Annotated in this window: 46 protein-coding genes and 5 pseudogenes; 28 read left to right on the top strand and 23 right to left on the bottom strand. The window is 59.6% G+C overall.

Annotated elements, in window-relative coordinates; translation table 11 throughout:
* On the bottom strand, positions 1–4,539 hold a 4,539-nt coding region (locus AC3WN7_RS19000), incomplete at its 3' end, for a beta strand repeat-containing protein (RefSeq protein ID WP_492575346.1).
* Between the two features lie 236 nt (positions 4,540–4,775).
* Between AC3WN7_RS19000 and AC3WN7_RS18995 the strand changes: the two genes are divergently transcribed.
* A complete protein-coding gene (locus tag AC3WN7_RS18995) occupies positions 4,776–5,879 on the top strand; it encodes a helix-turn-helix transcriptional regulator (RefSeq protein WP_102675206.1) in 1,104 nt (367 codons plus the stop codon).
* Positions 5,880–6,174: 295 nt separating this feature from the next.
* Here AC3WN7_RS18995 and AC3WN7_RS18990 read toward each other — a convergent pair.
* From AC3WN7_RS18990 to AC3WN7_RS18975, 4 genes and pseudogenes are all read right to left on the bottom strand, one after another.
* Positions 6,175–6,614: pseudogene (locus AC3WN7_RS18990) on the bottom strand (lysis system spanin subunit).
* A 12-nt stretch (positions 6,615–6,626) separates the two neighbouring features.
* Positions 6,627–6,902, bottom strand: a pseudogene (locus AC3WN7_RS18985) (hypothetical protein); the annotation flags it as partial.
* Between the two features lie 48 nt (positions 6,903–6,950).
* Positions 6,951–7,184, bottom strand: a complete 234-nt coding sequence (locus tag AC3WN7_RS18980; protein WP_102675205.1) for a hypothetical protein — start codon at positions 7,182–7,184, stop codon at positions 6,951–6,953.
* A gap of 152 nt (positions 7,185–7,336) precedes the next feature.
* A pseudogene (locus tag AC3WN7_RS18975) lies at positions 7,337–7,673 on the bottom strand (phage holin, lambda family).
* A 917-nt stretch (positions 7,674–8,590) separates the two neighbouring features.
* Between AC3WN7_RS18975 and AC3WN7_RS18970 the strand changes: the two are divergent.
* Together AC3WN7_RS18970 and AC3WN7_RS18965 are read left to right on the top strand one after the other, a co-directional pair.
* Complete coding sequence (locus AC3WN7_RS18970; protein WP_102675203.1) at positions 8,591–9,052, top strand: hypothetical protein; 462 nt, start codon at positions 8,591–8,593, stop codon at positions 9,050–9,052.
* Between the two features lie 81 nt (positions 9,053–9,133).
* Positions 9,134–9,442, top strand: a pseudogene (locus tag AC3WN7_RS18965) (hypothetical protein); the annotation flags it as partial.
* A 694-nt stretch (positions 9,443–10,136) separates the two neighbouring features.
* Here AC3WN7_RS18965 and AC3WN7_RS18960 read toward each other — a convergent pair.
* From AC3WN7_RS18960 to AC3WN7_RS18940, 5 genes are all read right to left on the bottom strand, one after another.
* The gene (locus AC3WN7_RS18960) at positions 10,137–10,526 is read right to left on the bottom strand and encodes an SMI1/KNR4 family protein (RefSeq protein ID WP_158247855.1); all 390 of its coding nucleotides are present in this window, start codon (positions 10,524–10,526) and stop codon (positions 10,137–10,139) included.
* Between the two features lie 473 nt (positions 10,527–10,999).
* On the bottom strand, positions 11,000–11,347 hold the full coding sequence (locus AC3WN7_RS18955) for a hypothetical protein (protein ID WP_102675200.1): 348 nt from the start codon (positions 11,345–11,347) through the stop codon (positions 11,000–11,002).
* A gap of 371 nt (positions 11,348–11,718) precedes the next feature.
* On the bottom strand, positions 11,719–12,087 hold the full coding sequence (locus tag AC3WN7_RS18950) for a hypothetical protein (RefSeq protein ID WP_102675198.1): 369 nt from the start codon (positions 12,085–12,087) through the stop codon (positions 11,719–11,721).
* Between the two features lie 49 nt (positions 12,088–12,136).
* A complete protein-coding gene (locus AC3WN7_RS18945) occupies positions 12,137–12,691 on the bottom strand; it encodes a YecA family protein (RefSeq protein ID WP_102675197.1) in 555 nt (184 codons plus the stop codon).
* Positions 12,692–12,765: 74 nt separating this feature from the next.
* Positions 12,766–13,125, bottom strand: a complete 360-nt coding sequence (locus AC3WN7_RS18940; RefSeq protein WP_102675196.1) for a hypothetical protein — start codon at positions 13,123–13,125, stop codon at positions 12,766–12,768.
* A gap of 54 nt (positions 13,126–13,179) precedes the next feature.
* On the opposite strand from AC3WN7_RS18940, the gene AC3WN7_RS18935 reads away from it, so the two are divergent.
* Both AC3WN7_RS18935 and AC3WN7_RS18930 read left to right on the top strand, forming a co-directional pair.
* Positions 13,180–15,225, top strand: a complete 2,046-nt coding sequence (locus tag AC3WN7_RS18935; RefSeq protein ID WP_102675195.1) for a DNA cytosine methyltransferase — start codon at positions 13,180–13,182, stop codon at positions 15,223–15,225.
* 254 nt (positions 15,226–15,479) lie between these two features.
* On the top strand, positions 15,480–16,094 hold the full coding sequence (locus AC3WN7_RS18930; protein WP_102675194.1) for a hypothetical protein: 615 nt from the start codon (positions 15,480–15,482) through the stop codon (positions 16,092–16,094).
* 1 nt (position 16,095) lies between these two features.
* Here the strand turns inward: AC3WN7_RS18930 and AC3WN7_RS18925 are convergent, their stop codons facing one another.
* Positions 16,096–16,737 (bottom strand): hypothetical protein, encoded by a 642-nt coding sequence (locus tag AC3WN7_RS18925; protein WP_146022432.1) that lies wholly within the window; start codon positions 16,735–16,737, stop codon positions 16,096–16,098.
* A gap of 88 nt (positions 16,738–16,825) precedes the next feature.
* On the opposite strand from AC3WN7_RS18925, the gene AC3WN7_RS18920 reads away from it, so the two are divergent.
* The 4 genes from AC3WN7_RS18920 to AC3WN7_RS18905 all read left to right on the top strand — a co-directional run bounded on the left by AC3WN7_RS18920 (position 16,826) and on the right by AC3WN7_RS18905 (position 19,826).
* A complete protein-coding gene (locus tag AC3WN7_RS18920; protein WP_102675192.1) occupies positions 16,826–17,410 on the top strand; it encodes a hypothetical protein in 585 nt (194 codons plus the stop codon).
* A 64-nt stretch (positions 17,411–17,474) separates the two neighbouring features.
* Positions 17,475–17,720: a hypothetical protein gene (locus AC3WN7_RS18915; protein ID WP_102675191.1), complete on the top strand. Its 246-nt coding sequence runs from the start codon at positions 17,475–17,477 to the stop codon at positions 17,718–17,720.
* On the top strand, positions 17,717–18,442 hold the full coding sequence (locus AC3WN7_RS18910) for a hypothetical protein (protein WP_102675190.1): 726 nt from the start codon (positions 17,717–17,719) through the stop codon (positions 18,440–18,442). The genes AC3WN7_RS18915 and AC3WN7_RS18910 overlap by 4 nt, the downstream gene beginning before the upstream one ends.
* A gap of 199 nt (positions 18,443–18,641) precedes the next feature.
* Entirely contained in the window at positions 18,642–19,826 is a 1,185-nt protein-coding gene (locus tag AC3WN7_RS18905; protein WP_102675189.1) for a site-specific integrase, read from the top strand.
* On the opposite strand, the gene katG is transcribed toward AC3WN7_RS18905, so the two are convergent.
* The gene (katG, locus tag AC3WN7_RS18900; protein WP_102675188.1) at positions 19,809–22,082 is read right to left on the bottom strand and encodes a catalase/peroxidase HPI; all 2,274 of its coding nucleotides are present in this window, start codon (positions 22,080–22,082) and stop codon (positions 19,809–19,811) included. The two genes, AC3WN7_RS18905 and katG, sit on opposite strands and share 18 nt — an antisense overlap.
* A 256-nt stretch (positions 22,083–22,338) precedes the next feature.
* Here katG and AC3WN7_RS18895 point away from each other — a divergent pair, with 256 nt between their 5' ends.
* Positions 22,339–22,551 (top strand): hypothetical protein, encoded by a 213-nt coding sequence (locus AC3WN7_RS18895; protein ID WP_146022430.1) that lies wholly within the window; start codon positions 22,339–22,341, stop codon positions 22,549–22,551.
* A gap of 115 nt (positions 22,552–22,666) precedes the next feature.
* Here AC3WN7_RS18895 and AC3WN7_RS18890 read toward each other — a convergent pair whose 3' ends face one another.
* Together AC3WN7_RS18890 and AC3WN7_RS18885 are read right to left on the bottom strand one after the other, a co-directional pair.
* Positions 22,667–22,864, bottom strand: coding sequence for a YbdD/YjiX family protein (locus AC3WN7_RS18890; RefSeq protein ID WP_007976534.1), 198 nt, complete (start codon positions 22,862–22,864; stop codon positions 22,667–22,669).
* Between the two features lie 14 nt (positions 22,865–22,878).
* Complete coding sequence (locus AC3WN7_RS18885; RefSeq protein WP_015095657.1) at positions 22,879–24,936, bottom strand: carbon starvation CstA family protein; 2,058 nt, start codon at positions 24,934–24,936, stop codon at positions 22,879–22,881.
* A gap of 357 nt (positions 24,937–25,293) precedes the next feature.
* On the opposite strand from AC3WN7_RS18885, the gene AC3WN7_RS18880 reads away from it, so the two are divergent.
* From AC3WN7_RS18880 to AC3WN7_RS18855, 6 genes and pseudogenes are all read left to right on the top strand, one after another.
* Positions 25,294–26,658, top strand: a complete 1,365-nt coding sequence (locus tag AC3WN7_RS18880) for a cache domain-containing protein (RefSeq protein ID WP_095967471.1) — start codon at positions 25,294–25,296, stop codon at positions 26,656–26,658.
* A gap of 34 nt (positions 26,659–26,692) precedes the next feature.
* Positions 26,693–27,325, top strand: a complete 633-nt coding sequence (locus tag AC3WN7_RS18875; RefSeq protein WP_095967470.1) for a response regulator — start codon at positions 26,693–26,695, stop codon at positions 27,323–27,325.
* A 263-nt stretch (positions 27,326–27,588) separates the two neighbouring features.
* A pseudogene (locus tag AC3WN7_RS18870) lies at positions 27,589–27,831 on the top strand (hypothetical protein); the annotation flags it as partial.
* 138 nt (positions 27,832–27,969) lie between these two features.
* Positions 27,970–28,383: a hypothetical protein gene (locus AC3WN7_RS18865; RefSeq protein WP_146022470.1), complete on the top strand. Its 414-nt coding sequence runs from the start codon at positions 27,970–27,972 to the stop codon at positions 28,381–28,383.
* A 72-nt stretch (positions 28,384–28,455) separates the two neighbouring features.
* Positions 28,456–28,617: a hypothetical protein gene (locus AC3WN7_RS18860; protein ID WP_162831822.1), complete on the top strand. Its 162-nt coding sequence runs from the start codon at positions 28,456–28,458 to the stop codon at positions 28,615–28,617.
* A 53-nt stretch (positions 28,618–28,670) separates the two neighbouring features.
* Positions 28,671–29,261, top strand: a complete 591-nt coding sequence (locus AC3WN7_RS18855; RefSeq protein ID WP_162130295.1) for a helix-turn-helix domain-containing protein — start codon at positions 28,671–28,673, stop codon at positions 29,259–29,261.
* Positions 29,262–29,389: 128 nt separating this feature from the next.
* Here the strand turns inward: AC3WN7_RS18855 and AC3WN7_RS18850 are convergent, their stop codons facing one another.
* Positions 29,390–29,899: a hypothetical protein gene (locus AC3WN7_RS18850; RefSeq protein ID WP_256585799.1), complete on the bottom strand. Its 510-nt coding sequence runs from the start codon at positions 29,897–29,899 to the stop codon at positions 29,390–29,392.
* Between the two features lie 516 nt (positions 29,900–30,415).
* Between AC3WN7_RS18850 and AC3WN7_RS18845 the strand changes: the two genes are divergently transcribed.
* The 8 genes from AC3WN7_RS18845 to AC3WN7_RS18810 all read left to right on the top strand — a co-directional run bounded on the left by AC3WN7_RS18845 (position 30,416) and on the right by AC3WN7_RS18810 (position 37,265).
* On the top strand, positions 30,416–31,006 hold the full coding sequence (locus AC3WN7_RS18845; protein ID WP_007978708.1) for an amino acid synthesis family protein: 591 nt from the start codon (positions 30,416–30,418) through the stop codon (positions 31,004–31,006).
* A 44-nt stretch (positions 31,007–31,050) separates the two neighbouring features.
* Positions 31,051–31,884: an alpha/beta fold hydrolase gene (locus AC3WN7_RS18840; RefSeq protein WP_007978706.1), complete on the top strand. Its 834-nt coding sequence runs from the start codon at positions 31,051–31,053 to the stop codon at positions 31,882–31,884.
* Entirely contained in the window at positions 31,881–33,362 is a 1,482-nt protein-coding gene (locus AC3WN7_RS18835) for an aldehyde dehydrogenase (RefSeq protein WP_102675643.1), read from the top strand. The genes AC3WN7_RS18840 and AC3WN7_RS18835 overlap by 4 nt, the downstream gene beginning before the upstream one ends.
* Before the next feature lie 12 nt (positions 33,363–33,374).
* On the top strand, positions 33,375–33,860 hold the full coding sequence (locus AC3WN7_RS18830; RefSeq protein ID WP_007978701.1) for a flavin reductase family protein: 486 nt from the start codon (positions 33,375–33,377) through the stop codon (positions 33,858–33,860).
* Positions 33,861–33,998: 138 nt separating this feature from the next.
* Complete coding sequence (locus AC3WN7_RS18825) at positions 33,999–35,450, top strand: NAD-dependent succinate-semialdehyde dehydrogenase (protein WP_102675642.1); 1,452 nt, start codon at positions 33,999–34,001, stop codon at positions 35,448–35,450.
* A 19-nt stretch (positions 35,451–35,469) separates the two neighbouring features.
* Complete coding sequence (locus tag AC3WN7_RS18820) at positions 35,470–35,859, top strand: carboxymuconolactone decarboxylase family protein (RefSeq protein WP_007978697.1); 390 nt, start codon at positions 35,470–35,472, stop codon at positions 35,857–35,859.
* An 88-nt stretch (positions 35,860–35,947) separates the two neighbouring features.
* Complete coding sequence (locus tag AC3WN7_RS18815) at positions 35,948–36,700, top strand: GntR family transcriptional regulator (RefSeq protein ID WP_015095667.1); 753 nt, start codon at positions 35,948–35,950, stop codon at positions 36,698–36,700.
* A 1-nt stretch (position 36,701) separates the two neighbouring features.
* Positions 36,702–37,265: an NUDIX hydrolase gene (locus tag AC3WN7_RS18810; protein WP_015095668.1), complete on the top strand. Its 564-nt coding sequence runs from the start codon at positions 36,702–36,704 to the stop codon at positions 37,263–37,265.
* Positions 37,266–38,107: 842 nt separating this feature from the next.
* Here the strand turns inward: AC3WN7_RS18810 and AC3WN7_RS18805 are convergent.
* Positions 38,108–38,947 (bottom strand): AraC family transcriptional regulator, encoded by an 840-nt coding sequence (locus AC3WN7_RS18805; RefSeq protein ID WP_095967956.1) that lies wholly within the window; start codon positions 38,945–38,947, stop codon positions 38,108–38,110.
* Between the two features lie 94 nt (positions 38,948–39,041).
* Here AC3WN7_RS18805 and AC3WN7_RS18800 point away from each other — a divergent pair, with 94 nt between their 5' ends.
* Positions 39,042–39,962, top strand: a complete 921-nt coding sequence (locus AC3WN7_RS18800; RefSeq protein WP_256585798.1) for a LysR family transcriptional regulator — start codon at positions 39,042–39,044, stop codon at positions 39,960–39,962.
* Between the two features lie 120 nt (positions 39,963–40,082).
* Here the strand turns inward: AC3WN7_RS18800 and AC3WN7_RS18795 are convergent, their stop codons facing one another.
* Positions 40,083–40,997, bottom strand: a complete 915-nt coding sequence (locus AC3WN7_RS18795; protein WP_102675641.1) for a LysR family transcriptional regulator — start codon at positions 40,995–40,997, stop codon at positions 40,083–40,085.
* 71 nt (positions 40,998–41,068) lie between these two features.
* Between AC3WN7_RS18795 and AC3WN7_RS18790 the strand changes: the two genes are divergently transcribed.
* Both AC3WN7_RS18790 and AC3WN7_RS18785 read left to right on the top strand, forming a co-directional pair.
* Positions 41,069–42,109 (top strand): AraC family transcriptional regulator, encoded by a 1,041-nt coding sequence (locus AC3WN7_RS18790; RefSeq protein ID WP_102675640.1) that lies wholly within the window; start codon positions 41,069–41,071, stop codon positions 42,107–42,109.
* 226 nt (positions 42,110–42,335) lie between these two features.
* Positions 42,336–42,647 carry an addiction module antidote protein gene (locus AC3WN7_RS18785; protein ID WP_095967960.1) on the top strand — a complete coding sequence of 104 codons (312 nt, stop codon included), beginning with the start codon at positions 42,336–42,338 and terminating at the stop codon, positions 42,645–42,647.
* Positions 42,648–42,661: 14 nt separating this feature from the next.
* On the opposite strand, the gene AC3WN7_RS18780 is transcribed toward AC3WN7_RS18785, so the two are convergent.
* Complete coding sequence (locus AC3WN7_RS18780) at positions 42,662–43,474, bottom strand: class I SAM-dependent methyltransferase (RefSeq protein WP_102675639.1); 813 nt, start codon at positions 43,472–43,474, stop codon at positions 42,662–42,664.
* Positions 43,475–43,646: 172 nt separating this feature from the next.
* Here AC3WN7_RS18780 and AC3WN7_RS18775 point away from each other — a divergent pair, with 172 nt between their 5' ends.
* The gene (locus AC3WN7_RS18775) at positions 43,647–44,027 is read left to right on the top strand and encodes a hypothetical protein (RefSeq protein ID WP_102675638.1); all 381 of its coding nucleotides are present in this window, start codon (positions 43,647–43,649) and stop codon (positions 44,025–44,027) included.
* A gap of 16 nt (positions 44,028–44,043) precedes the next feature.
* On the opposite strand, the gene AC3WN7_RS18770 is transcribed toward AC3WN7_RS18775, so the two are convergent.
* The 5 genes from AC3WN7_RS18770 to AC3WN7_RS18750 form a co-directional block, all read right to left on the bottom strand.
* Positions 44,044–45,477: a sigma-54-dependent transcriptional regulator gene (locus AC3WN7_RS18770; protein ID WP_095967963.1), complete on the bottom strand. Its 1,434-nt coding sequence runs from the start codon at positions 45,475–45,477 to the stop codon at positions 44,044–44,046.
* Positions 45,446–46,939, bottom strand: coding sequence for an ATP-binding protein (locus AC3WN7_RS18765; RefSeq protein ID WP_102675637.1), 1,494 nt, complete (start codon positions 46,937–46,939; stop codon positions 45,446–45,448). The genes AC3WN7_RS18770 and AC3WN7_RS18765 overlap by 32 nt, the downstream gene beginning before the upstream one ends.
* Before the next feature lie 103 nt (positions 46,940–47,042).
* Positions 47,043–48,155: an SCO family protein gene (locus tag AC3WN7_RS18760; RefSeq protein ID WP_095967965.1), complete on the bottom strand. Its 1,113-nt coding sequence runs from the start codon at positions 48,153–48,155 to the stop codon at positions 47,043–47,045.
* Between the two features lie 23 nt (positions 48,156–48,178).
* Entirely contained in the window at positions 48,179–48,400 is a 222-nt protein-coding gene (locus tag AC3WN7_RS18755) for a hypothetical protein (RefSeq protein ID WP_095967966.1), read from the bottom strand.
* 184 nt (positions 48,401–48,584) lie between these two features.
* The gene (locus AC3WN7_RS18750) at positions 48,585–50,030 is read right to left on the bottom strand and encodes a sensor histidine kinase (protein ID WP_095967967.1); all 1,446 of its coding nucleotides are present in this window, start codon (positions 50,028–50,030) and stop codon (positions 48,585–48,587) included.
* Positions 50,031–50,111: the final 81 nt, after the last annotated feature.

The following is a 50,111-nucleotide window of genomic DNA, read 5'->3' as shown; positions in this document are numbered from 1 at the left end:
GGCGAACTCGACCACGTTGAGGTCGGCGCTGCCGATACGGTAATCGTTGATGACGGTATTCGTGGCATTGCCGACGCGGTAGATGTCGCTGCCCGCGTCACCGCTCAAGTTCACAGCAGCACCGACCAGCGCCGTGCGCACATCGAGGATGTCGTTACCATTGCCGCCGGACGCATAGCCCTGAGCCAACATCAACTGGTCATCGCCATCATCGCCGTTCAACTGATCGAAACTGCCATCCGTGCCGCCTGTCAGCACGTCATTGCCGACACCGCCTCTCAGCGTGTCGTTGCCATTACCACCATCCAACGTGTCGGCTCCGTTGTCGCCAAGCAATGTGTCGTTGCCGTTACCGCCGTTCAGCGTGTCATCACCTTCACCGCCGCTCAACGTGTCATCACCGTCACCGCCGTCGAGCGTATCGGCCTCTGCTTGCCCGTTCAGGATGTCGGCACCGCCGAAGCCGCGCAGGATGTCGCTGTAGGCGGTGCCGTCGAGCACGTTGTTGTCGGCGTCGCCCTCGAACTGATTGACCAGCTGCGCGACCGCGGCGGTGGCTGCGCTCGCCTCCGACTCGACCGTACCACCGCCGTCGGTGTAGCTCGCAACCACGCGCACGTGTTGGCCGAGTAAGGCGTTGCTCAGCACCAGTGTATTACTGGTGGTGCCGGCGATGTCGGTCCAGTTGCTGCTGCCGTCGGCCGACAACTGCCATTGATACGACACCGTACCCAGGCCGTCGACGTCGGCCAGCGTGTTGCTGGCGGTCAGCGTCTGGGTTTCGGTGGCGTTGCCGCTGATGATGACGTCACCGGCGGGTGCATCATTAACCGCTGCCAGGTTGAGGTTGGCAGAGGTCGCCACGTCGTTGCCGCCGTCGGTAACTACCACGTTGAACGTCACTGCACCATTGCGGTTGGCTGCCGGGGTAAAGGTCCAGCTGCCGTTGCCATGGTCGGTGAGTGTGCCATCGTTCGGACTGACGTTGACGCTCTTCACGCTCGGCGAGTTGCCGATGATGTCGCTGGTGTTGGCCAACAGTTGCGCGGCGCTGAAGGTATAGGCGGAGTCTTCACTGCCATCGGTCAGGGTCACCGGGCCACTCACCAGCGGCGCAGTGGTATCGAGGGTGAATGTGCTGCCGGTGCCGTTGGCGGTGTTGCCAGCCGTGTCGCTGGCCGTTACCGACACACTGATCGGGCCATCGCCCAGGCTGGAAAGATCGGCGCTGCCGTTGACGCCGACGACGCTTTGGCTGCCATCGCTGAAACTGACGGTGGCGCCGGCGTCCGCGTCGAGGCCGGTAACCGTGTAGGCGACCGCCGTTTTCTCGGCGTTGTTGATAAGGGAGTCGGCCAGTGTAACCGTCAGGTCGCCGCCCGTGTCGGCGGTGGTGTCCAGTGTCAGGCTGCCGGCGATGCTGAAGGTAAGGCTATCCACCCCGAAGGTCGCGCCCCCGTCGTGGATCTCCAGCCGCGCGATCGGGTTTCCCGAGGAATTCACGGTCAGCTGGGTATTAGCTGGAGCCCCATCCGGCAACATCGCTTGCCCTACCGGCAAGCCCCCGACGTCGTAAGCAAAGAGGCCGGTATTGGCGGCACCTGAGACATAGGCCGACACCGTTTGGATACTGCCGGTAATGGCCGAGTCGAAGATGAAGATCATCATACCCGTTCCAGCGTAGACAAGATTTACCCCCGACTGAGCAGGCCATGGGGAGAGTGCCTGATTAAGAACAGTTACGTCGCCAGACACGGTGACGCCGAGACTCTGATACTGCGTCGTCAGTTCCGTATTATGTGAAAACTCATCGAAACTCAGGCTGCTGCTCGTCCTGGCCAGACCGCCGGCGCTGTTGCCGGCGACATCGGTGGCGACGATCGATACGCTGATCGGGCCATCGTTCAGACTGGACAGGTCGGCACTGCCGTTGACGCCGAGCACGTGGTTATTGGTCGAGTCGCTGAAGGTGACGGTAGCGTTGGCGTCCGCGTCGAGTCCCGTCACGCTGTAGACGACCGCGGTCTTCTCGGCGTTGTTGATCAGGCTGTCGGCGAGTATGACCCTCAGGTCGTTACCGACATCGGCGCTGGTATCGAGGGTGTAGCTGTGGCCGGTGCCGGCGCTGCTGTTGCCGGCGGCATTGATGGTCTGGACCAGCAAGCTGGTGCCGCTGCCGATCAAGGTGACGCCGCTGGCGCTCCAGTTATGGGTTGCATTATCGGCCACCGCACTCACCCAGGTGGTACCGCCATCGGCGGAAACCTGGATGATCTCGCCGCTGTTCAGGGTGCCGGTGTAAGTGCCGCTCAGGGTCTGGATTTCGATGTTGGTGATGAAGTCGCCAGCGATGCCGCTGTCATCGCTCAGCGCAGTCACCGTGGCCACTGCGGTGGGAGCATTATCAACCGCTGCGAGACTGAGGGTGGCCGAAGTGGCGACCGTCGCGCCAGCACTGTCGGCAATCACAAGCGCAAAATTCACCAGACCGTTGCGATCCAGCGCCGGGGTGAAGGTCCAGCTGCCGTCGGGGTTGGCCGTGATCGTGCCGTCAGCCGGGTCGACGCTGATACTCTGTACGCTCAGACTGTCGCCGGCATCAACGTCGCTGGCATTGGCCAGCAGCTGTGCGGCTGTGATCGTATAAACAGTATCTTCCGTGCCATCCGACAAAGTGACCGGGCCGCTGACCGTTGGCGCATCGTTGACCGGGGTGACATTGACACTCAAGGTATTGGCATTGTTCGAGAACGCCGTGCCGTCGCTGACCTTGAAGCCGATGCTGGCATAGCCGCTGCCATTACCATCGGGGGCCGGCACGAATTGCAGCTTGCCGGCGTCTAGGTCGGCCTTGCTGATGACCTGGTCCTGAACGACTGCGATCCAGGCACTGCCATTGTTGTACTGCAGGCTGCCGAGCGTTGGCAGGCCGGTGATTTTCACCGCTGCAAGCGGGCTGTTTTCCGGGTCGCTGTAGGTGCCGAAGTCGGCGCTGCCCAGGATGACCGGCGTGTCCTCCAGTGTGGCCCGGCTGTCATTGGTTGAGGTCGGGGCAACGTTGACCGGGCTGGTGGCCGCAGCCTTGAGCGTGGCGGTGTTCCAGACGACGTTGTTGTCGAAGCGCACCCGGTCGATCTCGTAATCGGCGCCCATATAAAAATTTTTCACGGTCAGGGTCTGTGAGGTGGCGAGCACGACCATCTGCAGGTCGTTGCCGATGTGCACAAAACGCATGTCACCGCTGTTGAGCCCAACCAGTTGCACCGTATCGACATCGGCGGCGGCACCGCCGCTGTTATCGATAACATCGTTGCCATAGTTGCTGCCATACAGGTAAGTGTCGTTACCACGACGGCCAGCCAGCACGTCATCCCCCGCGCCGCCATCGAGGCGGTTGTTGCCGGTGTTCCCCGTCAGGCGGTTGGCCAGGGTATTGCCGGTGCCGTTGAGGTTACTGCTTCCAGTGAGCTCCAGATTTTCCAGGTTGGCGCCCAGACTGTAGTTTACCGAGGACCGGACGGTATCCGTGCCGTCTCCGGGTTGTTCGGACACCACGTCTGCGGCCTGCGCGACGATGTAAATATCGTTGCCGCTGCCACCTGCCATGCTGTCGTTGCCGCTCCCGCCGTCGAGCAGGTCGTTGCCTGCATCACCCGAGAGGTTGTCATTCCCTGCCCCGCCTTGCAGCGTATCGTCACCATCGCCGCCCTGGATCAGATCGTTACCGCTTCCACCATCGAGGATGTTATTGCCCGTATTGCCATTGAGGGTGTTATCCAGCCCATTGCCGGTGCCATTGATGTTGGCGCTGCCGGTCAGGGTAAGGCGCTCGACATTGCTGCCCAAGTTGTAGTTGATGCTGGCCTGCACCAGATCATCGCCGGCGTTGTTCGCTTCCACCACCACATCGGCGGCGGCATCGACCATGTAGGTGTCATCGCCCACGCCGCCTTCCATACGGTCATTGCCGCTGCCACCATCAAGCGTGTCGTTGCCGCCATTACCCAACAATGTATCGTTGCCACCCAAGCCCAGGAGGATGTCATCACCGGGATTGCCGTTGATCACGTCAGCGCCATTGGTTGGCACGACGGGCGGGTAAAAAAGATTGGCCAGGATATCGCTGGCGCTCCAGCGGCTGCCGTCTGCGAACTGAATTCGGTCGATCGCGTGGTCTGCATCGAGGAAGTGCTGGCTCACGGTGAGGGTTTCACCAGTGGTCAGGACACTGAGCACCAGGTCGCTACCGATCCGGGTCAGGCGGATCTGGTTGGCGTTGAGATTGGTCAACCGAATGGTGTCGACGTCGCTGTTGGCGCCACCGGAATTGTCGATCATATCGAAGCCATAACCCTGACCGAAACGGTAAGTATCGCTGCCGCGTCCGCCTATGAGCAGGTCATTGCCGGTACCACCATCCAAAGTGTCGTTATCACCGTTGCCCAAGAGTGTGTCATTGCCGCCCAGACCATTGAGGGTGTCGGCCGCAGAGCCGCCCGTCAGCGTATTGGCGCTTTCATTACCATTTATGATTGCCATGACCTAACCCCTTATACATCCGAGATTTTTACGGTGTCATGACTTTAGTTCGCAGCCCCCCACTTCTCCCTCATCCGTTTGAATGATCAGACAAACCTTTCGTCTGATAATCGAACCACGCACAAGCCCCTTTCCCGACCACCGGTATTGCAGAAAGCTCGACCATGCGCCATATGAAGACGTAGCGCCCGCAAGTTCGACGGCGCTACGCCAACCGCTAGCAGGGAGGCTTGCCCTTGCCACGACTGGATGAACAGAAGGCCTACGACGAATTGGTCGTCCTTTGTTATGAGTGCGTGCTGGACAACTCCGCCTGGCGGCCACTGCTCGAACGACTGGTCGCGGCCAGCGGGCGACAGCAGGGCTTGTTGCTCTTCACCGATTACCGCAAGAGCGGCACTCACGCCTCCACCACGCTCAACCTGTGCGACCCCGCCGCGATCGACGTCTACAACCGCCACTACTGCAATCTGGATCCGGGCCTTGTCCTCATCCGCTCCCACAAAGTGGGTGACTGGTACAACGACCTCATGGATTTCGGTCCCGAACGCATTCGGCGCGACCCTTATTATCAGGAGTTCTACATCCCCTTCGGGCTGCATAACCTCTCCTGCGTTAAGCTAGAAGAACAGGCCGATGCGGGCATCTACCTGACCGTGCTCAACGAGGTCGGCGCGCCCTTGCCAACCGCCCAACAGCAGGCCTTGCTGCTGCGTGTTAGCCCGCACCTGCTCAAGGCCGCCAAACTGTCCAACAAGGTCAACCGCCTGGAACTGGAGTTGGCCACACGCGACCTGCTGCTGGACCACCATCGCGCCCCGCTCTGGCTGCTGGACGGCGACGGTCATGTACTCTATTGCAACCAAATGGCGGCGCGACACATGGGCCAGAGCACTTTCCCGCTCTATGAACATTTCAATCGCCTGCACAGCAAGAGTCAGGACACCCACCTGCTAGCGCTGATCCGCCGCGCCGCCGGCAAGGACGGTAGGCGCCGCGCCGGCTGGCTGTGCCTCAACCCCACCCAGCCGCAGGAGCTGCTGGTCACGCCGGTCCCGGCCGAAGTGGCTTTCAACCGCCACTTTCAAATACCGTTGGTGCTGCTGGCACTGCTGGAAAACCAGCCACAATCTCAGCTGCTGTCCGAGCTCTTCCAACTCACGCCGGCCGAACAGCGCCTGGCTGAACTACTGGCTCAGGGACTCACTCCGGAAAACTGTGCAGCTCGTTTGAGCGTGTCCATCAACACCGTGCGCACGCAACTGCGCGCTCTGTTTCGCAAAACCGACACTAGCCGCCAGGCCGACCTGGTCAGTCTGATCGGTCGCTTGCACGTCTAGGCATCAGGCCTTGGACCCTCTCCCGTTTACAGGAGAGGGCTTGGACATCGGGATCAAACATTGAGTTGTTCAGAGTCAGGATGAAAATCAGCATGAACATGACAATCCGCAATGAACAAGTCCAAGACATGCAGCGCTAGAAAGCTTGATCCAAAAGCGCCCAGAACCAGCTCCCGCGCCGAAGAAAAAGCCTGTCAAAAAAAGATAGTAGTCACGAAGTCGCGACGAAACTAGAAGCCCCGAAGCCGAGAATCTTCGGGGCTTTGCATTTCTGGTTCTCAACCCCTTCCCCACCCTATCTGCGTGATACTTCTCGTACATAGGCTTGACATGCCGCCAGCGCTATCAGTCCTTGGTCACCGGTGCCGGTGATTCCGATAACTCGTTGAGCATGCGCTGGGTCAAGTCGGGCCGCGTTCCTCCATGAACCACGCCGCCGGCGCCGGTAGCGGCTGGCACTGAACTGCCACTGGCTGAATCCGTGGTATCGAGGAGGCCTGACAACCGCAGATCAGCAGTGGCAAGGCGTTCGCGCAGGCGAGCCTGTTTCGTTTGAGCATCGCTCAGTTCCTTGTAGTGGATTTGTTCACTGGCCGACAGGCGCTGCTCGAGTACCAGCCGCTTGTCCTGATCGGCGCGAATCTGGGTCGCGGCCGCGTTGCTGATGGTAATGAGGTCGTCCTGATGCAGGCCCGCCTGCTCGGCGAGCTGCTTGCCGTAACGCCAGTCCTGCACCTTCCATACGCCGCCAGCCGGGAAACCCCACTTGAGGCCAATGCCGAATAACAACGGTGTCGCGGTCAGAAAGGACACCGCCGGCGGCAGACCCGCTTTGCCCTTGAGGTTGGTCAGGATTGAGTTGCGCCAGATCGACGAAATGTCGAAAGCACTCACGGCACGAACGCGGGCCACATAGGCGCCAGCATAGATACCGACCACGTCGACACTGGTCATCCCGGTGCGCTGCAGCTTGATCCAGTTGCCGTTGTCCTTGCGCCACTCCACGTCATACCCGACCGCGCCGTTCATGCGGCACTCTCATTTAAGTGCTCACATGACAGACCGACTTTCTTAGCTTTGAGCATCATGCACGGTCACCCTCACTCCCGTAGCCACAATCTCGTACTCAGTCTCAGAAATCTTTTTCACGTCACCACCAGATTGCATTTCGAAATGCTTCAGACCCTCATGTCGAACCATGCCGCTTGAAGAGCGCTCAATGGTCTCGTCCTGATAGATGTTAATCACGTAGTCCAAGTTATCCGTGCCAACCCCAACTATTCTCCCAACATATTTATCTGCCATGTTCGAACTCCTTGCGTGAAATCTCAAAGTAGCTGGTACTGAAAGATGAATCCACAGCATTGAACAGTTCACTTCACCATGATGTTGGTCTGCACCTGAGCGTGCCCGTGCAGGAGAGATACGACCAAGCCCTGAGGCAGGCCGGCAGCGGACTACTGACCAGCCCCACGGGTGGGGAATCTAATCTCGGCAATCCGATCTGCAATGTCGGCCAGCTTCTTTACTCCCTGGAAGCCAATGAACACACCGGCGGCTGTCGCAAGGTTCTGAGGTAGCCCGAAGTATTCGAGGACCGGGATCAGCCCAATGGTGATCAGTGTGCAGATCGCCGCCTCGAGCAGTGTCCTGACGACGAGTCCCCCCGCCGTAGATGATCCTGATGCCGGCCATTAGGGCAGAAAGACCAGCAGCATAAAGAGTTGGCGAATGCTGACTCAGCGATGCAAGCACGATGAGCCAGGTTTCTGGTTTGTCTGGCATGTTTGGCATCCGGATGTCCCTCCCTTTCGGGGAGCGAAGTATATCCGGCCCCAGCATCACTCCCAGCTCAGAGCGATGGGTGTGGTGGAGCCGAAAATGAGAAAGCCCCGAGCTAGTCGAGGCTTTTTTATTCCGCCTCCGCTTAAGTAAGCAGAGGCTTAATTGCTAGCTTTAACTGCCTGGGCCGTCGTAAGACGGGGCTGGCCGCGGCCTTTTTGGCTTGACCGGTTGCTGAGGCTTCTCGGGAGGTACTTGGTTCGGAGGGGTTACAGGCAGCTCCGGGCACTTTGGAAGTTTGAGGGCTTCGTCATTTGCCTCGTCGAAGGAATTGTGAGGACCACCTTTCTCATTTCCACTCTGGTCGTAAACATACCACTTACCGTCTTCTTTCTGGCTGATGGTGTAGCCGTTGGCATTTGACACTCAAATCTCCTCATTGGGTGAGGAACTACTAAACAACAAATCAGGGGAATACAAAAGCCCAACGAATGTTGAGGCCTTGAAAAGGTGCGTGATCTTTCCGAGCTGTCCGCCAAAGACCTTCCCAGCGTCGACGCCCCATTGCATCGATCTCGCTGATCCACTCTCGAGCCACCCTGCAAGCATGTGAGGTCAGGGTGCGCGGGCTGCCGGTGTTGATCCGTAGCACTGCACTTGCCGGCTTATCAGTGTCCAGGCCTTCCGTGAGGCTGCCCTGGCTACAGTGGACTCAAAAAGCTGGTGAGATATCGAAGTAGTAGTCCTTCCCTTCCTCGAAATGCTCGGCGCGATCGGCAGCCACGCTCACGACGTATTCGCCGCACGGGGTGTACTTGCCGTAGATTGAATCCTCTTCGGCTGGATTGGCCGACCACACCGCACCGAAGTGCAGGCGGGTCTCCGAGTCGGACCGAGCGCCAGGCTCTTCGCAAAATGGCGGACTCTCTATGAGCAAGCGCAATCCCAACAGCGGTTTTGCCCGGGCTGAACGAAGCTGCCGGGCACTTCTGCGAACCAATCACGTCGCTGTGGTGAACATCGACCCCAGCGGCGCGCAGATCATGGCGAACTGGAAGAGCTGCCGACAGATCCGGAGTCTGGCGATCGCCAACGCGATTTTCGACTTCGCCTATCGCTGGACGATCTACATCAGCGCCATGTGTCGAGACGAGCGCGGCGTCGAGTACGTGAAGTCAGTGGAGATATCGCCGGAGGGAACCTACAAAGTGGCGCGCCTAACGGATGCCATCGAGCATTACTACCTGGAGCTGCGAAACAGCTGCAACCCGAATCACCTGGTTGCATCCGGATGGGTCGCCATCCCTGCAGAGGTTTCGCTCGAAGAGGCTCAGGCCGCCAAGCTGTTCTACGCCGCCGGCGCCTGGCATCAGGTGAAGGTCGCAGCATGAAACGAATCAACAACCAGGTGCGCCAGCGCCGACGACAGACATGGCTGGATCTACCGGCCCACGGAATTGAAGAGGCAGGCCATGGCCAAGAGCAACGCGGAACGGTCAGCGAAAGCCGCGGCAAAGAAGAAGAGTCGCGGCGAAGAGGAACTAAGGCTGCACTGCCTGCCTGGCACGCGCCAAGCCCTGGCTGAACTGATGGCCTGGAGCGGCATCGAGGAACAGGGCGAGGCCATCACGCTGATGATTCATCATCTTCATGCATTAGGGCCTCAAAAGTCCGCGCCTCTGCTGACCCCGCCGCGACACGAAATCACGATCAGCGAAAACGTGTCGCGCAAACTTGAGCTCGCCTACAACCGCGAAGCCCTGCGCATTTGTCACGACGAATACCCCCCCCAACTGTCGCATCCAGTCATGGAGGGTGGCGCCTCGAGGTTAATGCCGACCGCTATCGTGGCAGGCGAAGAAAGTGCACTGCTACCAGCTGCCCTCATTTCGGTAAATTTGCGCGACCAACTCAAAGCTCCGCAGCAAATGCCTTTTCAGATATACGCGGTTTTTTCCGTAATAAACGGCGATGTCATCAGCGTAATCGCATCCCATTTCTTGATCATTGATAACAAAGGCCCGAGGCCCATACCCTGAAGCTACGCAGAAAGTAAATTTCCCCGCGTCAATCTTGTGTTCCCCACTCGTAACGTGACACGCAGCATTTCTACACGCTCTAACGAGATCAGTGACATCGGTCATGCTTTCAGTGACTTCCATGTCGTCATCGAAATTTATTCTTTGTCCATCTAGTTTGGCTTTCTGCAACAGGTCATTGAGATGGACCAACACAAGCGTTACCGCTGACTCGAACATTACTCCCGCGCTGCTGCCCGCGTTGAAAACTCCGGAGTTGAATACATCCGCACAACGCGTGACTGAGGACTGGATGTCGGCTGCCCGCATCCATGCTGCGAAGTTCTTCGTGTCTTCTGCCATCTGCTTCTCCTTGATCCGGCTCCATGCCGGTCACTCGTAATACCCCACCACAACCCAAATTGCCACTGTCGCATCCGGTCACGGAGGGCGGCGCCTAACCGATCAACGCCATGAATTCAGCAAAGCTGTTTGCCACCGTCTGCATGCTCCCGTCTGGGTCTACACCATCGAAGGTAACTATCGGCCAAGGAGCGGCCACCCGCAGGTTCAAAGCAAACAGCTGACCACCGCCATCGCCTCCAAAAACAAATAGACCAGGAGCAGTTTTCGCAAACATGCCTATTTGCTCAAAGTCCGAGGCTGTTTCAGCTGGATCAAGACAAAAATTAAAGAGAGGGTCGGGAAGCGGGCCCTCCCCACCATTGCTGTATTCCAGCAACCGGTAGTACTCGGAGGGTAGTTCTCGGGGCGCTGCAGCACGAAGAGTGTCCAAAGCCCCAGCAGAGGCCCCTTCGTTACCGCTCCAGCTTGAGTTGATTTTCACTGATAGGCCTCCTTGGTCCGGCTCCATGCCGGGCCGAACACAAATACCCCACTTCAACGAACCAAACCAGTTTTGTGACGCACTTTCAACTACCCCACTGTCGCATCCGGCCACGGAGGGCGGCGCCCAACCGAGGTAACCGCAATGCCAATTGCAACAGATACCGTCGAGTTCCTTGAAGAACTGAACGGCGGCGCATCGCGATTCTGTTGAAAAAGTCGGTCTACCCAAACTGCCTGATCATTTACTCGTGAAAACGCCTTTTTCGCACGCTGCTACGTGAAATCCGAGTCCGGAAGCCTCTGCCAAAAGTAAAGATTTCAATCTCGGACGCGTACTTTTCGGATGCGCAAACCATGGTCGACTTTTTCAACACAATCTCGCCAATGCTGACACTCGGCACCTTCGATCCAAAATGAAAAATAGGTAACCCGTTCGATACAGCGGGTTACCCCTTCAACCGGATGGCTCGCCTATATTTGTTGCATCCGGCCGCGGAGGACTACTCCATCTTGATTGATGGTCGATCGGCGCAACTCTGGATCGTTTTCATTAAGGCACCGAAACTGCAACTCGGCATTGGTATAGCGACCGTAACCAGAATCCCTGAATGCATCTTTTACAGGCATCAGCTGCTTGTCTTTACTCTCACAAAAAGCATTGGCCTCTTGATATAGCTCAGCCTTTACAGCTCCTCCGCTAAAGGTCGTGAAGCTCCCCTCCTTCGCGATCATGTAGGTGTCTCGACCCATGGGCACGACTCCCAGGCCGGAGCAGCCGGCGATGAGTAAAGCAATCGTTGAAACCAGCAAAAGCCGCATCTGTTGCGCTCCATGCATAAGGGGATGGCGATCATAGAGCCATCACTCTGCCGCATCACCAAATTTCAAACCCATTTTCGCATCCGGTGACGGAGGGCGGCGCCAGATTGCTGAGTTGTGGCTACCAGGCACTGGGCGAGCGCCACGACTTCGAGGAATGGCAGGAGACGATGTCGACACTCCTGATCAATCTTGCTGCAGCGTCTGCCGATGAGTCCGCCCGCTTCGCCAGCATGTCGCGACACGTTTATGAGATCCCCGAAAACGTGTCGCGAAAGTTGGAGCTAGCCTACAACCGCGAAGCCCTGCGCATCTGTAACGACGAATAATCACTGCCCGCTGCCGCATCCGGTCACGGAGAGTGGGACCAATTAACGGTTGTTGTGTTTATCCATGACTTTTTTCACTACCCGTGCCTGTTTCGCATCCTGAATAGACTGGGAGATCGCATCATTTTCAAGATGCAGCTTCTCCAGCGACTCAGCTGTGAGAGAGTTTGTCTCGATCAGATTGAGGAGCCCCTGTTGGTAATGCACGTGGGCCGCCAATGGTGTGACAGCCACCGGTCCGGCAATTTTGTCTGCGTACTCAAAAGCCTCACTTCTATGGCGTATAGCGAAGTCCAAAACAGCTTTGGCGCGCTCTCTCTTGGCTTGGTAATGCGCTTGAATCCAAACCGTTACCACTGAGCCGCCTGCGCCGATCGCCGCACCTATCAGCCCTGCTACTGCAGAATCCACATCGCTCTCCTTGATCCGGCTCCATGCCGGTCACCCAAAATGGCAATATTTAGACCATTGCAGCAATAGCAACCGCTAATTGGGACCAGAAAGCCAGGTTTATGCCCTGTTTATCAAACCAAGTTCTGAGTTCTGAGCCTTCAATTGTTCCAGTCGATTTTTGACGGGTAATAGCATCTTGCACAAGTTCGACGGGGGGCTGTGCAGGTAGGTTTTTTAACACCTCAGCAAGATTTGGGGTTGTTGGCGATATGTGATTCAGTTCATTGATATGCCCATTACTACCGTTTTTTAAGTCGACTCCGGTATCGGCAACAATGGTGGCTTTTCCTACTGTAAATGTGCTGTTGTCGGATCGAATTCCAGTAGACATATTACCCCCGTAGCCGTGGCAGCGTTTGAATTTAATCCCTGACCCGCATGGGCAAGGACTATTTCTTCCTGTTTTTTTATTGGACCTCTGGCGCGTATCGAGAACCGTCTCGCCTACGAAAATATTGCCATGACTATCCTTCATGTCTATTCCGGTTTCGAAGCCGGAAGACTGGAAATCAATTGTGTTGTTATGACAATCCACCATCTTTAAACCCGCAACACCCGCCATACCTGCCGCCTTCGGTTTTTCCTACAAATACCCCACTTCAACGAATTACGCCAGCCGGCGAAACGTCTGGTCCTTTAGCGTTCTTTGTGGAGGATGGAAGAAATAGCAGAGATCACGATATCCACATGCTCCTTCTTCGATAGCCCGACTCTCGGCCATTTGTGTTGAGGATCAATGTTTACCGGTTGACCGGTTTCAAGACGCAGCCTTTCAACAAGTGAAGCCATTGAGTTTTCTGACTGCTCAGCTTTTGCGGCTAGATTTTTAACTTCGAACGCAATCTCTGCCAAATTTCCTGAAGCGAGGTTGCGAGAGTAAAGGGTGGCGAACCCTGTCGATCCTGTCCTGAATCGAACCCCATTTCCGCTATCCAGTGGCTGAGCCACTCCGAGCAATTCGGAAAGCTGCGCCTGTGCATCGCTGAATACACCCATTTACGAATCTCCTTTTCAAAAAATCACGTTGCAATACAACGCGAGGATACGTCTATGTCCGCACAACAGAAGAAACACCCCTTCGATTTCAAAACTCAATATGGACTTGGCTTAAGCACTCAGGATGATGAAATCGTAGTCGATTTCTTCTGCGGAGGTGGCGGTGCCGGTATCGGACTAGAAATGGGCCTAGGTCGCGCGGTGAATATCGCCAAGAACCACAGCGCCAGCGCGATCAGCATGCACACTGTGAATCACCCGGGCGCAGTGCATTTCACGACCGACGTGTTCGATGGTGACCCGGACACCGAGTGTGACGGACAGGCCGTTGGCTGGTTCCACATGTCGCCGGACTGCACGCATCACAGCCAGGCCGCCGGTGGTCAGCCGCGCAAGCGTGAGATTCGAAATCTATCGTGGATCGGCCTGAAGTGGGCAGGAAAGAAAAAGCCCCGCGTCATCAGCCTGGAAAACGTGAAACAGACCCTTCAGTGGGGGCCGCTCATCGCCAAGCGCTGTAAGACCACCGGCCGCGTCGTGAAATTGGGCGGCGGTGTTGCTGCACCAGGCGAAGTGGTACCGGTCCACCAGCAGTTCCTGGTGCCTGACCCGAAACGCCGCGTGCAGACCTGGGCCGTTTTCGTTGCCGAGCTGCAGCACCTGGGCTACGTCGTTGAATGGCGAGTGCTGAGGGCCTGCGACTACGGCGCACCTACCAGCCGCGAACGTCTGTTCATGATTGCCCGCTGCGACGGTCAGCCGATAGTCTGGCCAGCACCCACTCACGCGAAGCACCCCGAGAAGGGCCAGCAGAAGTGGCGCACTGCCGCCGAGTGCATCGACTGGACGATCCCGAGAAAAAGCATCTTCGACCGGCCAAAACCGCTGGCACCTGCCACGCTGCGCCGGATCGCAAAGGGGATGAAGAAGTTCGTCATCGATGCCGCTGACCCGTTCATTGTGCCGATCGCAAACTGGTCCGGCGAAAGTGTGCAGTCAGCACATGACCCGTTGCGCACCGTGACCTCTTGGCCACGCGGCGGCTCGTTCGCCATGGCCAGCCCGATCATCGCGCCAGCAACGCATCAGGGTAGCGATCGCATCAACGACCCGGACGCCCCGCTGCCGACGGTAACCTGCGCCAATCGCGGCGAGCTGACGCTCATCAGCCCGGTGATGGTTGGTGTCGGTGGACGAGCAGGACAAACAGAACCTCGGCCAGGCAGCGAGCCTTTCTACACGATCACGGCGAAGGCAGACACTGCGATCGCCGCGGCACACCTGGTCAAATTCCGATTTGCTGACGAAGGCAAGTCGCTCGACGAGCCGCTGCCAACCATCACCAGCGGCGGCAACTACCAGCGCCCGGCCGGGGCCGCACACGCGATGGGCATTTCAACGGTGTTCATGGCTCAGATGAATGGCGGCTTCAACACCACCGATGCCAAGAACATCAGTGACCCGATGACCACTGTGACCAATACCGGCAGCCAGCAGCAGCTGGTAACCGCCAACCTGGTGCACATGCGCGGAAACTGCGATGCCCGAGATATCGCCGACCCGCTGCACACCATCAGTGCCGGCGGCACCCATCATGGGCTGGTCACCGCTTTCATGGAGCGCCAGTTCGGTGCCAGCGTTGGCCAGGCCATGGACGAACCCGCTCCGACCATCACCGCCGGAGGTGGCGGCAAGAGCTCGCTGGTCGAGTTCCAGCTTTCACCAGAGGCTGAAGCTGGAGCGCTACGTGTCGCGGCATTCCTGATCAGCTATTACGGCACCGAGAACATGAGCGCCGCCGATGCGCCAGCACCAACGATCACCACCAAGGATCGCCTGGGCCTGGTCACCGTCACGATCAAGGGCACGCCCTACGTCATCGTCGACATCTGCCTGCGGATGCTGCAACCGGCGGAGCTGTACAAGGCCCAGGGATTCCCGGCCGACTACATCATCAGCCACGGAGCCGACGGCAAGCCATTCACCAAAACCCAGCAGGTGCACATGTGCGGCAACAGCGTCAGCCCGCCACCGATGGCTGCACTGGCTCGGGCCAATGACCCGTGGCGTGTCGCAGAACGCCAGGCAGAAGCGGCCTGACTCACGCAAACCACACCTGCCAAGGCATCGTGTTGAACCATTGGATCTGGTGATAGATCTGCTTCAACGCCTGATCGATCAGCATCTGGAACATCAGGTCTTCAAAAAATCGTTTCATGCGGTAGAGCTCCGGTTCGATTGATACCGGCATCATCGGGACGCATAGCACCTGCCCCATGGTGATGACTCCCCACTCGAAGTGATCAACCTCCCCCTATTCCACCGCCCGGGTATGACCCGGCATAGGACGCCCCATGCCCACAGAAAACAAACCGGCCGAGTCGATGCCGAGCCTGGCGACCGGTGCTGACCTCAACCCAGCAACCTGGGCCGAATTCGTTGAGCGCCTGCGCTATGACTGCAACGGCGCCGGCGTTAAGTGGCACCACACAGCGGCCGCGATTTTCACCGTGCAGACCAAACGAATCGATTACGGCTTCGAGATCGACTACGCCGAAGGGCGAGTCGTGTGCCTTGAGGATAGGTCATGGTTCAGCCCGAAAGAATATTGGGAAGATCTGGACGGCGAGGAGCGCGCAGAAATCGACCTGTCATTGATGGCCGATCGGGAACGCAGCTTTATGGATCTGGACGAAGACGATCAATGGGACTATCTCGCCGAGTGCGATGACCATACCGTCACCGGCTGGAGAAAACGCTGGGAAATCGTGAACAGCCACTTCACCCGGGATGCCGCCGAAGCGTTCATCCGACGTAAGCAGCACGATTACGGCGAAATGCGCGTCTACGTCGAGTCGCAGTACTACGCCTGGGAGTTTCAAACCATCAAGGAAGCAATCCTCGACGGCACGCTGACCTACAGGCAGAAGTCACTTGAGAACGCTAAGCATCCCGCTCCATCGAAATGATTCAACTCACTAACTTTGATATCAAAGCCTTCGAATCTTCACTGACATGCTTAGTCCTTAATCTAATATTCTGACATACATCGCTGATTTGCAGATGTAACTGGATAAAATCTACAGACGCCCCATCCGAAGTCATATATTCAATATTCTGCACATGACTCTCAACTGCGCTATCAATATCCTTTGGCACATCAGAAAAAAACGCCAAATCACTCTGAGAGAAAAGCGTTTCCAGGTCATCCCAACAACGTTCAACACTTAGGCATTGGCGACGCCACTTTGTTTTCGCTTCGTGCCTAGCATCCAATAGCTTTGTTCCAGAGTTTGTTTCATTAGTATTTTTCCGCATACAATCAAAATATACAGATTCAATGTATTTTTCAGCAGAGTTTCCGGCATCCAATATCTCTCTAAGCTTTTTCAACGCTTTAAACTTTTCGGAATGTTTAAATTGCGGATACCAGATATTTAATGCATAAATCGCCGTTATAGCTGCCCCAATAGTTGCCAAACTAGCTACCGCACCTAAAAAAGCAACAAATCCAACCTCTCCCGTTTTTGTAAATAGAAAGCTGAATACAATTCCCGCAGAAAAAAGCAACAAACAATATAGAAACATCAGAACCGTGTTCAATCGCTTCACAGCACATACCCTCCACTGGTAAGGCGATTAGTGTAGCCATTCCTCCTCCCCCTTCAAAGTCAGCCGCTATAGCGGCAAGGACGAAGTCATGCCTGAAGAAAAAGTAGTGATGTACGAATCTGCGGAAGCAGCCAGCATTCAAACCGTCACCGGCTGGGTCGGCGCCGACGGCCGCTTCTGGGGCAACGATGAGCACATGGCCCGCTACTGTGGCGCCACTCATCGACGCTGTGAGAAAAATCCAGATCACCCGATCCACGAAGTTCGCAGTTGGTGCAAGCAGTGCCAGGAAGAAAGCCGCCAAGAGAAGTTTGCGGCAATGCCAGTCAAAGAGTGGACCGGAGAGCCGCTGGTTATCTTCGACGGCGGTGAATATTTCTTCGACGAAGACAGCCTGCGCGACTACCTCATCGACAACGACATTGATCTGGCCGACCTGCAGCTTTGTATCTGCGAGCCGAACATGCCCCGGCAGATCGACCCGTCAGACGTCTTCTGCGATGACTTGCCGGAGGATGGCGAAATCCGCGATCAGCAGCTCGTCGCAGCGTTCGACTTGCTGAACGAGATGATCCGCCAGTCGGAGCCGCTGTCGTGGTCAGAGGGCAAGTTCGCCGCCTCGCTTCCGCAGTCGTTCATTAATGAGATCGTGGCTGCGCGGGTGGCGGCATGATCATTCTCGCAGCGCCAGCCCTCGCCTGGTTCGCCTACGTGTACTGCTACAAGGGGCCGCGGTGATGAATATTTACCGACACACCTTCGCGGCCGTCTGCCCATCAGATGGGGAGTTGATCATCTATCGGCTGGAAGTTCGTTCGCCACTCATGATTCGCGTCGAGCACATCAAGACGGCGACTGCATTGATCAAAAAAGGCTGGCACGAACAGATCGCCGACCGCCTGACTGAAACTCTCGGCGGTGAGCAGACCATCATCGCCACTCACCAGGGCGTAGAAATCGAAACAGTGAGGCTCAGCGGATGATCGCTTATCACGGCACGCCAATCGGCGGCACTCGACAAGACGGTGCTCGGTTCCTTGCCGGCCGGCACGCGCTTGTGCCGTTCCCGCGCCAGGACGATATGGGCATTGTCGCCGATGTCTGCCAGTCGTTCGTCTTCGACAACGGTGCGTTTTCGGTGTGGAAGAAAGGCGGCACCCTGGACGTCGGTGGATACACCCGTTGGGTTGAGCAGTGGCACCGGCATCCGGGTTTCGACTGGGCGCTGATCCCCGACGACATCGATGGGGATGAAGCGGCGAACGACGCGCTTCTGTCGGCATGGCCACCGGAGTTGCGCGGTGTGCCGGTTTGGCATTTGCACGAATCGTTACAGCGTCTCGCCCGGCTCGCATCTGACTGGCCAACAGTGGCAATCGGTAGTTCTGGTCAGTGGGCAAGTCCGGGCACTCCGGCCTGGTGGAAGCGGATCAGTTCAGCAATGGACGCAATCTGCGACGACATGGGCCGCCCGGCATGCCGACTCCACGGACTGCGCATGCTCGACCCGGCGATCTTCCAGCACCTCCCCTTCGCATCCGCTGATTCCACGAACGCCGCGGTCAACGGCGGCAGCATCAGCCGCTTCGGCATGTATGCCCCGCCCACTGCCGGCCAGCGCGCCAACGTCATCGCCGAACGCATCGAATCACACAACAGTTCGCCGATCTGGCAGCGAGAAACTCAGGCCGAGATGGCCATCTAATCCACCACCTTCTGTCGCCATACGCGGCATGGTGCATGCACATGGTCAGATACAAGACCGTAGAGCAGTTCTCTCGGGAGTCGGGCTATACCCCCGACGCCATCAGAACCAAAATCCGCGACGGCAAATGGCCGAAACATCTTGTTTGGCGGAAAGCGCCAGACGGCAGAATTTTAATAGACGTAGAGGGATATTACTCATGGGTCGAGATGGGGGAGGCGTCCGCGCCGCATCTGCAAGTAGTATCGAAATCACTTTCCAATACCAGGGCGTCAGGTGCCGTGAGCGCATCGCGCTCAAGCCCACCGCCGCTAACCTGAAAAAGGCCGAGCAGCACAAGACTGCGATTGAGTATTCGATCGCGAACGGGACTTTCGATTATGCCGCAACGTTCCCGAAGTCGAAGCGCGCCGACGCATTCAAGCGCACCGATGCCAGACAAACCATTGGGGATTACCTGACAGAATGGCTGGAGCGGAAAACTCCGACACTCAAATCAAGCACGGTCGCGTTCTACGAAACGACAATCCGCGCAACCCTCAAACCGATGTTCGGCGACCTGCCTCTTAATGAGCTGTCAAAAAAGATCATCAGAGAAAAGATGTCGACCTATAAGGTGGTCAACAAGACGCTGATGAATGTTCAGAGCTGCTTTCGCTCTGCACTTAACGACGCAGTTGAGGATGAAATTTTGGAGAGCAACCCGCTTTCTGGGTGGGCATACAAGAATCGTGAACAGCTAAAGGAGGAAGATGACGTTGACCCATTCAACCGCGAGGAGCAATTGGCGATATTAGCTGCAGCCAGGGGCGATACGTGGCCGCAATTGCAGTTCTCTTTCTGGACAGGTCTTCGACCCAGCGAACTGATCGCCTTGGAATGGGGGGATATCGACTGGATCGCGGGGGAGATAAGGATCGTCAGGGCCAAGACGCGGGCTGCGAAAGAGCCAGAGTCGACCAAGACGTTAGCAGGAAGGCGCACCGTGAAGTTACTGGCTCCGGCGCGAGAAGCGTTGCTCAAGCAGAAAGAGTTGACCTTCCTGGCTGGCGGCAGGGTGTTTCTCAATACAATCACCGGAGAGCCCTGGAAGCATGCCGGATACATTTACCGGGTCATCTGGATGCCGGCGATGAAGAAGTCAGGTGTTAGGTGGCGGCGACCCTATCAGAGTCGCCACACCTATGCCTCGATGATGCTATCTGCCGGCGAGAATCCAATGTGGGTAGCCAAGCAACTTGGCCACAAAGACTGGACCATGATCGCCAAGGTTTATGGTCGCTGGATGCCCTCCGCTGATGTCGGAGCCGGAGGGCGAGCCGAGGCACTTTTTGCCGGTAATGCCAGCGTTATGACAACATCTCCTCTAGACAGTGCGGTTTAAGTCGAAACGATCCAGGTTCATCACTTTGGTCCACGCAGCCACGAAGTCCTTGACGAACTTCTGCTGCGCATCGGCGCTGGCATAGACTTCGGCCAGCGCACGCAGCTGCGCGTTCGAACCGAAGACCAGGTCAACCCGGGTGCCCGTCCACTTCACCGCACCGGTTTTGCGGTCACGCCCTTCGAACGCCTGCTGGGCATCCGACACCGGCTTCCACTCCACGCCCATGTCCAGCAGGTTGGTGAAGAAGTCATTGGTCAGCGCTTCCGGCCGTTGGGTGAACACACCGTGTTTACTCTGGCCGACGTTGGTGTTCAACACCCGCAGGCCGCCCAGCAGTACCGTCATTTCCGGTGCGCTGAGCGTCAGCAGTTGTGCCTTGTCGATCAGCAAGGATTCGGCGGGCACGCGGTACTGGGTTTTCAGGTAGTTACGGAAGCCGTCGGCAATCGGTTCAAGGAAACCGAAAGACTCGACATCGGTCTGTTCCTGGCTGGCGTCCGTGCGACCCGGGCTGAACGGCACCGTCACACTGTGGCCGGCGTTTTTTGCCGCCTGTTCGACACCCGCGCCACCGGCGAGCACGATCAGGTCGGCCAGGGAGATTTTCTTGCCGCCGGCTTGCGCGCTGTTGAACTCCTTCTGGATGCCTTCAAGTTTGGCCAGCACGTTGGCCAGTTGCTCCGGCTGGTTGGCCGGCCAGGATTTCTGCGGCGCCAGGCGCAGGCGCCCGCCGTTGGCACCGCCGCGTTTGTCGGAACCACGGAAGCTGGACGCTGCGGCCCACGCCGTCGATACCAGCTGCGAGACCGACAGGCCGGACGCCAGCACCTTGCTTTTCAGGCCTGCCACATCGCTGTCGTTGACCAGCGGATGATCGACGGCAGGGATCGGGTCTTGCCACAGCAGTTCCTCGCCCGGCATTTCCGGGCCGAGGTAGCGCGAGAGCGGGCCCATGTCACGGTGAATGAGTTTGTACCAGGCGCGCGCGAAGGCATCGGCCAGTTGATCGGGGTTGGCCAGGAAGCGCCGGGCAATCGGTTCGTAGATCGGGTCGAAACGCAGGGCCAGGTCCGAGGTCAGCATGGTCGGATCACGACGTTTCGACGGATCAAAGGCATCCGGAATGATCCCGGCACCGGCACCGTTCTTCGGTTTCCACTGATGGGCGCCGGCCGGGCTCTTGGTCAGTTCCCAGTCGAAACCGAACAGGTTTTCCAGGTAGTTGTTGCTCCATTTGGTGGGCGTGGTGGTCCAGGTCACTTCCAGGCCGCTGGTGATGGCATCGGCCCCTTTGCCGGTGCCGAATGTGCTCTTCCAGCCCAGGCCTTGCAGCTCAAGGCCGGCGGCTTCCGGTTCCGCCCCGACGTTGTCGGCAGGCCCGGCGCCGTGGGTCTTGCCGAAGGCGTGGCCACCGGCGATCAACGCCACGGTTTCCTCATCGTTCATCGCCATGCGGCCGAAGGTTTCGCGGATGTCCTTGGCCGAGGCGACCGGGTCCGGTTCGCCTTCCGGGCCTTCCGGGTTCACATAGATCAGGCCCATCTGCACCGCGGCGAGGGGGTTTTCCAGATTGCGGCCATTGTCGGTACGGCTGTCCTCGTTTCTGCCAGGCTCAGCCACCAAGGGCACATCGCCGGGTTTTTGCGCCGGTTTGTCTTCTTTTCCGTAACGCGTGTCACCACCCAGCCATTTGCTTTCAGAACCCCAGTAAACGTCTTCGTCCGGCTCCCAGACATCCGCGCGTCCACCGGAAAAACCAAACGTCTTGAAGCCCATGGATTCCAGGGCGACGTTACCGGTGAGGACGATCAGGTCGGCCCAGGAGATCTTGTTGCCGTACTTTTGCTTGATCGGCCAGAGCAGCCGGCGGGCCTTGTCGAGGCTGACGTTGTCCGGCCAGCTGTTGAGCGGTGCAAAGCGTTGCTGGCCGGAACCGGCGCCGCCCCGGCCGTCACCGGTGCGATAGGTGCCTGCGGCGTGCCAGGACATGCGGATAAAGAGAGGTCCATAGTGACCGAAGTCCGCCGGCCACCAGTCCTGGGAATCGGTCATCAGCGCAGTCAGGTCTTTTTTCAGCGCCTGGAAGTCAAGGCTCTTGAAGGCTTCGGCGTAGTTGAAATCGCCCCCCAACGGGTCAGACTTGGGCGAGTGTTGACTCAGGATCTTCAGATTCAGTTGGTTCGGCCACCAGTCGCGGTTCGTCGTGCCACCGCCAGCGGCGTGATTGAACGGGCATTTCGATTCAGTTGACATGGCATCTCCTCTTGATTTTGTTTTCAGCTAACCACCCTTGAGCGTGGATCCGGATCACCGATTGATGAAATAGCTTTTCGGTATGGGATCCATAGCCTTAAGGCTATGACAGCCCCGCGATCAGTCGCTCCAGACCATCCATTAAAGTACCGGTCCGGGAAACTGTCGCTTCATCCGGTGGAGATAGCTGATAAACAGCGCAAATCAGTCATGCGATGCAAGATCATCAACACCTGCCTCAATGGATTAACACCATTTGCTACAAGAACGTTGGCAACTGGAAGGATTGTTTGCCGCGAGAGGTTTCGCCATGTACCTCAAAGCCATTGTCATCTGGGTATTGCTGGCGATCATCGTTGTCGCCGTGCTCGGTCGCCTGGTACATAACGCCAAGGTCGCCGACCGGGCGCTCAAGATCGCCAAGCCGGATCATCAGCCTCACGGGCGAAAGAATGACAAGGCCCCATGACTGACCCGGGGCAACAGGGGCGGCGACGATTCGGATCGCCGCGCGGCCTCAATCACTCGAGACTTTGCTCCAGGCAATAAAAAACCGGCCTTTCAGCCGGTTTTTTATTGTTCACTCAACAGCACTTGGGTCCGGCTTTACTGCCGTAACGGGCTTCCTGGCGCTCGCGGAAGAACGCCTCGTAGTCCATCACCGGTTTGTCCGGGTGCTTGGTCTGCATGTGCTCGACGTAGTTGTCGTAGTCGGGCATGCCGACCATCAGGCGCGCGGCCTGACCGAGGTATTTGCCCAGGCGACTCAGGTCATTGAACATGCTGCCCTCCTTGCCTATGCATTCGGCAACGCCTGGAATGGCGCTTCTTTATCCGTACGCTCTTTGTTGCCCCAGGCGGCGATACCGACCTTGAGCGCGAAGAACAGGATGCTGAACACCACGAACAGGAACAGTGCGGTCAGCGTGGCGTTGGTGTAGGCGTTGAAGATCACGTGCTGCATCTGCTCGATGCTCTTGGCCGGGGCCAGTACCTGACCATTGGCCAGGGCATCGCTGTATTTCTTCGCCAGGGCGAGGAAGCCGATCGCCGGGTTGGCATCGAACAGCTTGATGAAGCCGGCGGTGGTGGTGCAGATCAGCAACCACACAGCCGGCAGCAAGGTGACCCAGGCATAACGCTGGCGCTTCATCTTGATCAGCACCACGGTGCCGAGCATCAGCGCGATACCGGCCAGCATCTGGTTGGAGATGCCGAACAGCGGCCACAAGGTGTTGATGCCGCCCAGCGGATCGATCACGCCCTGGTACAGCAGATAACCCCACATGGCCACGCAACCGGCGGTGGCGATCAGGTTGGCGGTCCAGGATTCGGTGCGGCGCAGGGCCGGCACGAACGAACCGAGCAGGTCCTGAAGCATGAAGCGCCCGGCACGGGTGCCGGCGTCGACTGCGGTCAGGATGAACAGCGCTTCGAACAGGATCGCGAAGTGGTACCAGAACGCCATGGTGTTCTCGCCCGGCAACAGCTGGTGCAGGATCTGCGCGATCCCCACCGCCAGGGTCGGCGCACCACCGGCACGGGCCAGGATGGTGGTTTCCCCGATGTCGTGGGCCACCGCTTGCAACGCTTCCGGCGTGATCGCAAAGCCCCAGCTGCTGACGGTTTGCGCAACGGCCACCGCATCGGCGCCCACCACGGCCGCCGGGCTGTTCATGGCGAAGTACACGCCCGGATCGATCACCGAGGCCGCGACCATGGCCATGATGGCCACGAAGGACTCCATCAGCATGCCGCCGTAACCGATGTAGCGGGCATGCCCCTCATTGGCGAGCAACTTCGGCGTGGTACCGGAAGAGATCAGCGCGTGGAAGCCCGACACCGCGCCACAGGCGATGGTGATGAACAGGAACGGGAACAGACCGCCCTTCCATACCGGACCGGTGCCATCGATGAACTGGGTCAGGGCCGGCATTTTCAGCTCGGGCATGGTCACCAGGATGCCGATGGCCAGGGCCACGATGGTGCCGATTTTCAGGAAGGTCGACAGGTAGTCACGGGGTGCCAGGATCAGCCACACCGGCAACACCGCGGCAACGAAACCGTAACCGATCAGCATCCAGGTGATCTGGATACCGGTGAAGGTAAAGGCCTTGGCCCACACCGGATCCGCGGCAATCTGCCCGCCGAGCCAGATCGAGCCGAGCAGCAACAGCACGCCGATCACCGAGATCTCACCGATGCGGCCCGGGCGGATGTAGCGCATGTAGATGCCCATGAACATCGCGATCGGGATGGTCGCCATCACTGTGAAAATGCCCCAAGGGCTCTCGGCCAGGGCTTTCACCACGATCAGCGCCAGCACCGCGAGGATGATGATCATGATCAGGAAGCAACCGAACAGCGCGATGGTGCCGGGGATGCGGCCCATTTCTTCACGGACCATGTCGCCCAGGGAGCGGCCGTTGCGGCGGGTGGACATGAACAGGACCATGAAGTCCTGCACGGCACCGGCCAGCACCACGCCAGCGATCAGCCACAGCGTGCCGGGCAGGTAGCCCATCTGCGCCGCCAGCACCGGGCCGACCAGCGGACCGGCACCGGCAATGGCCGCGAAGTGGTGGCCGAACAGCACGTGTTTGTTGGTCGGAACGTAGTCCAGACCATCGTTATTGAGCACAGCCGGCGTGGCCCGAGTGGGATCGAGCTGCATCACTTTGTTGGCGATGAACAGACTGTAGTAGCGGTAGGCAACGAGGTAGATGGCGACGGCTGCGACTACGATCCACAGGGCGTTGATCGCTTCGCCGCGGCGCAGGGCCACGACACTCAGCGCAATCGCTCCCAGGACAGCCACGGCAAACCAGGCGAGGTGTTTAGCCAGACGGGGCATAGCGTGTCTCCTGCCGACAGCCAGTGACTGCGGCGGTAATTTTTATAATTGTGTCCGCGGTGCGGAGCTGGCCCAATATCTGCGCATGCCGTCCACAAATAAATCCGCGTTACTACGTACGTGGCGTCTACGTAGTTCTACGTAGACGCCATAGATCCCCTGTGGGAGCGGGCTTGCTCGCGAAGGCGGTGGATCAGTCAATATTGATGTCAACTGACCCACCGCTTTCGCGAGCAAGCCCGCTCCCACACTGGTTTTGCATTTCATCCCGGCCACCCGTCATTCCGTCCAGCAACGCTACAGGCCGAGCGCCTCTTTGGCATATGATCCCCAGCCTTCGCGCGGGCAGGAGTCAACATGCAGCTCAAACACAAGATCGTCGCCCTCGGGATTCTGCCGCTGGTTCTGGCCATTGCCGTCATCTGCGCGCTGGTGATTTCCCTCAACCGCCAATTGGGCGATCAACAGGCGCAACTCATCGAAGACAGCATTCTGGCGAGCAAGCGCGCGGAGTTGAAAAACTACGTGGAAATGGCCCAGAGCCTGATCGCCCCGCTGTACGACGACGGCCATGGCGACGCCCGTGCCCAGCAGCAAGTGCTGGAAGAACTGCGCAAGCTCAGCTTCGGCATCAACGGCTACTTCTTCGTCTACGACCACGAAGGCCGCAGCCTGATGCATGCGCGCCAGTCGGACCTGGTGGGCCAGTACCTGTGGGACATGAAGGATCCCCACGGCCTGCCGGTGATTCAGGCGTTGCTGAAAAGCGCGCAATCGGGCGAAGGCTTTCAACGCTACGCCTGGAACAAGCCCTCCTCCGGCCAGGTGACCGACAAGCTCGCCTACGTGGTGATGCTCGACCGCTGGGGCTGGATGCTCGGCACCGGCATCTACCTCGAGGACGTCGAGCGTGCCACCCAGCAGGCCCGTGCCGAAGTGGCCATGGGCATCCGCAAGACCATGATGGCGATTGCCGTGGTCGCCCTGGTCGCGGTGCTGTTTGTCTTCGCCACCGGCATGACCCTCAACGTCAGCGAGCATCGCCTGGCGGACAAGAAACTGCAGCGCCTGACCCAGCGCATCGTCAGCCTGCAGGAAGAGGAACGATCCCGGGTGTCCCGCGAGTTGCACGACGGCGTCAGCCAGGTGTTGGTCTCGATCAAGTTCCAGTTCGAACTGGCCAGCCATCTGCTCGAAAGCGGACAAGCCCAGGACAAGGGCCTGAACACCCTGAAGGACGCCACCGAACGCCTGGGCGATGCCATCGGTGAAGTGCGCAGCCTCTCCCATGACCTACGCTCATCCTTGCTCGACACCCTCGGCCTGCCGGCGGCCATCGGTCAATTGGCCGCGGAATTCGAGCAACGCAGCGGGCTGACCGTGACCTACGACGAAAATGAATTCGACTGCCAACTGGTCGACGGCGCGGCGGTGTCGCTGTTTCGCATCGTCCAGGAAGGCCTGACCAATATCGAACGCCACGCCCAGGCGAAGCACGTGTCCATTACACTGCGCGGCTGCGACGAGTCCGTGCGGCTGACGCTGGTCGATGACGGCATCGGTTTCAACGTCGCCCAGGTCGAACGGCGTCAGGCCGGCATTGGCTTGCGTAACATCCGCGAACGCGTCGAACATTATGGCGGGCGCTTCGACTTGATCTCGGTGCCGGGCAGAAGCGAGCTGGACGTACGACTGCCGATGAAGCCTGGCGCAAAACACTGAGCCGGCCCCACCACTACAAGAGTGAATAGCTGCGATGAACCTGCCCTCCCCGATCCGCATCGCCCTGGTCGACGATCACTCCCTGGTGCGCGACGGCATCAAGGCGCTGCTGGCCGTGATGTCGCCCCTGGAAATGGTCGGCGAAGCGGAAAACGGCGCCGACGCCATCGACATGGTCGGACGCTGCCAGCCGGACCTGCTGCTGGTCGACATCAGCCTGCCGGACATGAACGGCCTGGAACTGACCCGCGTACTGCGCAGCCAGTACCCGTCGCTCAAGGTGCTGGTGCTGAGCATGTACGACAGTTACGAATACGTCAGTGAATCGGTGCGCTCCGGCGCCAGCGGCTACGTGCTGAAAAACGCCCCGTCACGGGAAATCATCGCCGCCATCGAAGCCATCACCAGCGGCGGGACCTTCTACAGCGCCGACATCGCCCAACGGCTGATCGCCGACAAGAACACCGACAACGAACTGACCCCGAGGGAAAGCCAGGTGCTGTCGAAGATGGCGCAAGGGCTGAACAACAAGGAAATGGCCCGGGAGCTGGACATCAGCGTGCGCACGGTGGAAACACACCGCCTGAGCATCCGGCGCAAGCTCAACATCGACAAACCGGCGGCGCTGGTCAAATACGCCATCGATCACGGCCTCATTTCCCGCTGACACCCCGCCCCACTGTGGCCACTGCAAAAACCTGTGGGAGCGGGCTTGCTCGCGAAGGCGTTGTACCAGTCACCATCAACATCGAATGACACACCGCCTTCGTCGGAACGCCGCCCGGAGCAAGCCCGCTCCCACAAGGGGGGGCACCGAATCATCCATTGACTGCATCGATAGTCACCATTGATTCAATGAAGTTCTCTTAAAAAATCCACGGCGTAACATCTGCTCCATACCCACCCATAAGCACCCCGGAGCACACGATCATGAAACGCCAGACCCTCCTCAGCATCGCTTTCTCGGTTTTCGCAGTTAACGCTTTCGCCGCAAACTCTGCTCAACCTGTGGTCGCTGAAGGCGGCTCGGATCGTCTGATCGAAAACCGCGTCGCCGCCGATGGCTCCGACAAGTTGATGGAGAACCGCGTCGCTGAAGGTGGCTCCGACAAACTGCTGCAGAACCGCGTCGCTGAAGGTGGTTCGGATCGTCTGATCCAGAATCGTGCAGCATAACTAATCGCTGCACCACAACGCCCAACAAAAAACCCGGCCTGATCAGCCGGGTTTTTTCATGTTTGTTTGCAGGCTTTCACTGGTTTGGAGGTCACTTCATTTTCTGCGTGGGCACGTTCCCTTGTGGGAGCTGGCTTGCCTGCGATGGTCGTTAACGATAACGCGGGTGAACTGGATAAACGCGGCGCACTGAAGTCCATCGCCAGCAGGCTGGCTTCTACAGTTTCAGCGTGGGCACGGTCCTTTGTGGGAGCTGGCTTGCCAGCGATGGTCGTCAACGTTAACGCGTGTGACCTGGATAAGCGCGGCGCACTGGAGTCCATCGCCAGCAAGCTGGCTCCTACAGTAGTTTCAGCGTGGGCACGTTCCCTTGTGGGAGCTGGCTTGCCAGCGATGGTCGTTAACGATAACGCGTGTGAACGGGATAAACGCGGCGCACCGGAGTCCATCGCCAGCAAGCCCGGCTTCTACAGGCATTGCATTGACACTTCATCGACACCTGAAACCACCCGCACAAAGATCAAAAAGGAATTAATAAATAAAAATTAAGTATTTATCGTTATAAAAGTAGAAGCGTACTCTCCAGTCATCCCGTCATTCATCACCACAGTGAAGTGCCCCATGAATCCGACTGACAACCTCATCGACTTCGCCAGCTACCGCAAACGCAAACAAGCTCAGCAACGGGCACGGGCCATGTGGGAGATGTACGCACGCAACGCCGGATTTCAGGCATTCCAGTGGGTTCAGGCGTCTCGGTCTGCCGAGACACGTCAGGCGTGAACGCGCACGAACCCTCGCGCTTTCTGATAAGCGCGGGCGAGCCTGTGCTGGACCTGAACAATCCGGATGCCCCTGAAGAGGACCCGATCTGCGAACGGGTAGCACAAAACCTGCTACGCCTGCGGGGCAAGCGCCATCTGTCCCTCGATGCCCTGGCCCGACAGTGCGGCGTGAGCCGTGCCATGCTGGCGCAAATCGAATCGGGGCGCAGTGTGCCGTCCATCAAGGTGCTGTGCAAAATCGCCAAAGGCTTGAAAGTATCGGTGGCTGCGTTTCTGGAGCATCGGGCCTTCGAAGGTGTGGCCGTGCTGTCGGCGAGCCAGAGCAAACGCCTGGTCAGTGCCAACGGCGCTTTTGTCAGCCGCGCCCTGTTCCCCTTTGACGTGGCGCGCCAATCGGAATTCTACGAACTGCGCCTGAGCCCGTTGGGAGAGGACCATTCACAGGGCCATGGCCCAGGCGTCCAGGAAAACCTGGTGGTGGCGCAGGGTGTGCTGGAAATCAGCGTCAACGACGAGCGTTACCTGCTGTCCACGGGGGATTCGATCCTGTTTTATGCCGACCAGCCCCACCGCTATCGCAACCCCGCCGACAGTGAAGCGGTGGCTTATCTTGTAGTGACCTACCCGGAACGCCTGGACTGAAACGACCTGTAGGAGCGAGCTTGCTCGCGATGGGCTGAAGGCTGACGCGTTTTTTCAGAAAACCCGCGTCATCGTTGACGTCCATCGCGAGCAAGCTCGCTCCTACAGTTACAGGTACAGTGCAGGGATCAGCAGGTGCAGCACATCAGCGGCATGCCGTTGCAGCTCATCATCATCGGCATGCTGCAGTCGTTCATCATTTTCATCATCAGCTCGCAGCAGTTTTTCATCATGTCCATGTTCATGCCGGCCATCGGCATGATTTTGCACATCATGCCGTCAGCCATCATGGTGCATTCCATCACGCACTTCATCGACGGCATCGGCATGCCCATCATCGGCATTGGCATCATCATGTTCATCATCGGCATGGCCATGCTCGCCCGGGACATGCACATCATGCTCATGTTGCCGCAGTGCATCATCATCGGCATGCCGCAGTTCATCATCATCTGCATCATTTCAGCGCTGTTCTTGAACATGGCCATGTCCATGCCAGCGGCCGGCATCATCTTGCACATCATCCCGTCGTCCATCATGTCGCAGGACAGGGTCGCCATCATCATCGGCATGCCCATCATCGGCATCATTGGCATGGTGGCGTTCATCGGCATTGGCATCTGCATGGCATTCATCATGGTGTTGCTCCCTGAAGGACTGGATAGTTGGGCGAAGCTGATGGAGGCCGATTCTAGGGAATCGGCCGAGCGCAACAAGCTGGCGATCGAACAGCCAAAGTCGATGTCAGGGCAGGCTTAACGAGGCAGGCAGGACGATTGTTTCTGCTGTGACAAACAATCGGATTCGATCACGGACAAGATGAAAACCATGACGCTGATTATTCGGTTATGGATATGCAGATTGCATCTATATAAATAGCGGAAAGAAATAATCGTTCTAACCGATGCCACAATCTTTCCCTCCAGGTGCACCGACACGCCGCTTCACCGCTGATCCCCTTCTTTAAGCTGCCTTTCTCTCCCGATGTTGGGCCTGAGCCCGAAGCAACCCCGTGCCTGCCGTTTGTCCGCTGCGACCGGTGGCGCACACTTTTGCACGCCATCCAGCCAGAAACTCCGTTCGGGGACTTGTGCTATCGGTATTATGGTATACCATCAGACGCACAGACACCCAAAACCTCCACGGAGCAGCTCATGAGTTTCGAAATCCGCAAGATCGTCAGCTATGTCGAAGAAACCTTTATTGAAGGCGGCAAAGCCACCGATAAGCCCGTGACCATGGTCGGTCTGGCCGTGGTGATGAAAAACCCCTGGCTGGGCAACGGTTTCGTCGAAGACCTGAAACCACAGATCCGCGCCAACTGCTCCGACCTCGGCGCACTGATGGTCGAGCGCCTGGTGGGCATCATCGGTGGCGCCGAGAAGATCGAGGCTTACGGCAAGGCTGCGGTGGTCGGTGCCGATGGCGAAATCGAGCACGCTTCGGCGGTGATCCACACCCTGCGCTTCGGCAACCACTACCGCGAAGCGGTCAAGGCCAAGAGCTACCTGAGCTTCACCAACAAGCGCGGCGGCCCGGGTACTTCGATCCAGATCCCGATGATGCACAAGGACGACGAAGGCCTGCGTTCGCACTACATCACCCTGGAAATGCAGATCGAAGACGCCCCGCGTGCCGACGAAATCGTCGTGGTCCTGGGTTGCGCCGACGGCGGCCGCCTGCACCCGCGCATCGGCAACCGCTACATCGACCTGGAAGAACTGGCCGCCGAAAAAGCCCAGTAACCGGCCAGCAGAACGACAACAAGAAGGCATTGCAGGAGCGCTCCATGATTCGGCTCACCGCTGAACTCACCCCGGCTGGCACCAGTTACCTGGCGACCGGCCAAGGCCAGCCCGTGGTCTTGATCCACGGCGTGGGCCTGAACAAAGAAATGTGGGGCGGCCAGATCGTTGGCCTGGCCACGAAGTACCGCGTCATCGCCTACGACATGCTCGGCCATGGCGCCAGCCCGCGGCCAGAGAGTGGCACACCGCTGCTCGGTTATGCCGACCAGTTGCTGGAGCTGCTCGACCACCTGCAATTGCCCAAGGCAACGGTGATCGGCTTTTCCATGGGCGGGCTGGTGGCGCGGGCGTTTGCCCTGCACTACGCGCAACGCCTGGAAGGCCTGGTGGTGCTCAACAGTGTGTTCAACCGCAGCGCCGAACAGCGCGCGGGGGTCATCGCCCGCACCAGCCAGGCTGCCGAACACGGGCCGGACGCCAATGCCGAAGCGGCGCTGTCGCGCTGGTTCAGCCGCGAATACCAGGCGGCGAACCCGGCACAGATCGCCGCGATCCGCCAGACCCTGGCCGGCAATGACCCGCAGGGTTACCTGACCACCTATGAACTGTTCGCCACCCAGGACATGTACCGCGCCGACGACCTGGGCAGCATCCGGGTGCCGACGCTGATCGCCACCGGCGAGCTGGACCCCGGTTCGACCCCGGAAATGGCCCGACAACTGGCCGAACGCATTCCCGGCGCGACCGTTGCCGTGCTCGCCGAGCAACGGCATATGATGCCCGTAGAATCGCCGCGCCTGGTCAACCAGCTGTTGCTGGAGTTTCTGCAGGCCGCGCACTCCCAACAAAACCAGATCAAGGGGATCGTTGCATGACACTCGCACGCTTCCAGATGTGCATCGGCGGTGAATGGGTCGATGCCCTGTCCGGCAAGACCTTCGAAAGCCTCAACCCGGCGCTGGCCGAACCTTGGGCCGAATTGCCCGATGCCGACGAAGCCGATGTCGAGCGCGCCGTACAAGCCGCGCAAACCGCTTTCGACAGCCCGGCCTGGCGCGGCTTGACCGCCACCGCGCGCGGCAAATTGCTGCGACGCCTGGGCGACCTGATCGCCGAAAACAAGGAACAACTGGCGCAGCTGGAAAGCCGCGACAACGGCAAGCTGATCCGCGAAACCCGTGGCCAGGTCGGTTATCTGCCGGAGTTCTTCCACTACACCGCAGGCCTGGCCGACAAACTCGAAGGCGGCACCCTGCCGCTGGACAAGCCGGACCTGTTTGCCTACACCGTGCACGAAGCCATGGGTGTGGTTGCCGCGATCATCCCGTGGAACAGCCCGCTGTACCTGACCGCGATCAAACTCGCTCCGGCCCTCGCGGCGGGCAACACCATCGTGATCAAGCCGTCGGAGCACGCCTCGGCGACCATCCTCGAACTGGCGCGCCTGGCCCTGGAAGCCGGGATTCCGCCGGGGGTGGTCAACGTCGTCACCGGTTATGGCCCAAGCACCGGTGCCGCCCTCACCCGCCATCCGCTGGTGCGCAAGATCGCCTTCACCGGCGGCGCGGCCACGGCGCGGCATGTGGTGCGCAGCAGTGCGGAGAACTTCGCCAAACTGTCGCTGGAACTGGGCGGCAAATCGCCGAACATCATCTTCGCCGACGCCGACCTCGACAGCGCGATCAACGGCGCCATCGCCGGGATTTATGCCGCTTCCGGGCAGAGCTGCGTCTCCGGTTCGCGCCTGCTGGTGCAGGACGAAATCTACGACGAGTTCGTCGGCCGTCTGGTGGAACGCGCCCAGCGCATTCGCATCGGCAACCCCCAGGAAGACAGCAGCGAAATGGGCCCGATGGCCACCGCGCAGCAACTGGCCGTGGTCGAAGGCCTGGTGGCCGATGCCATTGCCGAAGGTGCGCGCCTGCGCCTGGGCGGCAAGCGTCCGCAGAATCTGGGCGACGGCTGGTTCTACGAACCGACGCTGTTCGAGTGCGACCGCAACTCGATGAAGATCATGCAGGAAGAAGTCTTTGGCCCGGTGGCTTCGGTCATCCGTTTCAAGGACGAAGCCGAAGCCCTGGCGATCGCCAACGACTCGCAGTTCGGCCTCGCCGCCGGCATCTGGACCCGCGACCTGGGCCGTGCCCACCGCCTGGCCCGGGACGTGCGCTCCGGGATCATCTGGGTCAACACCTACCGCGCGGTCTCGGCCATGGCGCCGATCGGCGGTTTCAAGAACAGCGGCTATGGACGCGAAAGCGGCATCGATTCGGTGCTGGCCTACACCGAGCTGAAAACGGTGTGGATCAACCTGTCCCAGGCACCGATGCCTGATCCCTTCGTGATGCGCTAGGAGTCCTGGAAAATGATCGAACCCGGCATTTACAAAGACGTGATGAGCTCGTTCCCGTCCGGGGTCACGGTGGTCACCACCCTGGACCCGGACGGCGGCATCGTCGGCATCACCGCCAGCGCCTTCAGTGCGCTGTCGATCGACCCGGCACTGGTGCTGTTCTGCCCCAACTACGGCTCCGACACCTACCCGGTGCTGCGCGACAGCAAGCAGTTCGCGATTCATTTGCTGTCCGCCGAGCAGACCGCCGAAGCCTATGCCTTCGCCGGTAAAGGCAAGGACAAGGCCAAAGGGATCGAGTGGCACCTGAGCGAACGGGGCAACCCGATCCTGGCCAAGGCGACAGCCATCATCGAGTGCGAGCTGTGGCGCGAATACGACGGCGGTGATCACGCGATCATCGTCGGCGCGGTGAAGAACCTGATCCTGCCCGAGCAACCGGTGACGCCGATGATCTACCACAAAGGCAAGCTGGGCCCGCTGCCTGCCCTGGCCTAACACAGACCCTGTAGGAGCGAGCCTGCTCGCGATGGTCGTGAACGATAACGCGTGCTGCCTGACAGCCCTTGGCGTTCTCGGGTTTTTCGCGAGCAAGCTCGCTCCTACAGGTAACCCTCTTTTCTTTCAGGAGCCGGCATGAGCCCAGCAGCCTCGCAATTGTTCCGTCAGCAGGCCTACATCAACGGCCAATGGCTGGACGCGCCGCATGGCGCCTGTCAGGACATCTTCAACCCGGCCACCGGCGAGTTGATCGGCCAGGTGCCGAACCTCGGCGCCGAGCATGCGCGCCTGGCCATCGACGCCGCCAACAAGGCCTGGCCGGCCTGGCGCGCGCTGACCGCCAAGGAGCGCAGCAATACGCTCAAGCACTGGCATGCCTTGATGCTGGAAAATGCCGACGCCCTGGCACACATTCTCACCCTCGAACAAGGCAAGCCACTGGCCGAAGCCAAGGGTGAAATTCTCTACGCCGCGAGCTTCATCGAGTGGTTCGCCGAGGAAGCCAAGCGCATCTACGGCGACACCATTCCCAGCCACAAGGGCGATGCGCGCATCGTGGTCAGCAAGGAGCCGATTGGTGTGGTCGCGGCCATCACGCCGTGGAATTTCCCGGCGGCGATGATCACCCGCAAGGCCGGCCCGGCGCTGGCCGCCGGCTGCCCGTGCATCGTCAAGCCGGCTCCGGAAACACCCTTCTCGGCACTGGCCATGGCTGCACTGGCGGAACAGGCCGGCATTCCAGCGGGTATTTTCAACGTGATCACCGGCGACGCCATCGCCATCGGCGCCGAGCTGACCGCCAGTGCGCAGGTGCGCAAATTGTCGTTCACCGGCTCCACCGCCATCGGCAAACTGCTGATGGCCCAGTGCGCGCCGACGCTGAAAAAAGTCTCGCTGGAGCTGGGCGGCAACGCGCCGTTCATTGTCTTCGACGACGCCGATCTGGAACGCGCCGTCGACGGTGCGCTGATCGCCAAATTCCGCAACGCCGGACAGACCTGTGTCTGCGTCAATCGCTTCCTGGTGCAGGCCGGCATCCACGACGCCTTTGTCGCACGCCTTGCCGAACGGGTTTCGCAGCTCAAGGTCGGCAGCGGTTTCGAAGAAGGTGTGACCCAGGGCCCGCTGATCAACGAGCGTGCCGTGGCCAAGGTCGAAGAGCACGTGCAAGACGCCCTGGCCCAGGGTGCACGACTGCTGTGCGGCGGCGAGCGTCATGCGCTGGGCAACGGTTTCTTCCAGCCGACCGTGGTCACAGGCGTCACCCCACAGATGAAAGTCGCCCGCGATGAAACCTTCGGTCCGCTGGCCGCGGTGTTCCGTTTCGACACCGAGGCCCAGGCCATCGATATGGCCAACGACACCGAATTCGGCCTGGCCGCCTACTGCTACACCCGCGACCTGGGCCGCGCCTGGCGCATGAGCGAGGCGCTGGAGTACGGCATGGTCGGGATCAACGAAGGGCTGATTTCCACCGAAGTCGCCCCCTTCGGCGGCATCAAGTCCTCGGGGCTGGGCCGTGAAGGCTCCAAGTACGGCATCGAGGATTACCTGGAACTCAAATACACCTTGATGGGCGGCCTTTGAGCCCACGGGAGCTACGCAAATGAGCAACGAAAAATACGAAAAAGGCCTGAAGATCCGCACCCAGGTGCTGGGCGAAGCCTACGTCAAGCGCTCCATCGAGAACGCCGACGACTTCACCCGACCGTTGCAGGAGATGGTCACCGAGTATTGCTGGGGTCATGTCTGGGGCCGTGAGGGTTTGTCCCTCAAGGAACGCAGCATGATCAACCTGGCGATGATCTCGGCCCTCAACCGGCCCCATGAACTCAAGCTGCATGTGCGCGGCGCCTTGCGTAACGGCCTGAGTCGTGAGCAAATACGCGAAATATTGCTTCAGGTCGGCATTTATTGCGGTGTCCCCGCTGCCGTAGACAGTTTCCGGCTCGCCCGTGAAGCCTTCGCCGAAGCCGATGCCGAGGCCTCCAGTTAACCCTTGGCTGTTTGATCCGACCGAGCACCGGGATTCCCGTAATCGAAGTGCTCTTTTTGCATGGACAGCCACAATCAGAGCGGACCCCATGAAACGCCTGCCACTCGACGACAGCTTCAAGGTCAATCGCAACCCCGTCACCCTGCGCGAAATCGTGCTGGACAAACTGCGAAGCGCCATCATGAACTTCCAGCTCCTGCCGGGAGACCGTCTGGTCGAACGCGATCTGTGCGATCGCCTGGGCGTCAGCCGTACTTCCGTGCGCGAAGCCTTGCGTCACCTGGAATCCGAAGGCCTGGTGGAATTCGCCGATGCCAAGGGCCCGCGTGTCGCGATCATTACCCTGGCCGACGCCGTGGACATCTACGAGCTGCGCTGCGTGCTCGAAGGGCTGATCGTGCAACTGTTCACCCTGCGCGCCAAGGCCAAGGACATCAAGGCCCTGGAAAAAGCCCTCGAAGAAAACCGCAAGGCGCTCAAGGACGGCGAACTGCAACAGGTCATCGATTCGGTGCAGGGTTTCTACGACGTGCTGCTCGAAGGCTCGGGCAACCATGTCGCGGCCACCCAACTGCGCCAGTTGCAGGCACGCATCAGCTACCTGCGCGCGACCTCGGTGTCCCAGGAGAACCGTCGCGGCGCCAGCAACCAGGAAATGGAACGCATGGTCGAGGCGATCAAGGGCGGCGATCCACTGGCCGCCCACCAGGCTTGCGTCGACCACGTGCGCGCGGCCGCTGCCGTGGCCCTGGACTACCTCAAGCGCAAGCAGGAAGAAACCGGCGACATCCCGGCGATCACCCTGCCCATCGCGCTCAAAGAACCGCGCATAGGTCGCTGAAATGTTCAGCCCGAGCTTTTGCCCCAAGTGCGGCAGCGCTGATCTCGGTCAGCAGCTGCCGCCGGGCGATACGCACGAGCGCCTGATGTGCCGCGGCTGCGGCTACATCCATTACATCAATCCGAAAATCATCGCCGGCTGCATCATCGAGCAGGACGGCAAATACCTCCTGTGCCAGCGCGCCATCCCGCCGCGCCCCGGCACCTGGACCCTGCCCGCGGGCTTCATGGAAAGCGGCGAGACCACCGAACAGGCGGCCTTGCGCGAGGTCTGGGAAGAAAGTGGCGTGCGTGCGGAAATCGTCTCGCCCTACTCGATTTTCAGCGTGCCCAGGATCAGCGAGGTGTACATCATCTTCCGTGCCATCGCGCTTGAGATCACCGGGCAGTATGGGCCGGAAACCCTCGACTACAAGTTCTTCGCGCCTGAGGAGATTCCCTGGGACAGCATCTACTATCCGGCGATCCGGCAGATTCTCGAGCGTTATATCGAGGAGCGGCAGGCCGGGGTTTATGGCATTTACATGGGCAATGATGACAGCGGGAAGATTCACTTTATTCGCTGATTCGTTGTGGATTTTTCCGTGTGCATATCCGTTTTTGCGGTAACGGCCGCTTACGGTTCCGCCCTTACGGCGGGTCACTTTCGAAAAGCGCGAAAGTAACCAAAGCGCTTTGCCCCTTACGTTCGGTGCCTCGCCTAGGCTCGGCATGCCCTCGCTCCGGTCCTGCTCCGTGGGCCCGCCGCCATCGGCCATCCATGGCCGGGGGCGGCTAACCCGGCATCCATGCCGGGTTGCCCACTGCGCAGAACCTGCGCTCGGCCTCACGAGGGGGCGTACACCGCAACAGCGCCCGAGGCGGCCTACCGGCCGGCCTGGTCGCGGGTTTCGTTCGTCTGTGATGTACCTGGTCGGCTGCCAGGCCGTCATCGCGAGCAGGCTCGCTCCCACAGGGATTGGGTATACCTGTGAGAAATTGGTCGGCTGTCAGACCGCCTTCGCGAGCAAGCCCGCTCCCACAGAAGAGCAAAAGCAGAGCGGTCCACACCGCGCCGCTTCTCACCACTCAACAGGCCGAGCGTTAGCTCGCCTGCAGCTTTTGATCTACCCGCCCCCTCGGCAGGCTGAGCGCAGGTGTTCATCCGGGGATAGGCGCGCAGCGCCGTTCGACGCAGTCGAACTCATTGCATGTAGGTCGAAGCGAAGCCGACCGGAGGGCAATGCCCCCGGATGAATACCGCAGCGAAGGTACCCCGAGCCTCAGCGAGGGGCCGTACGTAAGGGGCGAGACCTTTTGGTTACTTTTGGCTGGGCCGGCACTCCGGGCGTTTGCCAAAAGTGACTCGCCGTAAGGGCGAAACCATAAGCCGCCGTTACCGAAGAAACGGATATGTACCCAACAAAGACTACACCCCCAAACGAAACTGCTTGGGCGTAACCCCAAACCGCTTACGAAACGCCCGAATAAAATTACTGGCCTGCCGATACCCCAACCGCTCGGCAATCCGCTCAATCGGCTGATCGCCGGCAGTCAACCAATGCCGCGCCAACTCCAGACTGTCGCTACGACGATGTTGCGGCGCAGCAGTCTGCCAATGCCGCAACATGCTCTGATGCAAAAACGCATTGGCCCCCAGCAACGGCTCATCAAGGCTAGCCGCTGGCAGGCTCAAACACGGATGCGCCCCCTCCAGCACCTCGATGCCAACGCTACGCAACCACTGCCCGGCAGCCTGCTGCGGCGTCAGGCGAACACTGACAAACACCTCGGCCGGCGCCCGCCCCAAGCGTCGGGCAATGTTGCGCACCAACGTCAGGGTCGCCGCATCAAGGCCGAAAAAATGCGCCTGCCGGCCAGCACTGCGCAAGTGCAGGCGGGCTTGCCCGTCACCCTCCTCCAGTTCCGCCACCACATAGTTGGTCACCCGAGGCAGGAAATCAGTGAAGCACGCCAGGCTCGCGCGCAGGGTGGCGGCGGAGTCCAGCAGGATGTTCAACCCCCGCAACGTGGTGGTCGCCATACCATTGACCAGTTCACAGCCAAACGACACCCCCGCGCCCGCACGCTCGCATTCGTTCCACAAGCGCTCGACCAGGTGCGCAGGCACGTGCAGATCCTGCCCTTCGAGCAATGAAAGACAGATGCCGGCCCGTTGCAGCAGTTGGTCCTGACACAGGCCGGACTGCCGGGCATGGCTGAGAATGGTGCGGGTGAAGGCGCTGGAAATGAACGGTTGGCAGGTCATGGCACGTTACGACGAGAAGACAGGCGTGTACTTATGCCAGCCTCTGTGTTATCGATCCAATGCATTAAAAGTATCCGCCAAATGCAGGAGACGCATGATGGATCTACGACAACTCCGCCACCTTGTCGCCCTGGCCGATTACCGCAATTTCGGGCGCGCCGCCGAGGCGATCAATCTTAGCCAGCCGGCCTTCAGTCGTAGCATCCAGACCCTGGAGCGCGACCTCGACTGCGCGCTGGTGGAGCGCAGCAGCCGCGAATTCCGCCTGACGGGCCAGGGTGAACTGGTGCTGCAACATGCCCGGCGCCTGCTCGCCGGCAGCCAGGCCCTGCACAACGAACTGACGCAATACAACGGCCTGACCGGTGGCGAGTTGCACTTCGGCTGTGGCCCGTATCCGGCACAGTTGCTGGTGCCCGAGGCGCTGGCGGAATTCATCCAGGCGCACCCGGCGATCCGCATCAGTTTCCACCAGGGCGACTGGGAACAACTGGCGGTCTGGCTTCGTGAACAGCAGATCGAATTCCTCGTGGCCGACGCGCGGTACTTCACCGGCGACCCGCAATACCAGGTACAGCTGTTGCGCCCCCGGCGCGGGCGGTTCTTTTGCCGTGCCGGTCATCCCCTGGCGCAACAGCCGGACCTGTCCCTGCGCGCCCTGCTCGACTACGCGGTGGTCGGCACGCGAATACCGCCGATGATCCGCAAGATCCTGGCCGACGCGCAGGGCGAGGCGGACTTCAACCCAAGTGTGGAATGCGCGCAGTTCGATGCCATCCGCCGCGTGGTGATGCGCTCCGACGCGGTGGGCATCGCAACCATCGAGGCCCTGGCCGAACTCGCCGACCAGGGCCTGATCCGCCTGCTGGAGTTTGCCGATGTGCCCAAGGACGACCCCGGCCTGCAATTGCACTACGGCATCGTCAGCCGCGCCGGCCACTCCCTGACACCGGCGGCGCTGGCGATGGTCGAGGCGGTGCTGACGGTTGACCGGCGTTTGTTGGCGTCGAATTAGGTGCATCTGAACTGCATGCGATCCCTGTGGGAGCGGGCTTGCTCGCGAAGAGGGAGTGTCAGTCGACGACATTGTTGTCTGATACACCGCTTTCGCGAGCAAGCCCGCTCCCACAGGGTTTCACGCACGCCGCGCCAGCGCCTGCAATGCCCGGGGCTCACCGAGGGCGCGCAGCAGGCAATGCATCGCCTCCTCGCGGCTGCGCTCGAAGCGATAGCGGGACTCGACGTACAGCGCCAGTTTCAACTCCACGGGTTCGTCCAGGGGCAGCGGCACCTGTTGCAGGCCCAGCACACTGGCGACCCGACTCGGCAGGCTGATGCCCAGCGGCTGGCGGTCGGCGATCAGCTTCGCGGCCAGGGTGCTCTGGGTGCTCATCGCGACATGGCGGCGCAGGCCTTTCAAGCCGAGCTGCAAGTCCACCGGGCTGAGTCCGTCGCGGCGGCTCGACACCTGAATCTGCGGTTGCTCCAGATATTCCTGCAGGGTGCGCGGCGGCGCCTTGAGCGCGGCGCCATAGGCGAACACGTAATGATCGGCGGGCAATGCCTGTTTGTGCAGGCCGGCTAGCCCGGCCAGCGGCTGGTCGAGGTCGATCAGGATATCCAGCTTGCCGCTGGCCAGGTCCTGCAAGGCGTCACGGCGCCGGGGCTGGAAATAACGCACCTGCCAATCGGCGTGGGGCGATTCGAGCAAGGCATCGAGCAGCACCGGTTGCAGGCAATCCAGGCAACTGATGCGCAGCAGCGGATTGTTCTGCCGCGCAGCGGGGATCATGCGCAAGCCATCGCGCAATGACTCGAGCGCCGCACGCACGTAGTCGGCCAGACGATGGGCGACCAGTGTCGGCGTCACGCCCAGGCGACTTTTGATGAACAGCGGATCGCCGCACAATTCGCGCAGGCGACGCAACGCATTGCTCATGGCCGGTTGCGACAGGCACATCACCTCGGCGGCACGGGTGACGCTGCGCTGCTGGTAAATCGCATCGAAGGCGAGCAACAGGTTCAAATCGAGCTGGCGTAAATCAAGCATGGTCTTGCTCCGGCAAATCGCTTAACGTCGGGCAGCCTAACCAGTGTTCCGGAACAAGCTGTGAGCCCTACATGACAAAAAGCGATCAGCCACTGCACGATCAATCCATACCCAATGCGTTCTACGCGCCGACCCTGCTGCCGGCCATCGAAGAGTTGCTGGCCCGCGGGGTGGACCGCGAACACATCGAAGGCCTGTTCCGTCGCAGCCTGTTCGAGTTGCGCACACCCTTCATGCGCATTCCGCTGTTCATGTCGCGGCGCTTCTGGGCGTTCGCCCTGGAACAGACCGGCGACCCGCTGATCGGCCTGGCGGCCGGTCGGCGCTTCGTTTCCACCGCCACCAATGGCCTGACGTACCTGTTCGACGTGGCCGACTCACTGGACAGCGCCTGCCAGTATTTCGTGCGCTTCTTTCCGTTTTTCAACGGGCACTTTCAGGCGCAGATCGTGCGCGGCGGCGACAACGTCGAACTGCGTCTGCTCGATTGCGGCAGCGTGAAAGCCAGCGCAGCCACCGCCGATTACATCCTCATCAGCCTGTGCAGCATGTTGCGGCGCAAGTTCCTCGCCAGCGGCCTGGAGCGCGATCCGGTGCTGGGCATCGGGCTGACCGGCACCTGCACCGCCAACCCGCAGGATCACGAGCAAGCCTTCCGCGCCCCGGTGCAGTGGCAACAGGCGCAACACTCGATCCGCCTCGATCCACAGCTGTTCGTCATCCCGTTGACGCCGGGCAATCATGAACTGGAGCAGACACTGGTCGAACTGCTGGAACAGACCCGGCGCAACAGCGAACCGACCTTGCTGGAGCAAGTCTGCGACCACTTGATCGTCGACCTCGCACAAGCCAACTGGCAGCAATGGTGTAGCACCCAGCACCTGCTCGAGCGCACCGCAGCCCGGCGTTTGAAAGCGTTGGGCTGGCGTTTTTCCGAGTTGCTCGACGAGTACCGCCGCTACCGGGCCGAAGACTTTTTGCAGGGGACAGACCTGGAGCTGGTGGAGATTTCCGACCGCCTGGGCTACAGCGATGTACAAAGCTTCAACCGTGCCTGCCTGCGGTGGCTGGGGTGCGCGCCGGGCGCCTGGCGAGCCCGGCAAGGTCGATAAAAAAGGTTCTTTACTCATTCCCGGGAAACTGCAGGAGCCAGGTAAAGCGCAAAACCCTGTGGGAGCGAGCCTGCTCGCGAAAGCGGTATGTCAGTCACATCGATACTGGACGTGCCGCCGTCTTCACGAGCAGACTCGCTCCCACAAAAACCAGGCTTGTGCGTCACGGCTGCCTTTGGTTTTTTGCGTCCCCCCGGTATCCAGCTACAAATGATGGGTGGGTTGAGTGTCCGCAATCCTGACAGCGAATTTCGACATGGCGGCGCTGCTCGACAGTGATGAAGCCATTAGCGAGTACCTGTCTCAGGTACTCGCAGACGGTGACAACGAGGAGTTTCTTCGCGCTATCGGCTATGTGGTGAAAGCCCGTGGCATGACACAGATTGCCAAAGACTCGGGAATGGGTCGCGAAAGCCTCTACAAAGCCTTCGCGCCCGGAGCAAAACCACGTTTTGATACGGTCCTGAAGGTCATTCATGCCCTTGGCATAGATCTCTGTGCGCAGCCAGGGCACACGGTCAATCACTCAAATCCCTGATTTGATTCTGCGCGTTATGTCGCTGGCTTCACCACCACCCAGGTAAAACACAACGGCAACTGCGCTGCCTGCTGCTGATAGCGGTCATACAGCTCTTCGCGGTTGGAGTGGGGGTATTCCTTGAAGTGACGGATCTGCAGGCCTGCGGCGATGGCGGCGTCGAAGAGGTCGCCCAGGGTGTGGACGAACCAGTAGGATGGCGCGGCCGGCTGTTCGATCTTGCCCTCGTAGACGATCGGTTCGTGCTGCACGAACGGTTCGCGACGGAAGTATGAACTGGCCGGACGAAAAGGATCGGTTGCCTCGGGGTCGAACATTTCCAGGAATGGGTGGGTTTCGTACACCACCAGCGCGCCCCCCGGCTTCAGGGTACGCGCCACATGGCGCAAGAATTCGCCGATGTCCGGCATCCAGTTCAGGACCCCGATGGTGATCAGCGCCAGGTCGAAGCGCTCCTGCAGTTGCGCAGGCAAGCGGTGAATGTCCGCTTCGATGAATTGCGGCGCATGGGGCGAGCGGCAAGCCAGTTCCCTTGCCTGCTCGAGAAATGCGCCGGACTGGTCGACGCCCACCACGCTGCGCGCACCCAGGGCGAACAGCGACAGGCTTTCGCGGCCGTTGTTGCAGCCCAGTTGCAGCACCTCCTTGCCGTCGACACCGGTCTGGGCCAGCAACGCGGTCAGGGTGTCGTCCAGGCAGGAAAATTCCGCCTGTTCCACGCCCTTCAACAAGGCGTGCCATTCGCTGGAGTCTTTGTGGTGACGGGCGGAGTCATTCCAGGCCTCGCGGTTGCTGGCGATGGCTTGTTCTTTTGTCGGCAGTTCCATTGCACGCTCCAGGGTTCGGGTTGTCGAATTGACCGGCCGAAGTCTAGATCAAGCCCATACTGACAGCTGTTGCGAACTTGTAATTCGCGCAGCGTCGACGCCTGCTCACGGCGCCAGCTATAGTTAATGACCATGGGGGAAATGTGGTTAAACCGATTTAGCAGGTGTTGCCATGAAAAAGACCGACCTGACGCTTTTGCTCCCCTTCTTCCTGAGCGTGTCCGCTGCTGCCCACGCCGACGACTTTCCAAACACCACTCAATACAGCAGTGAATTCAACTATTACGGCGCCGACCAACCCTTCGCCCACCCCGCACCACCGTCCATGAACTTCATCCCGCCGGGCTCATACATCCCGACCGCGCCCGGGGATTTCATTCCGGTTTCAAGCGAGCATGTGTTTTCCGACTCGCGCCTGCCGACCGTCGCCGATGCCACGGTCCGGGTGTTTATCCGCTCCTACGATCCGGAGCGTGGCGTGTACGTGAACCAGGAAGTCGAGAATCCCGGTTGCATGATGTCCTGCCTGAGACAGGGCCCGGTATTGCAGTGAGCACCAGGGGCGTTCTCTACCACTGGCGTTTGTCCGGGCGGGCAAGACCGAGCTTTTCGATCCGGTAGCGCAACATGTCACGGCTAAGACCCAGCAGGCGTGCCGATTTGGTGACGTTCCAGTCTGTCTTGTCGAGCATCTTGCGCACCATGTCGCGCTCCACTTCCGGCAGGTTCATGGATTCGCCGCCGTTGTAGGACGGACGCTGTTCGCTGAAATGTTGCGGCTCGTGATGAAACATCGGTGGCTCATCCACCAGGCTCAGGCAAACGTTCAATTGATGGGCAGCGATGGTGTCGCTTTGCGCCAGCAACACGGTTTGCTCCAGCATGTTGCGCAGTTCGCGTACGTTGCCTGGCCAGCTGTAGCTGAGCAGCAACTCTTCGGCCTGGTTGCTGAAATACAGGTTCGGCTTGCCGTAGCGTTTGCCATGCAGCCCCAGGAAGTGCCGGGCCAGCAGCAGGATATCGGCGCCACGGGCGTACAGGCGCGGCACCTTGATTGAAATGATGCGCAGGCGGAAAAACAGGTCGCGGCGGAATTTGCCTTGCTGGACCATCTGTTCGAGATTGCAGTTGGTGGCACTGATCACCCGCAGATCGACCTTGCGCTCCTTCACCGAACCGACCCGGCGAACGGTCCGGTCTTCCAACAACTTGAGCAGCTTGGCTTGCAACAGCAGGTCCATTTCACCGATTTCATCGAGGAACAGCGTGCCGCCATCGGCCGCTTCCACCAGCCCCATGCGACGGTCCTTGGCGTCGGTGAAGGCGCCCTTCTCGTGGCCGAACAGCTCTGATTCCACCAGGTTGGACGGGATCGAAGCACAGTTGAATTCAATGAACGGGCCTTTGCTGCGCGGGCCGTCGAAGTGCAGTGCCCGGGCCACCAGCTCCTTGCCGGTACCGGTCTCGCCTTCCACCAGAACCGGCGGCAGATCGCTGTTGGCCATCCGCCGTTCGGCGTCGAGCAACTGGCTGATGGTGCCCTTGAGATACACCATCGGCGCCGACTCGCCAATCAGTGCCTGCACCCCCGACTTCTGGGCCTCACGTTCCTGATAAAAGGACAGCGTGCGCTCCATGCGGTCGGTCGCCAGGGCCTTGTCCAACAGCAGCTTGAGCTCTGGCAGGGCCACCGGTTTGGTGACGTAGTGAAAGGCGCCCTCTTTCATTGCCACCACGGCGTCTTCGACGTTGCCGTAACCGGTCATCATGATCACTTTCAGATCCGGCGCGCTGATGCGCAGCTTCTGGATCAGGTCGTGACCACTCATGCCCGGCAACGAGTTGTCGGTCAGTACCACGTCAGGTGCGAAAGAACCCAATTGCTCCAGTGCATCTTCAGCCGAGTGGCAGACGGTCACCTCGAAGTCCTTGCGCTCCAGGTAAGTCTGAATATTCTCGGCGAGGATCTCGTCATCCTCGACCAGCAGAATGCTGTGCTCCATATACCCCTCCCGTTGCCACTTTGAAATTGAGACAAACGCGGGTTCCCTCCTGCTCCCGGCTGGTCAGTTCGACCGAGCCGTCAAACCGCTCCATTATTCTTTTGACCAGGGCCAGGCCCACACCCAATCCACCTTGTTTGGTGGTGAAAAACGGCTTGAAGACCATTTGTTGTTGTTGTTTGGACATCCCCTTGCCGGTGTCGGTCAGGATCATGCTCAAGTAGCCGGGTACCGAGGAATCGATCTCGATCGTCAGCATGCCCTCCTTGGGCATGGCTTCCAGTGCGTTAGCAAACAGGCTATTGAGTATTTGCGTCAGTAGCACCTGGTGGCTGACGACCGGTGGCACGCTGGCGGGAGCGAAACGCACTTCGACGTTCGAACGCTTGATCAGGGTCTCAAAGGCACTCAGGGTGTCTTCGATGGCGAGCACCAGGTCGACCGTTTCAAAATCGTCATTCATCGGCCGCAACGACACCAGCAACTCGCGCACCCAACGCGACATGCGGTCGACCTGATTGATGATGTCGCCAATGTTTTTCTGTGCCGGCTGGCTGGCGATGACCTGGGCCAGTTCGGCGCTGGAACGGATATTGGCCAGTGGATTGCGCAAGCTGTGGGCGACCGCCGAGGACATCTCACCCAGGGCGACAAAGGTTTCATTGGCGATCAGCTGTTTTTGCTGGCTTTGCAACAGCATCGCTGCACGCCGCACGATCCAGAACAACCCCAGGTAGATCGCCGCCCCGCCAATCAGGGTCGCCAGCCAGATCGCCTTGAAGCCACGCTGGATGCGGCCCACCAGGTCCACCGGTTCCTTGTAGATCTCCACCATGGCAATCACTTTGCTTTTGTCGGCGTTGAACATCGGGATGTAGTTCTCGACGAACAGGTATTCCGGTTCGCGCAGCAGGCGCTGCTCGGGACGCTCTTCATCGATCTCGTGATAGCTGGTGGACACCGGCGATTTCATTTCGAAGGATTCATCCAGCTGATCGTCGCCTTCGATGCGCACGCCGATCAACTCGGAATTGGTCGACCAGACCACGGTGCGGTCCTGGGCATACACCGTCGCCAGCAGGATGTCCGGCAGATGCTTCACATGGTCGAGAAACTCGGAGCGTACGGTGGCCCGGGATTCGGGAGGGACGTCGGCATAGGCATGGTCCAGTCGCGGGTCGAGCATTTCGCCCATGGTCCTGCCCGGCGAAATCCCGGCGTGACGGACTTCGGCCTCGCCAATGGCGTGGATGAACTGCGCGGTCAGCATCGAATCGCGCTCAATGCTTTCATCGACCACAAAGCGCGTGGAGATGTAACCCAGTCCAAGCGCCACCACGCCAATGATGAAAAAACTGGCCAGAGAGAACCAGCGCAGCAAGTTGAACTGGGGCAGCCAACCCTTGCGCGGAGCGGCCGGGGCCTGCGGCGCAGGTACTTTTTGTTGTTCCAGTCTCTGCATGGGGTCTGTCCTGAGTCCTTGAAAACCAGCCTTTGCAGCCATGTATCAAGTCAGTGTAGGTAACATTGATAGCCATTGACCGGCCCACGAAACTATTTCGAAGCTATTGCATTTGGGGCACGTTCGGTTGTGCGACTGAGTGATGCTGTTCAGGTTCCTCGCTACCACTGGCCAGTGGCGCCACTGGCGGATGCTGACGGTCGGTTTCTTCTTGCAGGAAGTCGATGATGGACTGGACGGACTTCTTGTCCAGCCGCAGGTTGGGCATCGAGATCCTGTTGTAGCTTTCGAACAGCTGCATCGCAATCGGGTCCTTTTCCGCCAGCATGCGATCCGGTTCGCGGATCCAGCGGTTGAGCCAGGCCGGATCGCGCTGACGGGTCACGCCGATCAGGTCCGGGCCGATGCTGCGCACACCAATGCCCTGCCCGTCCGTTGGGCCGAGGCTGTGGCAAGACGCGCAGCGGGTGCGGAACAGCTCTTCGCCATTGCTTGGCGGACGAATGTCCGGTGCATCGACGTAGCTTTCTTCCACGCTGGGCTGCTTCCAGTTCTGCAGGGTGTTGGCCAGTTGGTCGGCCAGAATCCACGGATTTTCGAACGGCGAGGCTTTCATCCAGCGGCCCGTTTCCTGGTTGCCGACGATCAGGCTCAGGTTGTGGTCCTTGTTGCGCCCGTTATCGATGCCGTCGATGAACAGGCCCAGTTTCTGCCGCAGCTCGGTGACGTCGGCGAATTCCCCGGTGAGGAATTTCCACCCGGGCCCCACCTGGAAGCGTTGCGCATAGGCCTTGAGCACCTCGGGGGTATCGCTCAGGGGGTCGATGCTGATGGAGTAGAAGAAAATGTCCTTGCCGACCCTGTCTCCCAGCAGTTTCTGCACCTGGCGCAGACGCGCGGTTTCCAGGGGGCAGGAGTCGCTGCACGTGGTGAAGATGAAATTGATCACCACCACCTTGCCTTTGATCATGTCATCGAAAAAACGCAGTTGCTTACCGTCCTGGTCGGTCAGCAGGGTGTTGGGGAAATAGTCGCCGCCCCACGGGGTGGCGTCCTCAACCACAGCGGGTTCGGCAGCGGCTGCCGGAGCCGGTGCGGGCGTCGACAATGGTTGGCTGGCGACCAGCAACTGGCTGGCCAGCAAACCGGTCACCAACATCAGCACCAGGTGCATGCCCAAAGCGCGTGAGCGTGGTGAATACGTCTTCATGTTCATGTCGACACCCTCCCTGTTCCAGTTCAGGACTGAAGCCGTTGCGATTGAGGAAAGTTGGCAGTGCGGCGCAACGAGTCAATGGCCGTCGGTGGAAACGGCAAGGGCGCCGCGGGCGTGGTGGGGTAATCAAAACGGGCCTGCACTGCAGGCAACAGAGCGTTCTGCCCCCGCGCGATGTTGCGTGAGCCTTTGACCCCGTCAGGCAAATCGAAGAATTCTTCGCTGCACTGCGCTTTTTTTTCCATCACCAGCCGCCTTGATGTCGTGAAGGGGGGTGATGGTGGTTTTGCAAGGATCTCGCCAGTTCTGTAACTGTTTTATGCAAGATCATTAACATTTGATAAACAATGGCTTATCAACATCAATGCGCTACGACCGGGGAAATGACTGGGGATTTGACCCGATAACGGGGAAAGTTCATCCCCATTTTCAGGGGACGAGATTAAATGAAAGCCGGACGGTGGTGCCCTCGCCTTCACGGCTATCGAGGGTCACTGCCCCGCCAAAACGCTCCATGATCCGCTTGACCAGCACCAGCCCGACGCCCAGCCCGCCCTGCTTGGTTGTGAAGAACGGCCGGAAGGCCATGGTGCACTGTTCTTCGCTCATGCCTTTGCCGGTATCGCTGACCGTCACGCTGACACGCTGGGCTTCGCGCGGCTCGATCCGAATGGTCAGTGTTCCGCCGTTGTCCATGGCTTCCACCGCGTTGGACAGCAGGCTGTTGAGGATCTGGGTCAGTTGCACGTGCTCGCTCAGGACCATGGGCGTCTGGTCCGGCTCGAACACCACGTTGACCCTGGCCTTGCGGATCTGCTGCTCGTAAGCCAGCAGGCTGTCGTGCAGTGCAGCCACCAGGTTCACCGGTTCAGCCTCGTCATTGAGCGGTCGCAGGGACTGGAGCAACTCCCGTACCCAATTCGACATGCGATCGACCTGTCCAATGATGTCGTTGATGTTGCCGTGTGCCGGACCGTCGTCGAACTCTATCGCCAGCTCGGCGCTTGAACGGATGTTCGCCAACGGATTGCGCAAACTGTGGGCGACCGCCGAGGACATCTCCCCCAGCGCGACGAAGGTTTCGTTGGTGATCAATTGCTTCTGCTGCGTCACCAGCAGGATCGCCGCACGCCGCACGATCCAGAACAGGCCCAGGTAAATCAGAGCGCCGCCCAGGGCGGTCGCCAGCCAGATCAGCACCAGACCGCGCTCCATGCGGTTGATCAGGTCCTGCGGTTCCTTGTAGATCTCGACCATCGCCGTGACGGTGGTGCCATCGGCGTCGAACAGGGGAATGTAATTCTCGAGGAAGATGAATTTGGGGGGCACCACGAACTTCTGCTCCATGCGGGATTTGTCCACATCGTGGTAACTGGCCGACACGGAAATCCTGGAGTTGAATGCCCGTTCGAGCTCTTCATTGTCATGAATCGTGGTGCCCATCAAGGACGGATTGGTGGACCAGATCACCATGCGGTCGGGGGCATAGATATTGGCCAGGATCACGTCCGGCAGATTTTCGATATGGTCGAGGAATTCATCACGGGCACTGGCCCGGACCAGCGGGTCGACGTCGGGAAAGTCCTTGTCTGTTCGTGGGTCGAGCAACTGGCCCATGGTCCGCACGTTGGGAATCGACACATGGCGCACCTCGGCCAGGGCAATCGCCTGAACGAACTGTGAGGTCAACAGCGCATCGCGCTGCACGCTTTCGGTAATCACGAACCGCGTGGACACCGCCCCCAGCGCCACCGCCACCGTGCCGATCACCGCCATGCTGATCAGCGAAAACCAGCGCAACAGATCGAACGGCTGCTTGCGCGTTCTCAAGCGGACTTCGCTTTCGCTCGCAAGCACTTTAGCGATTGTGGTCATGGACACCTTCCCGGTAACCCCCCATTGGTTTATAGCCCACCCAAGGCAGTTTGCCCGAACCCGGGGACTGCGGTTCCCCTG

The sequence above is a fragment of the Pseudomonas sp. FW305-70 genome (genome assembly GCF_058783925.1).
The sequence above is the reverse complement of the archived record's forward strand: the minus strand, read 5'-3'. Positions and strand labels throughout refer to the sequence as shown.

Coding starts and splice junctions, on each gene's coding strand:
- AC3WN7_RS18980 (WP_102675205.1), bottom strand. CDS start 7,184: ATGGCAGATAAATATGTTGGGAGAATAGTTGGGGTTGGCACGGATAAC.
- AC3WN7_RS18970 (WP_102675203.1), top strand. CDS start 8,591: ATGAGCAAGCGCAATCCCAACAGCGGTTTTGCCCGGGCTGAACGAAGC.
- AC3WN7_RS18955 (WP_102675200.1), bottom strand. CDS start 11,347: ATGCGGCTTTTGCTGGTTTCAACGATTGCTTTACTCATCGCCGGCTGC.
- AC3WN7_RS18945 (WP_102675197.1), bottom strand. CDS start 12,691: ATGGCGGGTGTTGCGGGTTTAAAGATGGTGGATTGTCATAACAACACA.
- AC3WN7_RS18940 (WP_102675196.1), bottom strand. CDS start 13,125: ATGGGTGTATTCAGCGATGCACAGGCGCAGCTTTCCGAATTGCTCGGA.
- AC3WN7_RS18935 (WP_102675195.1), top strand. CDS start 13,180: ATGTCCGCACAACAGAAGAAACACCCCTTCGATTTCAAAACTCAATAT.
- AC3WN7_RS18930 (WP_102675194.1), top strand. CDS start 15,480: ATGCCCACAGAAAACAAACCGGCCGAGTCGATGCCGAGCCTGGCGACC.
- AC3WN7_RS18920 (WP_102675192.1), top strand. CDS start 16,826: ATGCCTGAAGAAAAAGTAGTGATGTACGAATCTGCGGAAGCAGCCAGC.
- AC3WN7_RS18915 (WP_102675191.1), top strand. CDS start 17,475: ATGAATATTTACCGACACACCTTCGCGGCCGTCTGCCCATCAGATGGG.
- AC3WN7_RS18910 (WP_102675190.1), top strand. CDS start 17,717: ATGATCGCTTATCACGGCACGCCAATCGGCGGCACTCGACAAGACGGT.
- AC3WN7_RS18905 (WP_102675189.1), top strand. CDS start 18,642: ATGGGTCGAGATGGGGGAGGCGTCCGCGCCGCATCTGCAAGTAGTATC.
- katG (WP_102675188.1), bottom strand. CDS start 22,082: ATGTCAACTGAATCGAAATGCCCGTTCAATCACGCCGCTGGCGGTGGC.
- AC3WN7_RS18890 (WP_007976534.1), bottom strand. CDS start 22,864: ATGTTCAATGACCTGAGTCGCCTGGGCAAATACCTCGGTCAGGCCGCG.
- AC3WN7_RS18885 (WP_015095657.1), bottom strand. CDS start 24,936: ATGCCCCGTCTGGCTAAACACCTCGCCTGGTTTGCCGTGGCTGTCCTG.
- AC3WN7_RS18880 (WP_095967471.1), top strand. CDS start 25,294: ATGCAGCTCAAACACAAGATCGTCGCCCTCGGGATTCTGCCGCTGGTT.
- AC3WN7_RS18875 (WP_095967470.1), top strand. CDS start 26,693: ATGAACCTGCCCTCCCCGATCCGCATCGCCCTGGTCGACGATCACTCC.
- AC3WN7_RS18860 (WP_162831822.1), top strand. CDS start 28,456: ATGAATCCGACTGACAACCTCATCGACTTCGCCAGCTACCGCAAACGC.
- AC3WN7_RS18850 (WP_256585799.1), bottom strand. CDS start 29,899: ATGATGAATGCCATGCAGATGCCAATGCCGATGAACGCCACCATGCCA.
- AC3WN7_RS18845 (WP_007978708.1), top strand. CDS start 30,416: ATGAGTTTCGAAATCCGCAAGATCGTCAGCTATGTCGAAGAAACCTTT.
- AC3WN7_RS18840 (WP_007978706.1), top strand. CDS start 31,051: ATGATTCGGCTCACCGCTGAACTCACCCCGGCTGGCACCAGTTACCTG.
- AC3WN7_RS18835 (WP_102675643.1), top strand. CDS start 31,881: ATGACACTCGCACGCTTCCAGATGTGCATCGGCGGTGAATGGGTCGAT.
- AC3WN7_RS18830 (WP_007978701.1), top strand. CDS start 33,375: ATGATCGAACCCGGCATTTACAAAGACGTGATGAGCTCGTTCCCGTCC.
- AC3WN7_RS18825 (WP_102675642.1), top strand. CDS start 33,999: ATGAGCCCAGCAGCCTCGCAATTGTTCCGTCAGCAGGCCTACATCAAC.
- AC3WN7_RS18820 (WP_007978697.1), top strand. CDS start 35,470: ATGAGCAACGAAAAATACGAAAAAGGCCTGAAGATCCGCACCCAGGTG.
- AC3WN7_RS18815 (WP_015095667.1), top strand. CDS start 35,948: ATGAAACGCCTGCCACTCGACGACAGCTTCAAGGTCAATCGCAACCCC.
- AC3WN7_RS18810 (WP_015095668.1), top strand. CDS start 36,702: ATGTTCAGCCCGAGCTTTTGCCCCAAGTGCGGCAGCGCTGATCTCGGT.
- AC3WN7_RS18805 (WP_095967956.1), bottom strand. CDS start 38,947: ATGACCTGCCAACCGTTCATTTCCAGCGCCTTCACCCGCACCATTCTC.
- AC3WN7_RS18800 (WP_256585798.1), top strand. CDS start 39,042: ATGATGGATCTACGACAACTCCGCCACCTTGTCGCCCTGGCCGATTAC.
- AC3WN7_RS18795 (WP_102675641.1), bottom strand. CDS start 40,997: ATGCTTGATTTACGCCAGCTCGATTTGAACCTGTTGCTCGCCTTCGAT.
- AC3WN7_RS18790 (WP_102675640.1), top strand. CDS start 41,069: ATGACAAAAAGCGATCAGCCACTGCACGATCAATCCATACCCAATGCG.
- AC3WN7_RS18780 (WP_102675639.1), bottom strand. CDS start 43,474: ATGGAACTGCCGACAAAAGAACAAGCCATCGCCAGCAACCGCGAGGCC.
- AC3WN7_RS18775 (WP_102675638.1), top strand. CDS start 43,647: ATGAAAAAGACCGACCTGACGCTTTTGCTCCCCTTCTTCCTGAGCGTG.
- AC3WN7_RS18770 (WP_095967963.1), bottom strand. CDS start 45,477: ATGGAGCACAGCATTCTGCTGGTCGAGGATGACGAGATCCTCGCCGAG.
- AC3WN7_RS18765 (WP_102675637.1), bottom strand. CDS start 46,939: ATGCAGAGACTGGAACAACAAAAAGTACCTGCGCCGCAGGCCCCGGCC.
- AC3WN7_RS18760 (WP_095967965.1), bottom strand. CDS start 48,155: ATGAACATGAAGACGTATTCACCACGCTCACGCGCTTTGGGCATGCAC.
- AC3WN7_RS18755 (WP_095967966.1), bottom strand. CDS start 48,400: ATGGAAAAAAAAGCGCAGTGCAGCGAAGAATTCTTCGATTTGCCTGAC.
- AC3WN7_RS18750 (WP_095967967.1), bottom strand. CDS start 50,030: ATGACCACAATCGCTAAAGTGCTTGCGAGCGAAAGCGAAGTCCGCTTG.